This is a genomic window from Phenylobacterium sp. (assembly GCF_035944335.1).
In the GTDB taxonomy this organism is placed as follows: Bacteria; Pseudomonadota; Alphaproteobacteria; order Caulobacterales; family Caulobacteraceae; genus Phenylobacterium.
This window is the reverse complement of record NZ_DASZBG010000076.1, coordinates 1-49,409: the sequence shown is the minus strand read 5'-3', so window position 1 is coordinate 49,409 and position 49,409 is coordinate 1. Positions and strand designations below refer to the sequence as shown.

The window sequence follows — 49,409 nt, the reverse complement described above, 5'->3', positions numbered from 1 at the left end:
GGCCTTCGAGGTCATCGGGCTGGAGGACGCCTTCGAGGCCTTCGAGGTCGACATGGTCGCCGCCCGCGACCTCTTGATCGAGATCTTCGCCAGCCGGCCGCGCGACGAGTGGCTGGAGCTGCTGCGGGCCAATGACGTGCCTTGCGCGGCGGTGGGGTCGCGAGAGGCCTGGTTCTCCGGCGAAGTGGTCGCCGCCGGCGGCCTGCGCCTGACCTTCGAGGATCCCAAGCTCGGTGAGGTGGCCATGCCCGCGCCGCCCGCGCGGCTGATGCAGACGCCCGCCGAGGTGCGCGGCCTGCCGCAGACCATCGCCGAGCCGCCGGCGTGGGGGCCCCGCGAGGCGAGCTCCGGCGTCGGCGCCGGTTCCGGCAATGGGCCGCTGGCCGGCGTTCGCGTCCTCAACCTCGGCACGGTGATCGCCGGCGCCTATGCCGGGACCCTGCTCGCCAACTTGGGCGCCGAGGTGCTGAAGATCGAGGGCCGCGAGGGCGACCCGTTCCGTTCCGACGGCCACCAGTTCCTGGGCTACAACCGCGGCGTCCGCGGGCTCGGCCTGGACCTGAAGCAGCCGGCGGCCCGCGAACTGTTCTTCGATCTCGTCCGGGGCGCCGACGTGGTCATCGACAACTATCGCCTCGGCGTGCGCGGCCGGCTTGGCATCGACTATCCGGCGCTGAAGGCGGTGAACCCGAGGGTCGTCTCCTGCTCGATCAACGCCTATGGGGACAAGGGTCCGCGCGCCGCCCGTCCGGGGTTCGACCCGCTGCTGCAGTCGGAGGGCGGCATGATGGCCGCCCAGGGCGGGGACGACGATCCGATCCTCTACACCATCGCTGTCAATGACGTGGCGACGGCCGGCATGGTCGCCGCCGCCGTGGTCGCGGCCCTGAACGCCCGCGACCGGACGGGCGAGGGCCAGGAGATCCTCACCAGCCTGATGGCCCAGAGCCTGCTGTTCCAGATCGGCGAGGTGACCACCTATCCAGGCCGTCCGCCCAACGACCTGGGCGGCCTCGACTGCATCGGCCTGACCGCCCTGAACCGCTACTACGCCTGCGCCGACGGCTGGATCGGCGTGGCTTGTGAGCGGGCGGAGGAGGCCAGGGCGCTCGGCCAGGTGCTGGGGTTCGATCTCGGCGCGGACACCCTGGACGCGCCCCGCGATGGCGAACTGGCCGGGACCCTGGAGGCCGCCTTCCTGGCGCGTCCGCGAGCCGCCACGCTCGATGCGCTACGGGCCGCCGGGGTCGCCGCCGCCCCGGTGCTGCGCGGCGCCGAGGTGCTGGAGGACGCCTGGCTTGCGGAGAACCGCTTCCTGGAGCCCTGGCGCCATCCGCGCCTGGGGCCGGCGCTGGGCATCCGCAGCGTCGCCGACTTCTCGCGCACCCCGGCCGGCTATGGCCGCCCGACGCCGGACCTCGGCGAGCACAGCCGCGAGCTGCTCGCCGAACTCGGCCTGTCGCTCGAGCGCATCGAGGCGCTGTTCGCGGCCGGCGCGGTGTTCGAACCCGAACGGACGCTGGCGGCGGTGCAATAGATCCACAACAAACAGGGTCGTCATGGCCGGGCTTGTCCCGGCCACCCAGAAGCACCGAGCGTCGCGATCAACGCCGCCGCCGCGTGGTCAGACTGGCCGCGCTTGCGTGTCTGGGTCCCCGGACAAGCCCGGGAATGACGGAAGTTGGGAGGTGGAATGGCTCCCGCGTCCTCGCCGACCTCGCCTCAATCGAAGCCCGGCGCTATACCCGCGCCATGATCGGCAAACTCAACCACGTGGGCGTCGCCACGCCCTCCATCGAGGCCTCGGTCCGCCTCTATCGCGACATCCTGGGCGCGACCTCCATCGGCGAGAAGTTCGTCATGGAAGAGCAGGGGGTCTGGGTCTGTTTCGTCAATCTGCCCAACAGCCAGATCGAGTTGATAGAGCCTTGGGGGCAGGCCTCGCCGATCCACGCCTTCCTTGAAAAAAACCCCAAGGGCGGCCAACACCACGTCTGTTTCGAGGTGGAGGATATCGAGGCCGCCCGCGACGACCTCGCCGCCAAGGGCGCCACCGTGCTGAACGGCGGCAAGCCCAGGATCGGGGCGCACGGCGTGCCGGTGATCTTCGTCCACCCCAAGGATATGGGCGGCGTCCTCGTCGAGCTCATGCAGACGCCGAAGGGACACGCCTGATGGGCATCTTCACCTGTGTCGCGGTCTATCTGACGATCTGGTGGACCGTGCTGTTCGCGATCCTGCCGCTCGGCGTCACCACCCATGCCGAGGCTGGCATCGACAAGGGCGACGGCGGCGATCCCGGCGCGCCGGTCGATCCGAAGCTGAAGAAGAAGTTCATCACCACCAGCTGGGTGTCGGCGATCCTGTTCGCCATCCTGTGGCTGGTCCTGCAGTTCCATCTGGTGAGCCTGCCGGACTTCCCCAAGCACGCCGACTGATCCACGGCGCGTTGCCAAGCTGATCGCCGCAAGGCTATCAGAGCCGCTCACCTCACCGACCGGAGCGCCCCAGTCCCATGCGCCTTTCGCGTTACTTCATGCCGACGCTGCGCGAGGCGCCGTCCGACGCCCAGATCGTCTCGCACCAGCTGATGCTGCGCGCCGGCATGATCCGCCAGGAGGCGGCGGGCATCTACGCCTGGCTGCCGCTGGGCCTGAAGGTGTTGAAGAAGATCGAGCAGATCGTCCGCGAGGAGATGAACCGCGCCGGCGCCATCGAGGTGCTGATGCCGACCCTGCAGCTCGCGGACCTGTGGCGGGAAAGCGGACGCTACGACGACTACGGCGAGGAGATGCTGCGCATCAAGGACCGCCATGAGCGGGACCTGCTGTATGGCCCCACGGCGGAGGAGGTCATCACCGACATCTTCCGGTCGTACATCAAATCCTACAAGGACTTGCCGAAGAATCTTTACAACATCCAGTGGAAGTTCCGCGACGAGCGCCGGCCGCGGTTCGGGGTGATGCGCGGCCGCGAGTTCCTGATGAAGGACGCCTATTCCTTCGACATCGACGAGGCGGCGGCGAGGCGGTCCTACAACCGCATGTTCCTGGCCTATCTGAACACCTATGCGCGCCTGGGGTTGAAGGCGATCCCGGTGAAGGCCGATCCGGGGCCGATCGGCGGCGACCTGAGCCATGAGTTCATGATTCTGGCCGACACCGGCGAGAGCGAGGTCTTCGCCCACCGCGACCTGGTGGAGATGGGCGCGCCGGGTCCCGACATCGACTGGGAAGGCGACCTGGAGGCCGAAGTCACCCGCCGCACCAGCCTCTACGCCGCCTCCGACGAGATGCACGACCCCGCCCGCTTCGAGGCCATGCCTGAGGCCAAGAGAATGACCGCGCGGGGCATCGAGGTCGGCCACATCTTCTACTTCGGCGAGAAATACTCCAAGCCGATGGGCGCCAAGGTGGCCGGGCCCGACGGCGCCGACCGCTTCGTGCAGATGGGGTCCTATGGCGTCGGCGTCTCGCGGCTGGTGGCGGCGATCATCGAAGCGAGCCACGACGAGGCGGGCATCATCTGGCCCGACAGCGTCGCCCCGTTCGGCGCGGCCGTGGTCAACCTGCGTCCCGGCGAGGCCGCGGTGGACGCCGTGGCCGAAGAGGCCTACGCGGCGCTGACCGCCGCAGGCCTCGATCCGCTGCTCGACGACCGCGACGACCGCCCCGGCGCCAAGTTCGCGGCGCTGGATCTGGTCGGCATCCCCTGGCAGCTGATCGTCGGCCCCAAGGGCGTCGCCGAGGGCGTCGTTGAGATCAAGCGCCGCGCCACCGGCGAGCGGCAGTCCCTGCCGCTCGATCAGGCGCTGAAGGCGATCTCAGGGTGAGCGGACACAGCGCTTTCCTTCTCCCCTTGCGGGAGAAGGTGGCCCCCGAAGGGGGTCGGAAGAGGGGTCTCTCAGGCCTCTCCGCCGATCTCTTGAAGGCAAGGCGGAGCGGTCGGCGCGACCCCTCTTCCGTCGGGCATCCGCCCGACACCTTCTCCCGCAAGGGGAGAAGGGGCGTATGAGCGTCGCCCCGACCGCCAAGGCCCGCCCCTTCGGTCTCTGGGAACGGATGCTGGCGGGCCGCTACCTGCGGGCCAGGCGCAGCCAGGGCGGCGTGGCCCTGATCTCGCTGATCTCCTTCATCGGCATCACGCTCGCCGTGGCGGTGCTGATCATCGTCATGTCGGTGATGAACGGCTTCCGTTCCGAGCTGCTGGGCCGGATCCTCGGCTTCCAGGGCCATGTGTTCGTGGCCGGCGGCGTGCTCGACGGACCCGCGCTCGATCCGGCCGTGCAGCGCATCCGCAAGGTCCCGGGCGTGCTGGAAGCCATCCCGGCGCTGCAGGGCCAGGTGCTGGCCATGGGGCCGAACCAGATCACCGGCGCCATCGTGCGCGGGGTGCGGGCGGCCGATGTGGCGGGCACGCCGATCGTCGCTCACAACATCACCCACGGCTCGCTCGCGGGCTACGGCCAGGGCGACTACGGCGGCGACACGATCCTGATGGGCGACCGCCTGGCCGAAGGGCTGGGCGTCAAGGCCGGCCAGCCGCTGACCCTCATCTCGCCGTCGGGCGGGGCGACCGCCTTCGGCGGCTCGCCGGTGCAGAAGACCTTCACCGTGGGCGCGACCTTCACGGTCGGCATGAGCCAGTACGACCAGGCCTACATCTACATGCCGCTACAGCAGGCCCAGCTGTTCTTCGGCCGCGAAGGCTCGGTGGACGAGATCGAGATTCGGCTGGCCAATCCCGACCGCGCCGAAGCGATGAAGGCGTCCATCGCCCGGGCCGCCGGACCCACCGCCGTGGTCACCGACTGGACCCAGCGCGACACCTCGTTCTGGGGCGCGCTCAAGGTCGAGCGCAGCGTCATGCGGCTGATCCTGCTGCTGCTGATCGGCATCGCCGCACTCAACATCATCTCCGGCCTGATCATGCTGGTGAAGAACAAGGGCCGCGACATCGCCATCCTGCGGACCATGGGGGCGGGGCAGGGCTCGATCCTGCGCATCTTCATCATGGCGGGCGGCGCGGTGGGGGTGCTGGGCACGCTCGCCGGGCTGATCATCGGCGTGCTGTTCTGCCTCTACATCTCGCCGATCCAGGGCTTCGTCGAGTGGGTGACCGGCCAGCAGGTGTTCGCCTCGGACGTCTATTTCCTTTCGCGCATCCCGGCCAAGGTCGACTGGATCGAGGTCGCCTTCATCGTCGTCTTCTCCATGGGGATGAGCTTCCTCGCGACCCTCCCGCCCTCGTGGAACGCCTCGCGCCTCGATCCGGTGGAGGCGCTTCGCTATGAGTGAGCCCATCCTCTCGATCCGCGGTCTGGAGCGCACCTATGTGACGCTGGCCGGGACCCTGCCGGTGTTGAAGGGCGTCGACCTCGACGTGCGGCCGGGCGAGATCGTCGGGCTGATCGGACCCTCGGGTTCGGGCAAGTCCAGCTTGCTGCATGCCGCGGGCCTGCTGGAGCATCCGGACGGGGGGCGCATCACCATCGAGGGCCAGGATTGCTCGGACCTGCCGGATCGCGAGCGCACCCGCGTGCGGCTGGGCGCCGTCGGCTTCGTCTACCAGTTCCACCATCTGCTGCCGGAGTTCACCGCCCTCGACAATGTCGCCCTGCCGCAGATGATCGCGGGCGTCGGCTCAAGGGCGGCCCGCGAGCGGGCGCTGCAGCTGCTCTCCGAACTCGGCCTGAAGGACCGCTGGGACCACCAGCCGGCCCAGCTTTCCGGCGGCGAGCAGCAGCGCGTCGCCGTCGCCCGGGCGCTGGCCAACCGGCCCCGCCTGCTGCTGGCCGACGAGCCCACCGGAAACCTCGACCCGACCACCTCCGAGGCGGTGTTCGCCAACCTCTACGACCTGGTGCGCCGCACCGGCGTCGCGGCCCTCGTCGCCACCCACAACCTCGAACTCGCCCGCCACATGGACCGGGTGGTGGCCCTCAAGGACGGTCATCTGGTGGAGCAGGCGAGAGGCTAGACCTCGTCGCCCATGCAGACGAAGGCCAGGCGCACGGCGCCCACCGAGTCCGGCGCCACGGGGGCCCAGGGGGTCGGCACGAAGCCGGGCATCTTCCACGAGCGCCCCTGCAGGGCGCGGCCATCGTGGAAGGTCTCGTCCAGCACCCGGGCGGACTTGCGCCGGCAGTCGAATTCGCCCAGCGCCTGGACCGACATGAAGGTGAAGCCCGACCGGTCGCGCTTGATCGCGGAGTCATAGGCCGTCCAGGCGCGTTTCAGGGCGCGGTCGGGGGAGGGGGCGGGCTTCATGTAGACCAGCGTCTGTTCGCTGGCGGTGATCAGCGTCCAGCCGTCCTGTTCCAGCGGTCCGGGCGGCGTCTCGGCCGCCCAGGCTGCGCCGCCCAGCACAGCCACGGAAAGGCAGGCTGCGGCGGACCTGCGGACGAGGCTTGAGTTCGGTCGCACGGAAACTCCTCGACCCAAACGCGCCACGACAGGGCGGGTGCGGGCAGCCCTGCGATTGTCGCGCCCGGGGCCAGCTTGACAACGAGAACAAAAGGCGAATAAGAACATTCAACGAACATCCACAGCAGGAACGCCGCACATGGTTCGGATCGCGCGAGAATCGCTGGCATTTGCTTCCGTCGCCAGCTTTGTCTGGATGATGTGCACGGTGGCGGCTCACCTGGGCTGACGCGCCATGCGGATGGGGGAGCTCTTGGCCTTGGGCGAGACGAGCGAAGGGTTCGTCCATCTGCGGTGCCGCTCGGCCTATTCGCTGCTGGAAGGCGCGATCAAGGCCGACGTGGTGGGCCAGATGGCCAAGGACGCCCACATGCCGGCCGTGGCTCTCACCGACCGGGCCAATCTGTTCGGCGCGCTGGAGTTCTCCGTCGCCACCAAAGGCGTGGGCGTGCAGCCGATCGTCGGCTGCATCCTGCCGGTCAGCGGCATCGGCGAGGTCCCGCCGGAGCGCTGGGCCAAGACCCCGTGCGTGGTGCTGCTGGCGCAGTCCGAGCGCGGCTACCTCAACCTGACCGAGCTTTCCTCGGCCGCCTATCTGGAGATCGAGGCGGCCGACGATCCCCACGTCCCCTGGGCCAAGGTCTGCGCCCACGCCGAAGGCTTGATCATGTTGTCCGGCGGGCCGGACGGGCCGGTCGATCATCTGCTGGCCGCCGGCAAGGTGAAGGAGGGCCGCGCGGCGCTTGCCGAAATGCACCGGGCGTTCGGCGATCGCTTCTACGTCGAGCTGCAGCGCCACGGCGAGGCCCGCGAGGCCGCCGCCGAGCCTGAACTGGTCCGCTTCGCCTACGAGGCCGACCTGCCGCTGGTGGCCACCAATGACGTCTATTTCAAGCGCCCGGAGATGCATCAAGCGCACGACGCCCTGCTGTGCATCGCCGACGGCGCCTTCGTGGGCCAGGACGAGCGGCGCCGGGTGACCGCCGAGCACTGGTTCAAGCCGGCCGCCGACATGCGCGCCCTGTTCGCCGACCTGCCGGAGGCCTGCGACAACACCCTCGACATCGCCCGACGCTGCGCCTTCATGGCGGCCAAGCGCGATCCGCTGCTGCCGCGCTTCCCGACCGAGGGCGGCCGCTCGGAGGCCGACGAGCTGGCCCACCAGGCCCGCGAGGGCCTGAAGGCGCGCATGGCCAAAGGCCAGGCCAATACCGTCACGCCGGAGGAATATGAGGCTCGGCTGGAGCGGGAGATCGGGGTCATCGCCCAGATGGGCTTCCCCGGCTACTTCCTGATCGTGTCGGACTTCATCAAATGGGCCAAGGCGCGTGGCATCCCGGTGGGGCCGGGGCGGGGCTCCGGCGCCGGCTCGCTGGTCGCCTATGCCCTGACCATCACCAACCTCGATCCGCTGCAGTACAATCTGCTGTTCGAGAGATTCCTCAATCCCGAGCGGGTCTCCATGCCCGACTTCGACATCGACTTCTGCCAGGAGCGGCGGGAGGAGGTGATCGCCTACGTCCAGCAGCGCTACGGGCGCGACCGCGTGGCCCAGATCATCACCTTCGGCACCTTGCAGGCGCGCGCCGTGCTGCGAGATGTCGGTCGGGTCCTGCAGCTTCCGCTCGGTCAGGTGGACCGGCTGGCCAAGATGGTGCCGGCCAATCCCGCCAATCCGGTGACGCTGGCCAAGGCCATCGAGATCGAGCCCCGGCTGAGACAGGCCCGCGACGAGGACGAGGCGGTGGCCCGGCTGCTGGATATCGCCCTGCAGCTCGAGGGCCTCTACCGCAACGCCTCGACCCATGCCGCCGGCGTGGTGATCGGCGACCGGCCGCTGACCGAGCTGACGCCGCTCTATCGCGATCCGCGCTCGGACCTGCCGGCCACCCAGTTCAACATGAAGTGGGTCGAAAGCGCCGGCCTGGTGAAGTTCGACTTCCTGGGCCTGAAGACGCTGACGGTCATCGACCGGGCGCTGAAGTATCTCGAACAGCGCGGGGCCGCGGTCGATATGGCCGCCCTGCCGCTCGACGACGAGCCGTCCTACGAGCTGATGGGCAATGCCCAGACCATCGGGGTCTTCCAGTTTGAAGGCCAGGGGATGCGCGACGCCCTGCGCCAGCTGCGCCCCAACTGCATCGAGGACGTCACCGCCATCGGCGCCCTCTACCGCCCCGGCCCGATGGACAACATTCCCCTGTTCATCGACTGCAAGTTCGGCCGCAAGGCCATCGACTATCTGCACCCGACCCTGGAGCCGGTGCTGAAGGAGACCTACGGCATCATCGTCTACCAGGAGCAGGTGATGCAGATCGCCCAGATCCTGGCCGGCTACAGCCTGGGCGAGGCCGACCTGCTGCGCCGGGCCATGGGCAAGAAGAAGAAGGAGGAGATGGAGCAGCAGCGCGCCCGCTTTGTCTCCGGCGCCGCGGAGAAGGGGGTGCCCGCCAAACAGGCTGGGGCGATCTTCGACCTGGTCGACAAGTTCGCGGGCTACGGCTTCAACAAGTCCCACGCCGCGGCCTATGCGGTGGTCAGCTACCAGACCGCCTGGTTGAAGGCCAATGCGCCGGTCGAGTTCTTCGCGGCCTCCATGAGCCTCGACATCGCCAACACCGACAAGCTGTCGGTCTTCTACCAGGACGCCAAGCGCTTCGGGGTGAAGATCCGCGCCCCCGACGTGAATCGCTCCGGGGCCGACTTCGAGGTCGAGGGCGGCGAGGTGCTCTATGCGCTGGGCGGCATCCGCAACGTCGGCCTGCAGGCCATGCAGCACGTGGTCGAGGTGCGCCGCGAGGGCGGGCCGTTCCGCGACATCTTCGATTTTGTCGAACGGGTGGATCCCAAGCACGTCAACAAACGCACCTTCGACACCCTGGCCCGCGCCGGCGCCTTCGACACCATCCACCCGAACCGGGCGCAACTGGCGGGCGCGGCCGACAGCCTGATCGGCTACGCCCAGAGCGTCGCCAACGACCGCGCGTCGTCGCAGGTCAGCCTGTTCGGCGGCGACCAGGCCGAGGCGGCGCGTCCGCGCATCGCCAAGATAGACAGCTGGACGCCGGTCCAGCGGCTCGACGAGGAGTTGGCGGCGGTGGGTTTCTACCTTTCCGGCCACCCGCTCGACGACATGGTCGAGGCGCTGCGCCGGCGGCGCACCGAGCTCTACGCCGACGCCGTGGTGAAGGCCGAGGCCGGGGCGGAGGCCCTGCGGATGGCCGGCGTCGTGCGCCGCAAGCAGGAGCGGGCCAGCCAGAAGACCGGCGAGAAGTTCGCCTTCGTGACCTTTTCCGATCCCACCGGCGAATATGAGGTGCTGTTCCCGCCGGAATCCCTGCGCCGCTGCCGCGACCTGCTGGAGCCCGGCAAGGCGCTGGCCATCACGGTGCGGGCCAGCGCCAAGGACGGCGAGGTGCGCTTCTTCGGCGACAGCGCCGAGCCGGTCGAGAAGGCGGTGGAGAACGTGGTCGCGGGCCTGCGCATCCATGTGGCCCCGCGCAGCGCCGAGATCGAGGCGCTGAAGACGCGGTTGGCCGGGGTGACCAACGTCCGGGGCGGCGAGATCGTGCTGGTGGCCGGTATTGGCGGAGGGCGCGAGGTCGAGCTCAAGCTGCCCGGGCGCTTCACCCTGGATCCCGCCGTGCGCGGCGCGCTCAAGACCGCGCCGGGCGTGGTCTTCGTGGAGGACCTGTGATGCCAAGAACCCTTTTGCTGGCCCTCGTCCTGAGCCTCGCCGCCGGCGCGGCGCAGGCCCGCGGCCACGGATTTCACGCCGCAAAGGCGCCGCACGCCCATCGGGCCTCGCACGCGCACCACGCCTCCGGCGGCGGCCGCCACCGCCATGCGGCCATGCGCTCACGGACAGGATGAAGGACGACTGACATGACCCGTTCGCTCGCTTCGGCTCTCGTCTTGAGCGCCGCGCTCCTCGCCACTTCGGCGGCGGCCCAGGCCTATTCCGGCTACGAGCCGCCGGCGCCGGGCGTCTATCATCCGCCGAAGTTCCCGGAGCCGCCGAAACCGCCCAAGCCTCCGAAGCCGCCGGAATTCGCCCAGCCCAAGCGCTTCGAGCCGTTCCAGGAGCAGAAGCCGCCGGCCGCGCCGAACCCGCTCGATCCCTATCCGGCGCCCAAGAAACCCAAGGGTGGCTTCTCGCCCTACGGCGGCCTCTGATCGGGCTGACGCGTGAGGACGGCGACGAATGCCGGTCCGAAAGGCGCGAGCAGATGGGGGCGCAGCCCATTACATTGCTCAACTGAGCCATGACCCATCCTCTCGACCGCCCCATCTGGACCTCGCTCGCCACCCGTCAAGGCGGCCTCGGACTCGGCGATGCCCGCGCGCGCCGGTTCCACCCGGACTACGCGATGTTCGCCGCAGCGGCCGATCGCTCGGAGGCCAGCCGCGCGGCCCTGACGGAGCTGGTCCGCGTCCACGGCGAGGCGGCGCTGGTCGAGGCGGACGAGCCGGACGTGCCGCCGCGCCTGGCCGTCGCCTCGCACGCGGTGCTCTTGCAGATGGCCGCCGATCCTGCGGAGCTGAAGATCCTCACGCCGGGCTTCGACCACCAGCCGCTCACCGATGACGATGGCCCGCAGATGCTGGCGCTCGCCACCCTGACCAAGCCCGGACCCTTCTATGCCCGCACCCATCAGCTCGGCGATTTCGTGGGCGTGAAGCGAGACGGCGAACTGATCGCCATGGCCGGCGAGCGGATGAAGCCGGAGGGTTTCACCGAGGTCAGCGGCGTCTGCGCCCACCCCGACCATCGCGGGCACGGCTATGCGGCTGGCCTGATGAGCGTCGTCGCCCAGCGGATCCTGGCGCGCGGCGAGACGCCCTTCCTGCACGTCTACGACCACAATGCGCCGGCCATCGCCCTCTACGAGCGGCTCGGCTATCGGCTGCGGCGCGAGATGAGGATGCTGGTGGTCGAGGCCGCCTGAGGGCCGAGCCCGACGGTTCCTCTTGCAATTTGGGCCCTTAGCCCCTATCTGCCCGCCTCATTCCACACGCAGGCGTTTGGCGACGCGCGGGGAGACATCCCGCCGTTCTCCATTCCGGTCCTTCCAATCGGGAGGGTGGCCTGCGGAGGTTCAACCGGAAGAAGGGACTACGACAAGCCAATGGCGCTTCCTGATTTCTCTATGCGTCAGCTCCTGGAAGCTGGCGCCCACTTCGGCCACCAGACCCACCGCTGGAACCCGAAGATGGAGCGGTTCATCTTCGGCAGCCGCTCGAACATCCACATCATCGACCTCAGCCAATCGATCCCGCTGCTGCACCAGGCCCTGGTGAAGGCGCGCGAAGTCGCCGCGTCCGGCGGCCGGATCCTGTTCGTCGGCACCAAGCGCCAGGCCTCGGACCCGATCGCCGCGGCGGCCAAGCGCTGCGCCCAGTACTACGTCAACCACCGCTGGCTGGGCGGCACGCTCACCAACTGGCGCACCGTGTCGGGCTCGATCGCCCGCCTGCGCGAGCTGGAAGGCCTGATGGAAGGCGATAGTGGCCGCACCAAGAAGGAGCTGCTGCAGCTGACCCGCGAGCGCGACAAGCTCGAGCTGTCCCTGGGCGGCATCAAGGACATGGGCGGCATCCCCGACCTGATGTTCGTGATCGACACCAACAAGGAAGCGATCGCCATCCAGGAAGCCCGCAAGCTGAACATCCCGGTGATCGCCATCCTCGACACCAACTGCAACCCGGACGGCATCACCTTCCCGATCCCGGGCAACGACGACGCGGCCCGCGCGATCCAGCTCTACTGCGACCTGATGGCCGACTCGATCCTCGACGGCCTGGCCGCCGGCCAGGCGGCTTCGGGCGTCGACCTGGGCGCGGCGGAGGCTCCCATGGAGCCGGCGCTGGCCCGCTCGGAAGCCGCCGCCCCGGAGGCCGATGCGAAGCCGAAGGCGCCCAAGGCCAAGGCCGCCAAGCCGGCCGCCAAGGCCGAGGCGCCTGCTGCTGAAGCCGAAGCGCCTGTCGCCGACGCCGAGGCGCCCGCCGCTGAAGCTGAAGCGCCGGCCGCTGAAGCTGAGGCGCCGGTCGCTGAAGCCGAAGCGCCTGTCGCCGAGGCCGAGGCTGCTGCCGAGCCTGCCGAAGAGACCACCGCGTCGGCCGAAGCCGGCGCCGAGGTCACTGCGGAAGCCACCAGCGAAGAACAGGCGGGATAAGGACCTCCAAGGGTCTCCACCGCTTCGCGAACTGTCACGGCGGACCGGCCTGTTCCGGTCCGTCGATTTTGAACCTTGAAGGAGCTGACCATGGCGGAAGTCACCGCTGCGCTGGTCAAGGACCTGCGCGAAAAATCCGGCGCGGGCATGATGGACTGCAAGAAGGCCTTGCAGGAAACCGCCGGAGACATGGACGCCGCCATCGACTGGCTGCGCACCAAGGGCCTGTCCAAGGCCGCCAAGAAATCGGACCGCGCCGCGGCCGAGGGCCTCGTTGCGGGTAAGGTGAGTGGCGACGGCAAGACCGGCGTCGTCATCGAGCTGAACGCCGAGACCGACTTCGTGGCCAAGAACGACACCTTCCAGCAAGCCGCCCGCGATATCGCAGCGGTGGCGCTGGGCGTGGACGGCGGGGTGGACGCGATCGCCGCGGCCAAGACCGCCAAGGGCGAGGTGGTCTCAGACCTGATCACCAACCTGATCGCCACCATCGGCGAGAACATGCGCCTGCGCCGCGCCGCGCGCCTCAGCGTCAGCCAGGGCGCCGTGGCCCTCTACCTGCACAATGCGCAGGGCGAGGGCGTCGGCCGCATGGGCGTGCTGGTGGCCATGGAAGGCGCCGGCGATACGGCCAAGCTCGCCGAGGTGGGCCGCAAGATCGCCATGCATGTGGCGGCGACCGCCCCGCTTTCGCTCTCGCCGGCGGATCTCGATCCGGCGGTCGTGGAGAAGGAGCGCGAGATCCAGACCGAGATCGCGGTCGAATCGGGCAAGCCCCGCGAGATCGCCGAGAAGATGGTCGAGGGCCGGATCCGCAAGTGGCAGGAAGAGGTCGTGCTCCTGAAGCAGCCCTTCGTCATGAACCCGGACCAGACCATCGAGCAGCTGGTCGCCGACACCGCCAAGGATCTCGGCTCGCCGGTCGCCGTGAAGGGCTTCGTCCGCTTCGCGCTCGGCGAGGGCGTGGAGAAGAAGGTCGACGACTTCGCCGCCGAGGTGGCCCAGCTCTCCAGCCAGAGCTAGTCTGTCGGCCCAAGGTTCGAGGGCGCGGCGCGTAGATGCGCGCCGCGCCCTTGGCATATGTTCAGTTTGAGATAGGGATTGGTCATGCCGCAGCCCCAGCCCCGCTATAAGCGCATCCTCCTGAAACTGTCGGGAGAGGCGGGCGTCGGCGGTGACCAGTTCGGCATCGATTCCAAGACCCTGGACGCCGTCTCCGAGGAGATCGCCCAGGTGGCTCGCGCCGGGGTGCAGATCTGCCTGGTGGTGGGTGGCGGCAACATCTTCCGGGGAGCCGCGCTGGCCGAGAGCGGCATGGAACGCGCCAGCGCCGACTACATGGGCATGCTGGCGACGGTCATGAACGCGCTGGCCCTGCAGGCCTGGCTGGAGAAGAAGGGCGTCTATACCCGGGTCCAGTCGGCGATCCCCATGGAGGCGGTCTGCGAACGCTACATCCGCCGGCGCGCGCTCAGGCACCTGGAAAAGGGCCGGGTGGTGATCTTCGCCGCCGGGCTCGGCGCGCCCTATTTCACGACCGATTCCGCCGCCGCCCTGCGCGCCGCCGAGATGGGCTGTGACGCCCTTTTCAAGGGCACCAGCGTCGACGGCGTCTACACGGCCGATCCCAAGAAGGATCCGAAGGCCGAGCGCTACGACACGCTCAGCTACAAGGACGTGCTGGCCAAGGACCTGCGGGTCATGGACACCTCCGCGGTCAGCCTGATGCGCGACAACAACATCCCGATCGTGGTGTTCTCGATCCGCGAACGGGGCAACCTGCTGAAGGTGCTGAGCGGCGAGGGCGTGTTCACGACCATCGCCTGACCGCGGCCGCACCCGCACCGAAGGGAGCAAGACCATGGCCACCGCCGAGAAACCGGTGATCTCCAAGTACAAGGACCGCATGGACAAGGCGGTCGGCGCCCTGAAGGACGAGTTCGCCTCGCTCCGCACGGGCCGCGCCTCGGCCAACCTTTTGGATCAGGTGCATGTCGAGGCCTATGGCTCGTCCATGCCGCTCAGCCAGGTGGGCTCTGTGAGCGTGCCGGACGCCCGCATGCTGATGGTCAGCGTGTGGGACAAGGGCCTGGTTGTCTCGGCCGAAAAAGCGATCCGGAACGCGGGATTAGGGCTGAATCCTATGGTGGACGGCCAGAACCTGCGCATTCCCGTCCCGCCGCTGACCGAGGAGCGCCGCAAGGACCTCGCCAAGGTGGCCGGCAAATATGCCGAGCAGCAGCGAGTTGCCGTGCGCAATATCCGCCGCGACGCCAATGACGACCTGAAGGCGGCCGAGAAGGGCGGGGCCATCAATCAGGACGAGCACAAGCGGCTCGAGACCGAAGTCCAGAAGATCACCGACGAGGCGATCAAGCGCATCGACGAAGCCTTGAAAACCAAAGAACAAGAGATCATGCACGTTTGAGCGTGCGCGCCCGCGCCGAAGGACCTTTAGCCCCATGGCCGCCCAAGAGAATACGCCGACGAAGGGCGAGGCGTCCGGCGCGGCCGGGACGGCGCCGCTGCACGTGGCCATCGTCATGGACGGCAACGGCCGCTGGGCCAAGCGCCGTGGCCTGCCGCGCACCCTGGGCCATCGGGCGGGCGTCGAGGCCCTGAAACGCATCGTCGAGGCCGCCCCCACGCTGGGCATCCGCTGGCTCACGGTGTTCGGCTTCTCCACCGAGAACTGGAGCCGGCCGGCCGCCGAGGTCGCCGAACTGATGGCCCTGCCGAAGCGCTATTTCGAGACCGATCTGGCGCGTCTCGAGCGGGAAGGGGTGCGGGTGCGGGTGATCGGCAGCCGCGAGGGCCTGTCGCGCGAGCTGGTCAAGATCTGCGCCGAGGCCGAGGCGCGGACCGCCAAGAACGAGGTATTCGACCTCAACGTCGCGTTCAACTACGGCGGCAAGGCCGACATCGTCGACGCCGCCCGCCGCTTCGCCGAGGAAGTCGCCGCCGGCCGCGCCTCGCCCGCTGACCTCACCGAGGACGGCTTCGAGGCCCTGCTGGCCACCGCCGCCTCGCCGCCGCCGGATCTGATCGTGCGTCCCTCGGGCGAGCAGCGGCTTTCCAACTTCATGCTCTGGCAGGCCGCCTACGCCGAGTTCATCTTCCAGGATGTCCTGTGGCCCGACTATTCGGCCGAGCACCTGCAGGCCGCGATCGCCGAGTTCCAGACGCGCAATCGCCGCTACGGGGCCGTGGCGCCCGATGACGCCCTTGCCACAGGCTAGGCGCTTCGACTGGTCCAACCTGGGCTTGAGGGTCGCCTCGGCCGTGGTGCTGGTGCCGACGGCGCTGGTGGCGGCCTGGTTGGGCGGCTGGCCCTTCCTGGTGGTGATCTCGATCGGCATGGCGCTGCTGGCCATCGAATGGGGCGGCATGAGCGCGCCGCGCGCGCCGGTCCGCGTGGCCGCCGCCGTCACCGCCGCCATCCTCGCCGCGGTCTTCCTGGCCCATCAGGGCCACTTCGTCCTGGCCTGGATCACCGTGCCCGTCGCGGCGCTGGCCGCGGCCCTGATCGCCCGCGGCGTCGCCGAGCGAGCGGTCGACGCTGGCTATGGCGTGCTCTACATCGCCCCGGCCGCCGTCTGCCTGGTCTGGCTGCGCTCCACCAACCAGGGGCACTGGTGGACGCTGATGCTGTTCGCCTGCACCTGGGCGGCCGACATCGGCGCCTTCGCGGTCGGCAGCGTCCTCAAGGGCCCCAAGCTCTGGCCGCGCTTCTCGCCCAACAAGACCTGGTCCGGCTTCGTGGGCGGCCTTGCGGCGGCCTCCGGCTCGGCGGTCTTGATGGCGGGCCTGTCGGTCTTCCAGCTCGACCTGCGCGCGGCCGCCCTGGTGGGATTCGCCGTGGGCTTGGCGACCATGGCCGGCGACCTCTGGGAGTCGGCGCTGAAACGCCGCTTCGGCGTCAAGGATTCCGGCGACCTGATCCCCGGCCATGGCGGCCTGCTGGACCGGGTCGATGGCCTGATGTTCGCGGTCGTGGTGATGGCCGCCGCCCGCCTCGCCAATCACCTGGGGTGGGGACATTGAATCTGCCACGCAAGGTCACGGTCCTGGGCTCCACGGGCTCGGTGGGGGTCTCCACCCTCGACCTGTTCGAGAAGGCGGGCGTCGAGGTGGAGGTGGCCGCGCTGGCCGCCGGCCGCAATGCCGAGCGCTTGGCCGAGCAGGCGCTGCGCTGGCGCCCGGCCCTGGCGGTGATCGAGGACGAGCGTCAGTTGCCGGAGCTGCGGGAACGGCTGCGCGGCTCAGGCATCGAGACCGCCGCGGGTCCCTCCGGCGTGCTGGAAGCGGCCTCCGCCGAGGCCCAGTGGGTGATGTCGGCCATCGTCGGCTTCGCCGGCCTCGCGCCGACGCTCACCGCCGCCCGCACCGGTGCGGTGATCGCGCTCGCCAACAAGGAAAGCCTGATCTGCGCGGGCCCGGCGCTGCTACGTGCGGCCAAGCTCGCCGGCGGGACGGTGATCCCGGTGGACTCCGAGCATTCCGCGATCTTCCAGGTGTTCGCGCCCGCCAACGCCGCGCAGGTGAGCCGCCTGATCCTCACCGCCTCCGGCGGCCCGTTCCGCAACGCCACCCGCGAGCAAATGGCCCGCGCCACGCCCGAGCAGGCGCTGGCGCATCCCAATTGGTCGATGGGGAACAAGATTTCGATCGATTCCGCGACCATGATGAACAAGGGCCTCGAGGTGATCGAGGCCGCCTACCTGTTCGCCATGGCCCCGGAGCGCGTCGACGTGCTGATCCACCCGCAGTCGATCGTCCACAGCCTGGTGGAGTATGCCGACGGCTCGACGCTTGCCCAGCTCGGCCCGCCCGACATGCGCACCCCGATCGCCTGCGCCTTCGCCTGGCCGGACCGGCTGCCCTGGCCCGCCGAGCGGCTGGACCTCGCCAAGGCCGGCCCACTGACCTTCGAGGAACCGGATCTGGAACGTTTCCCGGCCCTGCGGATCGCCAAGGAGGCGCTCGCCGCCGGCGGGGCGGCGCCGGCCATCCTCAATGCGGCGGACGAGGTGGCCGTGGCGGCCTTCCTTGACCGCAGAATCGGCTTTCTCGATATTGCCCGCGTCGTGTCGGAGACGCTGGAGCGCATGGATCGATTCGAGACGACGCCGCAGGCCCTCGGGGATGTCCTCGAGGCGGCGCGAGCCACCGATGCGACCGCCCGCCGCGTGGCGGACGACGCCGTAAGCGCCCTTATGGCCCAGGCCTGAGTTTAGGAGCAGCCCGTCGATGTTCGGCTTTCTGCAGTCCGCTCTGCTCAATTTCGTGCCAGCTTTGCTGGTGCTGGGCCTGGTGGTGACGGTCCACGAGATGGGACATTTCCTGGCCGCCAAGTGGCTGGGCACCGCCGTCGACCGCTTCTCCATCGGCTTTGGCCGGGCGATCTGCAGCTGGCGCGACAAGTCGGGCGTGGAATGGCGGGTCGGCTGGCTGCCGCTCGGCGGCTATGTGCGCTTCGCCGGCGACGAGAACGCCGCCAGCATCCCCGACGCTGAGGAGCTGCAGACCCTGCGCCGCGAGATCGCGGCCCGCGAGGGACCGCAGGCGGTCGGCCGCTATTTCCACTTCAAGCCCACCTGGCAGCGGGCGATCATCGTCATCGCCGGGCCGGCGGCCAACTTCGTGCTGGCCATCGCGCTGTTCGCAGGTCTGTTCATGGCTTTTGGGCACGTCACGCTCCGCGCCCGGGTCGGCGCTGTGAACCCCGGCACGGTGGCCGCGGCGGCGGGCCTTCGCGCGGGCGATCTGATCGTGCGCGCCAACGGCCATCCGATGCCCGACTTCGACGAGCTGCAGCAGTTCGTCAGCCTGCGCGCCGGCGTGCCGATCACCTTCACGGTGCAGCGGGGCGGCCAGACCCTCCTAATCGCCGCCACGCCCCGCTCGCAGATTCTGCAGAGCCCCGTCGCCGGTCCGCAACACGGCGGCGCGCTGGGCATCCTCTCCTCGAACGATCCGCGCGACATCATCCGCACCCGCTACAATCCGATCGAAGCGGTGGGGGCGGCCACGCACCGCACGTGGAACATGGTCTCGACGACGGTCTACTTCCTTGGCCGGATGATCACCGGCCAGGTCTCCACCGACAGCCTGCGCGGCCCGATCGGCATCGCCGGCGTGGCGGCGAAGGTCACCGAACTCGGCGCGGCCGACGCCACCAGCTTCGGCGGCATGGTCCTGGGCGTCAGCATCAACCTGTTGCAGGTCGCGGCCATGATCTCGGTGAGCCTGGGCTTCATGAACCTCCTGCCGCTGCCTGTGCTCGACGGGGGACACCTGCTGTTTTACGCCTATGAAGCCGTGGCCCGGCGCCCTCTTGCTGCCAAGGTTCAGGCCGCAGGGTATCGCGTGGGGCTTGCGCTGGTGCTCGGATTGATGTTGTTCGCGACGTGGAACGATCTGGCGCGCCTGCGTGTGCTCAATTTCCTAGGCGGACTATTCTCCTGACGTCCGCTTTCCCCAGTAACGGCTGATTCGATGCACAGACACCGCGCCCACAGCGCTGCGCTAGCCTCCGGTGTTGCCCTTCTTCTGGGCACAACCGCGCTCATCGCGCCGACCTTTGCCGCCGCACAGGCGCCGGCCACGCCAGCGGCGCCACCGCCGGCTGCGCCCGCCGCCGCGCCGACCCCGGCGCCGAGCGCGGGACTTCAGCAGGGCGGCGTCGTCCAGCGGATCATCGTCAAGGGCAACGAGCGGATCGAGCCGCAGACGGTCATCTCCTATCTCCCGGTCCAGCCGGGCGACACCATCGACCCGGCCAAGGCCGACGTGGCGTTGAAGGCGCTGTTCCGCACCGACCTGTTCGCCGACGTGAAGATCGACTTCCAGGCGGGCGACCTGATCATCACCATCGTCGAGAACCCGATCATCAACCGGGTGCTGTTCGAGGGGAATTCGAGCCTCAAGGACGACAAGCTGAAGGACGAGGTCAGCGTCCGCCCGCGCGGCATCTTCACCCGCGCCAAGGTGACCAACGACGTCGGCAGGATCCTGGAGCTCTATCGGCGCGCCGGCCGCATCTCGGCGACCATCACGCCGCAGATCGTCGAACTGCCGCAAAAGCGGGTCGACCTGATCTTCAAGATCGACGAGGGCCCCAAGAGCGGCATCCTGCGGGTCAACTTCCTCGGCAACAAGGCCTACTCCGACAACGACCTGCGCGGCGTGGTCGTGACCGAGGAGTCCAAGTGGTACAAATTCTTCTCGTCAAACGCCAACTATGACCCCGACCGCCTGGAATACGACAAGGAACAGCTGCGCAAGTTCTATCGCAACCACGGCTACTACGACTTCCGGGTGGTGTCCTCGGTCGCCGAGCTCGCGCCGGACAAGAACGGATTCGCGCTCACCTACACGGTGGATGAGGGCCCGGAGTACAAGTTCGGCAAGATCACCGTCGAGACCGAGCTGCAGAAGCTCGACAAGAACGTTCTGGCCGCCCTGGTGCCGATCCGCTCCGGCGATCTCTATGAAGACCAGCGGCTGGAGCAATCCACTGATACCCTGACCTTCGCGGCGGGCGCGGCGGGCTTCGCCTTCGTGGACGTGCGGCCGCGCTTCGTGCGCCATCCGGAGAACGGCACCGTCGACGTCACCTTCGACGTGAAGGAAGGCCCGCGGGTCTACGTCGACCGCATCGACATCGTCGGCAACACCCAGACGCTGGACTATGTGATCCGTCGCGAGCTCGGCATCTCGGAGGGCGACGCCTACAACCGCGCCCTGGTCGACCGCTCCAAGAACCAGATCAAGGCGCTCGGCTTCTTCAAGAACGTCGACATCACCGAGACGCCCGGCACGGCGCCCGACCGCACCAACCTGCAGGTGAAGGTCGAGGAGCAGCCCACCGGCGAGCTGTCGTTCAGCGCCGGCTATTCCTCGGTGGACCAGCTGGTCCTCGACCTCGGCTTCGCGCAGCACAACTTCCGGGGCCGTGGCCAGGACGTGCGAGCGCGGATCTCCGTGGGTTCGCTGCGCCAGCAGGTCGACGTGTCCTTCACCGAGCCGCGCTTCCAGGGCCGCGACCTCGCGCTGGGCACGGACATCTACTACTACAAGTACGATCTCACGCAGTTCTCCGCCTACAAGACCACCTCGATCGGCGGCAACCTGCGCCTGAGCTTCCCGCTCAGTCTGAACTCGCGCGGCAGCACGACCTACACGCTGCGCAGCGACGACGTGCAGATCGACGACAGCCTGTGTGATCCGTCGGCCCAGCTGCTGTCCTTCGCCGTCTGCTCGCAGCGCGGCTCGTTTGTCACCTCGGCGTTCGGCTACGGCTACCGTCTCGATCGGCGCAACGACCCGATCCTGCCGACCCGCGGCTTCACCTTCTCCTTCAACCAGGACCTCGCGGGCCTGGGCGGCGATGTGAAGTACATTCGGACCGAGAGCGAGGCCGGCTGGTATCACGGCTTCTCGAAGAACTTCATCCTCAGCGTCACCGGCTCGGCCGGCTTCATCGGCGGCTGGGGCGGCGACCACATCCGGATCAACGACCGCTTCTACAAGGGCGGCAACAACTTCCGTGGCTTCCAGACTGCCGGCATCGGCCCGCGCGACCTGAGCTTCGGACGCACCGATGCATTGGGCGGCAAGGCCTATGCCATCGGCTCGGTGGAGATGACCATCCCGACCTACCTGCCGGAGCAATACGGCATCAAGGCCGCGCTGTTCACCGACTTCGGCACGCTCGGCCTGCTCGATCCCATCGACAAACGCAGCCCCGTGCTGGTGGACCCCAACGACGTCACCAAGGGCTTCGTGAAGGACGCCAACGGCAACCTGGTGCTCACCACCAGTCCCGACATCAAGGACGACCTGGGCCTGCGCGCTTCCGTCGGATTGAAGATCCAATGGAAATCGCCGATGGGTCCGCTGGAGTTCGACTTCAGCCAAGTTTTGGTCAAACAACCCTACGACAAGACGGAACTTTTCCGGTTCTCCACAGCAACCAGGTTCTAAGAAACATGACTTCCAAGACTCTCCTTGCGGCCTCGATCACGATGATCGGCAGCCTCGCCCTGAGCTCGAGTGCGCTCGCTCAGGCCGCGGCGGCCCCGCCGCTGCCCCAGGGCCCGGCGATTCCCGGCGCCTGCATCATCTCCATCGAAGGCGCCGTCGCGGGCTCCACGGTCGGCAAGTACGTCGACAGCCGCCTGCAGCAGATCGTGCAGCAGGTGCAGGCCGAGCTCGGCGGCGAACGCACGGCTATCGAGAACGAGGGCCGCGGCCTGGAATCGCAGCGCACCACGCTCGACCAGAACACGCTGGAACAGCGCGGCGCCGCCCTGCAGGTTCGCGCCAACGCCCTGCAGCGCAAGGCCCAGCTGCGCGACCGCGAGGTCCAGGCGACCGAGCAGAAGGCGCTGGCCCGCGTCGGCGACGAGATGGAGCCGCTGATCCGCCAGGCCTACACCCAGAAGAACTGCTCGGTTCTCCTGCAGCGCAGCGCCGTGGTCATCGCCAATCCGGCCATGGACATCACCCCGCAGGTGATCACCGCGCTGAACGCCAAGATCGTGCAGTTCCCGTTTGATCGTGAGCGTCTCGACCAGGCGGTGGCGGCGCCGGCCGCGCGGTCCGCCGCGCCGCCAGTGATCCAGACGCCGCCGGCGCGCACCCCGTCCAAGAAGTAGGCGGAACGGTCCTGATGGAGCGCGAGGATCGGGGGTAGGGTGGATTCCATGCCCGATCCGCGCTTCTTCGAGAATCTCGGTCCCGTAAGCCTCGGCGAGCTTGCCGAGTTGACCGGGGCGGAGCTCGCCGACCCCGCCGCCGCCGGCAAGGCGGTGCGCGCGGTGGCGATCCTCAGCCAGGCGCACGCCGACAGCATCGCCTTCCTCAGCGACACCAAGCACGCCGAGGCCCTGGCCGAAACCAAGGCGGGGGCCTGCTTTGTCCAACCGAAGAACGCCGGCCTGCTCCCCGCGGGCTGCGCGGCGCTTTTGACCCCGGTCCCGCAAGGCGCCTACGCCATTGCCGCCCAGCGGCTGCACCGCTTGCGGATCGTCGCCCCCGGGCCGGCGATCGCGGCGGACGCCGAGCTGGAGGAGGGCGTCCTGGCCGCCCCCGGCGCGGTGATCGGCTCGGGCGCCCGCATCGGCCGCGGCACGACCATCGGTCCGGGCAGCGTCATCGGCCCCGGCGTCACCATCGGCCGCGACTGCCAGATCTCGGCGAATGTCTCCATCGTCTGCGCCCTCATCGGCGACCGCGTGAAGATCCTGGCCGGGGCGGCGATCGGCGAGCCGGGGTTCGGGGCGACACTGGGGCCCCAGGGCCTGATCGATATTCCGCAGCTCGGCCGGGTGATTCTGCAGGACGGCGTGACGATCGGCGCCAACAGCTGCGTCGACAGGGGCGCCTTCGACGATACGGCGATCGGCGAGAACACCAAGATCGACAATATGGTGCAGATCGCCCACAACGTGCGCGTCGGGCGCAACTGCGTGATGGCCGCCCACACGGGCGTCTCCGGCAGCGTGACCATCGGCGATGGCGCGCAGCTGGGCGGACGGGTCGGCATCGCCGACCACATCACCATCGGCGCCGGCGCCCGGTTGGGCGCGGCCTCGGGCGTGATGAAAGACATCCCGGCAGGCGAGACCTGGGGCGGATTCCCGGCGAGGCCGATGCGCACCTGGCTCCGGGAAGCCGCCTGGATCACGCGGATGGCGAGCCGCAAGGGAAGGACGGGCGAATGAGCCGCAAGGCACCGGTGATCGAGGGCGAGACGGCGATCGACATCACCGAGATCCTCGCCCGGATCCCGCATCGCTACCCGTTTCTGCTCGTCGACCGCTGCGAGGAGTACCGGCCCAGCCAGTCCATCGTCGGCATCAAGTGCGTGACGGTGAACGAGCCCTTCTTCCAGGGGCATTTCCCCGCCTATCCGGTGATGCCCGGCGTGCTGATCGTCGAGGCGCTCGCTCAGACGGGCGCGGTCCTGATGTCCAAGTCGCTGGACGTCGATGTGGGTGGCAAGGCGATCTTCTTCATGTCCCTGGACAACTGCCGCTTCCGTGCGCCGGTGCGGCCGGGCGCGGTGATCCGCCTGAACGTCGAGGTGCTGCGCGCCCGCGGCGACGTCTTCAAGTTCCGCGGCAAGGCCATGGTCGACGACAAGGTCGCCGCCGAGTGCGAGTTCGCCGCCATGGTCGTGGAGACCTGATCTTGGGCGTCGAAATCCATCCGACCGCAATCGTCGGCAAGGGCGCGGAGCTCGCCGACGGCGTCTCCATCGGACCGTTCTGCGTGATCGGCCCGCGCGCACGCATCGGCGCGGACACCAAGCTGAGATCCCATGTGGTCATCGATGGCGCGACCGAGATCGGCGCCCGCAACGACATCTGGCCGTTCGCCGTGCTCGGCGGGCCGCCCCAGCACACCGCCTACAAGGGCGAGGACACCCGGCTGGTCATCGGCGACGACAACCTGATCCGCGAACACGCGACCATGAACCTCGGCACCGTCCACGGCGGCGGCGTGACCAAGGTCGGCTCGAACGGGCTCTATATGATCGAGAGCCACGTCGGCCACGATTGCCTCGTGGGCGACAACGTCATCCTGACGAAGCAGGCGACGCTCGGCGGCCACTGCCTGATCGGCGACTATGTGATCGTCGGTGGGCTGGCCGCCGTGCACCAGTTCTGCCGCGTCGGCCGCTACGCCTTCATCGGCGGCCTGGCGGCCGTGGTGAAAGACGTGATCCCCTATGGCTCGGTCTGGGGCAACCACGCCCACCTCGAGGGGCTGAACCTGGTCGGGTTGAAGCGCCGCGGTTTCAGCCGCGAGAGCATCAATACGCTGCGCGCCGCCTATCGCCTGCTGTTCGCCGACGAAGGCACCTTTCAGGAACGCCTTGAGGGCACGATCGAAAGCTATTCGGACAGCGCCGAGGTCATGGAGATCATCGACTTCATCCGCGCCGACGCCAGCCGGCCGCTCTGCCTGCCCGAACGCGAGGTGTGATGGAGAAGCTGGGCCTGATCGCCGGCGGCGGCGGTCTGCCGGTGGAGATCGCGCAGCACTGCCAGCGCTCCGGCCGCCCGCTGTTCGTCATGCGCCTGAAGGGGTTCGCTGGACCTGATCTTGCGCCCTACGCCGGCGCGGAGGTGGGCATCGCCGAGCTCGGCAAGTGCTTCAAGCTCTTGCGCCGCGCCGGCTGCGAGGCGGTCTGTCTGGTCGGCAATGTCGCGCGGCCCGACTTTTCCGCCCTCGTGCCGGACCTGCGCGGACTGGCCGCCCTGCCGGGGGCGATCCTGGCGGCCACCAAGGGCGACGATGCGCTGCTCCGCTTCCTGGTGCATGAATTCGAGAAGGAAGGCTTCCGGGTCGAGGGCGCGCACGAGGTGATGGAGGACCTGACCCTGCCGGCCGGCGCGCTGGGCGCCCATGCGCCGAGCGAGCGCGACCGCGCCGACGCCATGCGGGCGCTGGAGGTGGCGCGCGCCATCGGCCGGCTCGACATTGGGCAGGCCGCCGTCGTCGCTCGCGGCCTTGTGCTGGCGCTCGAGGCGCAGGAAGGCACCGCGGCGATGCTGGCCCGCGTCGGCGACTTGCCGGAGGCCGTCCGCGGCAAGCCGGGCGCGCCGGCCGGCGTGCTCGCCAAGGCCCCCAAGCCGATCCAGGAGACCCGGGTGGACATGCCGACCATTGGCCTGGCCACCGTCCAGGCCGCGGCCAGCGTCGGGCTGTGCGGCATAGTGGGCGAGGCGGGGCGGCTGATCGTGCTCGACCGCGAGGCGGTGATCGCCGCGGCCGATGACCTGGGCCTGTTCATCCTGGGCGTGGAGCCCTAAGGCGTGGCCGGGCCGCTGACGGTGATGCTGGTCGCCGCCGAGGCGTCCGGCGACGACCGTGGCGCGGGCCTGGCGCGGGCGCTCAAGGCTCGACTGGGGCAGGACGTCCGCTTCGTAGGCGTCGGCGGGGAGCGCATGGCCGCCGAGGGCGTGAAAAGCCCTTTCGACATCTCCGAGCTGTCGATCCTGGGCCTGCTGGAGGGCCTGCTCGCCTATCCCCGCGTGGTGCGCCGCGCCGATGAGACCGCCGCGCTGGCCGCGCGCGAAAAGCCCGACGTGGCGGTGCTGATCGATTCCTGGGGCTTCACCCTGCGCGTCGCACAGCGCCTCAAGACCCTCGATCCCCGGCTGCCGGTCATCAAATATGTGGGCCCGCAGGTCTGGGCGACCCGTCCCGGGCGGGCCCGGACGCTCGCGCAGGCCGTCGACCATCTGCTCTCCATCCACGCCTTCGACGCGCCCTACTTCGAAGCGGAAGGGTTGCCGGTGACCTTCGTCGGCAACGCCGCCCTGACGCTGGATTTCTCCAAGGCCGACCCGAAGCGGCTGCGCGCAGAGATCGGCGCGGCGCCCGACCAGCCGATCCTGCTGGTTCTGCCCGGCAGCCGCCCGGGCGAAATCGCGCGCGTGCTGCCGGCCTTCGAAGCGGCGGTGAGCCTCCTGAAGGCCAGGCGACCGGACCTGCTGATCGTCATCCCGGCCGCGCCCACCGTCGCCGAGGCGGTCAAGGCGCGGGTCGCCGGCTGGCCGCAGCGGGCGCACGTCATCGAGGGGGAAACCGGCAAGCTCGACGCCATGAAGGCGGCGACCGTCGCGCTCGCCTGCTCGGGCACGGTGACCACGGAGCTGGCGCTGGCCGGCGTGCCGATGGTTGTGGGTTACAGGCTGGGGCCGGTGACGGCGGTCATCGTGCGCCGGCTGATCCGCACGCCCTATGTGACGCTGTTCAACATCGCCGCCCAGGCCTTCGTCGCGCCCGAGCTGATCCAGGAGCACTGCAACGGCCCCGAGCTGGCGGCGGAAGTGGCTAAGCGACTCGACGATCCGCAGCTCCGCGCGGCCCAGGTCGCTGCGCAGTCGGCGGCGCTGGACAAGATGGGACGCGGCGGTCCGGATCCGTCCGAAGCCGCCGCCGACGCCGTCCTGAAGGTCGTTGAAGCGCGGCGCGGAACCTAGCCCCGCTTGTTCACCGCCACATAGTCGCGCTGGGTGGCGCCGGTATAGAGCTGGCGCGGCCGGCTGATCTTGTAGGCCGGATCCTCGATCATCTCTTTCCACTGGGCGATCCAGCCGACCGTGCGGGCGACCGCGAACAGCACGGTGAACATCTCGGGCGGGAAGCCCAGGGCGCGCAGGGTGATGCCGGAATAGAAGTCCACGTTCGGGTAGAGCTTGCGCTCGATGAAATAGGGGTCGTTGAGCGCGATCTTCTCGAGCTCCATGGCCACCTTCAGCAACGGATCGTCGCTGTCGCCGACCTCGTCGAGCACTTCGTGGCAGGTCGTCTGCATGACCTTCGCGCGCGGGTCGTAGTTCTTGTACACCCGGTGGCCGAAGCCCATCAGTCGGTAGCGCCGGTCCTTCACGCCCTGGACGTACTCGGGGATGCGGTCGACCGTGCCGATCTCCTTGAGCATGTTCAGCGCTTCCTCGTTCGCCCCGCCGTGCGCGGGACCCCAGAGGCAGGCGATGCCGGCGGCGATGCAGGCAAACGGGTTGGCGCCCGACGAGCCCGACGAGCGCACCGTCGAGGTGGACGCGTTCTGCTCATGGTCGGCGTGCAGGATGAAGATGCGGTCCATGGCCCGCGTCAGCACCGGATTGGGCTTCCAGTCCTCGGCCGGGACGGAGAAGCTCATCTTCAGGAAGTTCTCCGCGTAGGAGAGCTCGTTGCGCGGATGCACGAAGGGCTGGCCGCGGAAATATTTGAAGGCTCGGGCCGCGATGGTCGGCATCTTGGCGATCATCCGATGAGCGGAGATCATCCGCTGCTCGGGATCGTTGATGTCGGTGCTGTCGTGATAGAAGGCCGAGAGCGCGCCGACCGCGCCGACCATGATCGCCATCGGGTGAGCATCTCGACGGAAGCCTTGGAAAAACCTGTCGAACTGGTCGTGCAGCATCGTGTGGTAGGTGATGTTGCGGTCGAACTCGGCGAATTCCGCGGCGGTCGGCAGCTCGCCGTGCAGCAGCAGGTAGCAGACCTCCAGGAAGCTCGACTGTTCGGCCAGTTGGTCGATCGGATAGCCGCGGTGGAGGAGGATGCCCTTGTCGCCGTCGATGAAGGTGATCTTGCTCTCGCACGAGGCGGTCGAGGTGTAGCCGGGATCGTAGGTGAAGGCGTCGCTATCGGCGTAGAACTTGCGGATGTCGATCACGTCGGGACCGAGCGTGCCCTTGAGCACGGGCAGTTCGATGGTCTTTCCGTCGATGTCGATCTTCGCCGTGTCGCCCATGCGGATCCCCTGAATTCGCGAGAAACTGAAACGCCTGTTCGAACGGCCTTATAGCGCTTTACCGCACCAGCGAAAGGGCGTCGTCGAGACGGCCGAGGCTTTCGTCTTTCCCCAGCGACACCAGGGTGCTCGCCAGGTCCGGGGCCGGCGATCCGCCGCCCAGCACCATGCGCAGCGGCGCCCCGAATTTGCCGATGCCGACGCCCTCGCGTTCGGCGAACGCGCGGATGCGGGCTTCGAGGCCCGGGACGGTCCAGTCGTTGGCTTCGGCGACGTCGTCGCGCAGGCGGGTCAGCCGGCCGCGGACCTCATCGGTCAGCATCTCCAGCGCATTGGGCGGCAGCTCCAGCGGCCGGGTCCGGAGCACGAAGACCACGCCGTCGGCCAGGTCCAGCAGGGTCTTGGCTCCGTCTCTGACCAAGGGAATGGTGCGCTCGATCAGCGCGCGGTCCGTGCTCTTCAGCTTCCAGTCGCGGCTCTTCAGGATCTCTTCGGTCAGCGCCGTGAGCCGCCCGGCGTCCGCCTCGCGGATATAGTGATTGTTGAGGTGGTTGAGCTTGTCCCAATCCAACCGGGCCGGCGCGCTCACCACGTCCTTGATGTCGAACCAGGAGATCGCCTGGTCGTCGGAGAAGATCTCGTCGTCGCCGTGTCCCCAGCCGAGCTTGGCGAGGTAGTTGCGCAGAGCCTCCGGCAGGTAGCCCATGTCGGCGAACTCGCTGACCGCCTGCGAGCCGTGCCGCTTGGAGAGCTTCTTGCCATCCGGCCCGTTGATCATCGGCAGGTGGGCCCAGACCGGCACGTCCCAGCCGAGCCCCTGGTAGATCAGGGTCTGGCGGGCGGCGTTGTTCAGGTGATCATCGCCGCGGATCACGTGGGTGACCCCCATCTCGTGGTCGTCGACCACGACGGCGAGGTTGTAGGTCGGCGAGCCGTCTGTCCGAAGCAGGATCAGGTCGTCGAGGTTCTCGTTCTCGAACCGCACCGGGCCCTTCACCTGGTCGTCGACGAGGGTCTCGCCGGTCAGCGGCGCTTTCAGCCGCACCACGAACGGCCGGTCCGGCGCGTCGTTGGGCGAGCGGTCGCGCCACGGGGAGCGCACCACCCGGCCCTGCGCCCGGGCGACCTCGCGCTCGGCGTCCAGTTCCTCGGGCGTCATGAAGTCCCTATAGGCGCCGCCGCGGGCCAGCAGTTCGTCCACGGCCGCGCGATGGCGCTCGGCGCGGGCGAACTGGAACACCGGCGCCTCGTCGGCCTCCAACCCGAGCCAGTTCAGCCCGTCGAAGATCACCTGGACGGCGGCCTCCGTGGAGCGCTCCCGGTCGGTGTCCTCGATGCGCAGCAGGAACTTGCCGCCGGTGTGGCGCGCATAAAGCCAGTTGAAAAGCGCCACCCGGGCCGTGCCAATGTGCATCATGCCGGTGGGCGAGGGGGCGATCCGGGTGACGACGGGGCCAGAGCGGGATTTGGCGGACATGGAGATCGAGGGGTCTGGGGAGGCGGCGGCGCACGGCGTCGCCTGGGCCGGGCCTCTTAGCACGCGGATTCGCCAGCTACCTAGCCTCGCGCTGACCGGGGCGTGGGTGGCGGCCCAGGCGGCGCGCCAGGCCGATCGGTGGACGCTCTGGACCCCGGTGGCGCTGGGTAGCGGCGCGGGCCTCTACTTCGCCCTGCCGCGCGAGCCGCAGCCCTGGATCGGCTGGCTGGGCGTAGCCGTCGCCGGGGCCCTGCTGGCCGCCGCGGCTCGCTGGCGGCCGGGGCGGGCGCTGATGGCCGCAATGGTTCTGCTGGCCGCCGGGATCGGCGGGTTCTCCGTCGCCAAACTCAGGACCGATCACGTGCGCTCGCCGACCGCGCCGCTCAAGGGGCCCCCCGCGCGGCTCGAGGGCTGGGTTGTCGATATCGCCAGCCCCGGCCAGGGCGGACGGCGGCTGCTGATCGCCCCGGCCCATGTCGGCGACTGGCCGGCGACGGCGACGCCCACCCGCGTGCGGGTGACGCTGAAGAACGGCTACACACCATCGCCCGGCGAGCCGATCAGCCTGCTGGTCATCCTCAATGCGCCGCCGCAGCCGGCCAGCCCCGGCTCCTACGACTTCGCCCGCGACGCCTATTTCCAGAGCGTCGGCGGCGTCGGCTTCGCGCTCGGCACGCCGCAGAGCTGGACGCCGGATGCGCCCGCGCCATGGCGGCTGCGGCTGACCATGCGCATCAACGCCACCCGCTGGGCCCTGACCCGTCGGATCATCGAGGCGCTGGGCGTGGAGGAGGGCGGCCTCGCCGCGGCCATGACGACCGGCCACGACGCCTTCATCCCGCCGCAGCAGGTGGCCGACCTGCGCGCCTCGGGCCTGGCGCACATCACCTCGATCTCCGGCCTGCACATGGCCATCGTCGGCGGCTTCGTGTTCGCCGCCCTGCGGCTGCTGATCGCCGCCATCCCGTGGCTCGCCTTGCGCATCAACGGCAAGAAGCTCGCCGCCGCCTTGGCGCTCGCCGCGGTGCTCAGCTACCTGGTGCTCTCCGGCTGGCCGCCCCCCGCCGAGCGCTCGGCCATCACCGCCTGTATCGCGTTCGGCGCCATGCTGGTCGACCGCCAGGCGATCAGCCTGCATGCCCTGGCCGTCGCGGCCATCGCCGTGCTGCTGCTACAGCCCGAGGCGGTGACCCAGCCCGGCTTCCAGATGTCCTTCGCCGCCACCGCGGCCCTGGTGGCGCTGGCCGAGCTCTGGCCGCGCTCGGTGCGGGAGATCAATGCGCCCTGGCCGATCCGCGCGGTCCAGACCCTGGGCGCCTGGCTGACAGCGGCGGTGGCGGCGAGCTTCGTGGCGGGCGCGGCGACGGGTCCCTTCGCCATGCAGCACTTCAATCGGATCTCCACCTGGGGCCTGGTCTCCAACCTGCTCAGCGACCCGATCTCCACCTTCCTGATGATGCCGGGCCTGGCGCTGGGCGCGGTGCTCGCGCCCTTCGGCTGGGGTGACGGCCCGCTCGCCGTGGCGGGATTCGCCATCCGCATGATCAACTGGGTGTCGCACACCGTGGCCGAGGCGCCGTTCTCGCAGATCACCGTGGCCAGCGGCCCCAACTGGACCCTGGCGGCGGCCTTCCTGGGCCTGCTGTGGCTCTGCCTCTGGAAGGGGCCGCTGCGCTGGATCGGCCTGCCGTTCGCACTCGCCGTCTCGCTGACCCCCAAGCCCGCGACGCCGGATGCCTGGGTGAGCGGCGATGGCGCGGCGCTGGCGGTGCGCAGCGCCAAGGCCGCCATCCTCTTCCGGCCGGACGTGAAGCTGTTCGGAGCCGATCTCTGGGCGCGCCGGCGCGGCCTCGACCCGTCCGGCGGGGCGGAGTTGCGCGACCTCGCCTACGATTGCGACCACTGGAGCTGCCTGCCAAAGCCGGGCGCGCCGGTGCGCATCGCCGCGGCCTGGAACGTCAAGCGCGAGCTGAAGCCGGAGCGCCTGGCCGCGATCTGCGACAACGCTGAACTGATCGTCCTTCGGGACCGCTTCCAGCCGGGGACCTGTCCCGGCAAGCTCGTCTTGAGCGGCGAGGATTTCGAGCGCGGCGGCTCGGCCGAGCTGTTCCGTCAGCCGGACGGAAGCTGGAAGGCGCTGTGGGCGCAGGACCTGCGCGGCCGACGGCCCTGGACCTGGGGCGCGGACCTCCGATGAGCCTGAGTTTCACCCGGCGCCTGCGCGACCCCATCGCCCGCGGGGACGTCACCTGCACGGTGCGCATCTGGCGCCGGCTGCAGGTGAAGGTGGGCGGCCGCTACGCCATGGACGCGGGCCACGTGACCGTCACGCGGATCCAGCACATCGACCTCGAGGACATCACCGAGGATCTCTCCCGCCGGTCCGGCTTCGCGAGCCTCGACGACCTGATGAGCGTCGCCCGGCACGGGTCCGGCGAGAGCGTCTATCTGATCGACTTCGAATATGCCGAGGGCTGAGCCGGCTACTGGTAGCGGCGGATCAGGCCGACCAGCTTGCCCTGCACGGCCACCTGGTCGGGACCGAAGATGCGGGTCTCGTAAGCCGGGTTGGCGGCCTCCAGCGCGATCGAGGCGCCTTTCTTGCGCAGGCGCTTGAGGGTGGCTTCCTCACCATTGACCAGGGCCACGACGATCTCGCCGGACTGGGCGGTGCTGGTGCGCCGGATGATCACGAAGTCGCCGTCGAGGATACCGGCGTGGATCATCGAGTCGCCCTGGATCTCCAGGACGAAGTGCTCGCCGGCGCCCAGCATGCTTTCCGGCACCGGGATGCGGTCGCGCTCCTGCTGGATCGCCTCGATCGGCGTGCCGGCGGCGATCTTGCCGAGGATCGGCAGGTCGCGGCTGTCGTTGGAGGCGCCGGGCGCGTCGGCGCCGGCCTCGACGAGCTGTGGCTTGAACGGCGCCCGGCCTTTCGGCGGGGCGGCCGCGGTGGCCTGGCTCGGCAGCTTGGTCACCTCCAGCGCCCGGGCCCGGTGCGGCAGGCGGCGCAGGAAGCCGCGCTCTTCCAGGGCGGTGATCAGCCGGTGGATGCCGGACTTGGACGCCAGCCCTAAGGCGTCCTTCATTTCGTCGAAAGAGGGGGAGACCCCGCTTTCCTTGATCCGCTCATGGATGAACATGAGCAATTCGTGCTGCTTGCGCGTGAGCATGGCGGCGACCTCGAAAACTCCTTGTGACGCTTCGAGAACAAAGCGCCAACGTCGATGAATGTTCTCTAGGTGTTCCGGGTTAATGTCAAGTTATTGCGCGAAACGCCGCGAAATCAGCGACTTGGCGACGGCGGCACAGCGACTCGCCGGCCAGGGATTCGCTAGGCGGCGAGCAGGGCGCGGGTCGCGGCGGTCACGTCGGCCTGGCGCATCAGGCTCTCGCCCACCAGCATGGCGCCCGCGCCGGCCCGTTCCAGACGCGCCGCGTCGGCAGGGGTGAAGACGCCGCTCTCAGTGACCAGCAACGCACCCACCGGCGCCCGAGCGGCCAGCCGCTCGGTCACGGCGAGATCGACAACGAAGGTCCGAAGATCGCGGTTGTTGACGCCCACCAGGTCCGCGCCGAGCGCGCCCGCGCGGTCCATCTCGGGCTCGTCGTGGACCTCGACCAGCACGTCCATGCCATGAGCGCGGCCCGCGGCGATCAGTTCGCCGGCGACGCGATCATCGACCATCGCCAGGATCACCAGGATGGCGTCGGCGCCCAGCGCGCGGCTTTCGGCCGCCTGCCAGGGGTCGACCAGGAACTCCTTACGCAGGCAGGGCAGGGCGGTCGCCGCGCGGGCGGCGGCGAGATAGGCATCGGCGCCCTGGAAGCTCGGCCTGTCGGTCAGCACCGACAGGCACGCCGCGCCGCCGGCCTCATAGGCCCGCGCGAGCGCCGGGGGATCGAAATCCTCGCGGATCAGGCCCTTGGACGGCGACGCCTTTTTGATCTCGGCGATCAGCGCCAGCTTGCCCGGCGCATGGGCGCCCTCCAGCGCCGCCCGGAAGCCGCGCGGCGCATCGGCCGCCTTGGCCGCGGCCTCGATCTCGGCCAGCGGACGCGCCGCCTTGCGCGCGGCGACCTCCTCGCGCTTGTAGGCGGCGATCTGGCTCAGGATGTCGCTCATGCCGGCTCGGCCGCCGCGGTGATCTCCACGAGCCGGGCCAGCGCCGCCTGGGCGCGCCCGTCGTCGATGACCTGCCCGGCCAGCTCCACGCCTTCGGCCAGGGTCTCGACCCTATCGGCCACCAGAAAGGCCGCGGCCGCATTGAGCAGCACGATATCGCGGTACGGGCCTTTGGCGCCGGCCAGCAGCTCGCGCAGCGCCTTGGCGTTCTCCTTCGGCGTCCCGCCGGTCAGGTCCGCCAGGGCCGCGCGCTTCAGGCCCACGGCTTCGGGCGTGATGCGGAACAGGCGCACCTGGCCGTCACGCCATTCGGCGACCTGGGTCTCGCCGGTGGTGGTGATCTCGTCCATGCCCTGGCCGTGCACCGTCCAGGCCCGCTCGGAGCCCAGGGCGCCGAGCACACGGGCCAGCGGCTCGACCCAGCGGCTGTCGAAGACGCCCAGCAGTTGGCGCTGCGCGGCGGCCGGATTGGCGAGCGGTCCCAAGAGGTTGAAGACGGTTCTGAACCCGAGCTCCGCGCGGATCGGCGAGACGTGGCGCATGGAGCCGTGGTGCGCCGGGGCGAACATGAAGCAGATGCCGGCCTCGTCGAGCGCCCGCAACTGCTGGGCCTGGGTGGCGGCGATATTGACGCCCAATTCGCCCAGCACATCGGCGGCGCCCGACTTCGAGGTCAGCGCCCGGTTGCCGTGCTTGGCGACCTTCAGCCCGCCGCCGGCCGCCACGAACCCCACCGCCGTCGAGATATTGAGCGTGTGCAGGCCGTCGCCGCCGGTGCCGCAGACATCGATCACCTGGAAGCCGTGATCCAGCATCACCGCAGCCTTGCGCATGGCGCGCGCACAGGCGGTGATCTCCCCCACCGTCTCGCCGCGCATCCGCATGGCGGTCAGCGCCGCGGCCACCTGGGCCGGGGTCGGCTCGCCGCGCAGGCAGGCGGTGAAGAACGCCCCGGCGTCGGCCTCGGACAGGGTCGCGCCATCGGCCAGGCGGCTGAGCAGCGGCTTGAAGGCGTCGGACATGCGGCTAGGCCTGCGCCAGGCGCCTCACGCCGGCGATCGCGAGGAAATTGGCCAGCAGATCGTGGCCGCATTCGGTGGCGATGGATTCCGGGTGGAACTGCACGCCGTGCACCGGGCGCGTCCTGTGCTGGAAGCCCATGATCTCGCCGTCGTCGGTCCAGGCGGTGACCTCGAGGACGTCGGGCAGGCTTTCCTTCTTCACCGAAAGACTGTGATAGCGCGTGGCCGTGAAGGGGTTCTTGAGGCCCTCGAACACGCCCTTGCCGGTGTGGTGGATGGCGCTGGTCTTGCCGTGCATCAGGGCCTGGGCGCGCACCACCTCGCCGCCATAGGCCTGGCCGATCGACTGATGGCCGAGACAGACGCCGAGCACCGGCATGTCGTCGGGCGCGGCGCGCAGCAGGGGCAGGCAGATACCGGCTTCGTTGGGCGTGCAGGGCCCCGGCGAGAGCAGGATGCCTTCAGGCTTGAGCCCGAGCGCTTCCTGGACCGAGATCGCATCGTTGCGATGGACGAGCGTCTCCGCGCCCAGTTCATTGAGATAATGAACCAGGTTGTAGGTGAAGCTGTCGTAGTTATCGATCACCAGGATCATGGGCCCCATCTAGGCCTTGCGGTTCCATCCGCCAAGCGCGTGGATTGTTGCCCGAGGCGACTCCGGCGATCCTGCCGGCCAAGATGTCGTTTACCGAATCAGCGCTGGACTCCGAGGCCATGGCCCGAGCCCGCACCCTCCTGGAACCGCCCAAGCCGCGCGAGCGGCTGTGGCCGGTGCTGGGAGCGGCCGGTCTGCTGGCGCTCTCGGCGCTGGCCTTCGCCACCGCCATGATCATGGCGCCGCCGGTGATCAGCGAACACGTGCTGAAGCCCGGGCCGTAAGGCGGCCCCGCGGGGGCTCGACGCCCGCTTTCGACCCTTGGCCGAGTCATGGGGCCGTGCGCTTGCGCGGCGTTCGCCGACTTGACACTGACCGGCGGTCAGTAGTTAGTGACTGTCGGTCACTAGGGAAATCCGATGGATAGGCCGCGGCGCCGGCGCCTCCAGCCCGAGGCGCGCAAACGCGAGATCGTCGAGGCGGCCGAACGGCTGCTGCAAGCCCACGGCTCCCACGTCCGGGTGGAGGACGTGGTCCGCGAGGCCGGCGTCGCCAAGGGCACATTCTTCCTCTACTTCCCGACCTGGGACGACCTGCTGGTGACGGTCCGCGAGCGGTTGGTGTCGGCGTTTGACGCGGCCTATCCGCTGCCGAGCGAGGTCGATGGGCCGGTGGACTGGCCAGGCTTGGTGGAATCCCAGGCGGCGGCCTTCATCGACTTCGCCGCCGCGCGCCAGGGCGTCGGCGAGGCGCTGTTCCATTCGGATTTCGCCGAACGCCGGCCGCTCGCCGACAACGGAATCCTGCGGCTCTGCGCCGTGATCCGCGCGGGCCAGGAGGCCGGGGCCTTCGGGCCGGTCGATCCGGAGCCCACGGCGCGCCTGATCTTCGCCGCCATCGACGAGGCCGCCCGCGCCGTGGCCGGCGGGGGCGACCGCGCGGCCATCCGGGCCGCTCTGCACAGCCTGCTCCGGCGCGCGCTTGCGCCATGACCTGAGAAGGACCCACCCATGAGCGAGAGTCATGTGAACCTGCGGTACATGGTCAGCGACGTGCAGCAGTCCGTCGACTGGTACGTCGGCCATCTGGGCTTCAGCGTGCAGCTCAACGGCGCCCCCGCCTTTGCCGCTGTGGAGCGCCACCCGCTTCGGCTGCTGCTGAGCGGCAGGACCGCCTCCGCCGGCCGGCCGATGCCGGACGGCCGCCAGCCCGAGCCCGGTGGCTGGAACCGCTTCCAGTTCGTCGTCGAGGACATTGCCGCCGAGGTCGAGCGCCTGCGCGGGGAGGGCGTGACGTTTCGCAACGAGATCGTCGTTGGCCCCGGCGGATCGCAGATCCTGGCGGAGGACCCCTCCGGCAACCTGGTCGAGATCTTCCAGCCCGCGGTGGCCTTCGCGCCGGCCCGCTGAGCAATCCCAGCCAAGGAGACCGGCATGAAACCCACGGCAATGATCGCACTCGCCCTGACGCTCGTCCTCGACGCTGGCGCCGCCAATGCCCAGGCCCAGCCGGACCGGTTCGACAAGCCGGCCGCCCTGGGCGTAGCGCGGATACGCTACATGGTCACCGACATCCAGGGGTCGGTCGCCTTCTATGCCGGCAAGCTGGGCTTCAAGCTGGTCGCTCAGTCGGGCCCATTCTTCGCCCTCTTGACCCGCGGCGACGTCCAGCTGCTGCTCAGCCCCGTCAAGGGACCCGGCGGGGCCTCCCAGCCCATGCCCAATGGCCAGCGCCCGGCGCCCGGCGGCTGGAACCGCATCGTGCTCTACGTGCCCGACCTGCAGGCGGAGGTGGACCGGCTGCGCAGCCAGGGCGTCCACTTCCGCAACGGCATCGTCCATGGGTTGGGCGGGAATGAGATTCTGCTGGAGGATCCCTCCGGCAATCCGGTCGAGCTGTTCCAGCCCGGTTAGACGAACCGCCAACTCTCCTCCGCCGCCTGCCGCAGGGCGCGGGCCTTCTGCAGGGTCTCGTCGTATTCGGCGTCGGGGTCTGAGTCGGCCACCACGCCGCCGCCGGCCTGGACGTACATCACTCCGTCCTTAAAGAGGGCGGTGCGCAGCACGATGCAGGTGTCGACCGAGCCGTCGCAGCCGAAATACCCCGCGGCCCCCGCGTAGCCGATCCCGCGCTTCTCGATCTCCAGTTCGTCGATGATCTCCATGGCCCGCACCTTGGGCGCGCCCGAGAGCGTGCCGGCGGGCAGGGCGGCCATCACCACGTCCACCGGATCCAGCCCCTCGGGCGCATCACCCTCGACGTTGGAGACCAGGTGCATCACGTGGCTGTAGCGCTCAACGAAGAAGCTGGCGGTCACCCGCACGCGGGGGCTGCGGGCGGGCGCGGCCTTCGGCTCGTTCGCGCCCGGCTCCTTGAGCATGGCCACGCGGCCGACGTCGTTGCGCCCCAGGTCGAGCAGCATCAGGTGCTCGGCGCGTTCCTTGGGGTCGGCGATCAGCTCCTGCTCGAGAGCGGCGTCCTCGGTGGGGGTCGCGCCGCGCGGGCGGGTGCCGGCCAGCGGGCGGATGGTGATCTTGCCGTCGCGCAGGCGAACCAAGATCTCGGGAGAGGAGCCGGCCAGCTGGAAGTCGCCGAAGTTCAGGTAGAACAGGAAGGGCGAGGGATTGGTCCGGCGCAGCGACCGATAGAGGGCGAACGGGTCGCGATCGAACGGCTGCCGGAACCGGTGGCTCGGCACCACCTGGAAGACGTCGCCGGCCCGGATGTAGTCCTTCGCCCGGTCGACGATCTCGCGATAGGTCTCGCGGCTCACCGGCGTGGTGAAGCTGTCGGCCTGGGGTTCGGCGTTGCCCACCAGGCGCGGGGTCGGACGGCCGAGGTCGGCGACAACGGCGGCGAGGCGGGTTTGCGCCGCGGCATAGGCCTCGCGGGCGCTGGTCCCGCCGGGCCGCACCGCGGTCGCCAGCAGGATCTCCTGGCCGATGGAATCGAACACCGCCACCACGGACGGCCGCGTCATCACCCCGTCGGGCAGGTCGAGCGGGTCGGGATTGACATCGGGCAGGTGCTCGACGAGCCGGATCATGTCGTAGCCCATGGCCCCGAACACGCCGGCCGCCATCGGTGGCATCCCGGGCGGCAGCTCGATCCGCGAGGCGGCCAGCAGGTCGCGCAGGCTGTCCAGCGCGCCGCCCGGCTGCGGCGCGAACTTGCCGACGGCAATGTGCTCGCCCTCGGCGACCTCGGCCTGGTCGCCGCGGCAGCGCCAGACGAGGTCCGGATCGAGGGTGATGAACGAATAGCGCCCCCGATAGGCGCCGCCCTCGACCGCCTCGAACAGGAAGGCGTAGGGCCGCCCGTGGCCGATCTTGAGATAGGCCGAGACCGGCGTCTCCAGGTCGTCGATCAGGCGCGTCCAGACGAGCTGCGGCGTCCCAGCCTGGTAGACGGCGTCGAAGCCGGCAAACTCAGGCTCCAGCTTCACTTCGCCAGGCCAGGCTTGCCCGCGGGCTTGGCGATGTCCGGTTCGAGACCGAGCGCGGCTCGGGCGCGGGCCGGATCGATGGTGACCTTGATCCTCTGGCGAGCCGAGGCGCGGGCCGCCGTCAGCAGCTCGCGCAGGTAGGCCTCGGTCATCTGTGGGCGGTTGGTCTCGACGGCGCGGGCCATGCTCTCGGTGTCGGCCAGCCGGATCGCCTCGATCTTGCCGACCACGAAGGCCTGGGCGGTCTGGGCGGTGAACACGTCGCCCGCCTTGCCGGTGAAGGTCTGCGCCAGGATCTCTTGCGACAGCTGCTGGTTCTGACCTGCGTTCTGGCGGTTCAGCCCCGGCACGCGCAGCACCTTGGCGCCGGCCGAGGCCGCAACGGCCTCGAGGCTCTCGCCCTTCTTCACCCGCGCCGCCAGCTCGTCGGCCTTGGCCGCCATGCGGGTCCCAAGCTCGCGCATGGTCCAGGCCTGCGCTAGCTTCGGCTTGATCTCGGCCATGGGCGGGACGGCCGGGGGGATCACCTTGTCGACCTTCAGCGCGAAATATTCGCCGCCGCCGGCGTCCACCAGCTCGCTCTCGCCGCCGGGCGGCAGGGAAAAGGCGGCGTCGACGATCTTCGGAGTCAGGCCAGGGACCGGCTTGCCCTGCTGGTCCACGCCCTGTTTGGCGACCGGCGGCAGGCTGGTCACCGGGACGCCCGCCTTGGCGGCCGCTTCCGGCAGCGTCGCGCCCTTGGTGTGGGCGTCGTCATAGGCCTGGGTCAGGGCGTCGATCTTGGTGGCCGCGGCGTCCTTGCGGACCTCGGCTTCCAGGGCCGGGCGGATCTCGTCGAGGGTCACCGTATGGCCGGGCGTCACATGGTCCACGTGGACGACCGCCAGGCCCAGCGAGCCCGGCACGGTGCGCGTCTCGCCGGACGTCATCTGGAAGGCCGCGGCGGCCACCTTGGTGTCCGGGATCGCGCTCTGCGGCTTGTCGGGATAGGTGATCGCCGCCACGCCGAGCGACTTGGCGATCGCGGTCGGGGCTTCGCCCTTGCCGAGGCGGGCCGTGATCTGCGCCGCGGTGGCCGCGTCCTTCGCCGGAATGTCGACGATGGTGCGCGTCTCGGGCTTGGACAGCGTGTCCTTGCGGAAGTTGTAGCGCTTCAGGACCTCGGCCTGGTCCACCGGCCCGGCGACGTTCACCTGGCTGGGGCTGAACCGGACAATGGAGATCGCCCGGAATTCGGGGCGCATCAGCTTGGGCCCGATCTCCTTCATGAAATCGGCGAGCTGCTGGTCGGTGGGCGCCGCGGGCTGGGCGACGTTCTGCGGACCCACGGCCAAGAGGGCGATGTCGCGGTTCTCGAGCCCAAACACCGCGGCCATGGCGGTATAGCTGCGCGGGGTCATCAGCCCGCCGATCACGCCCGTGCCGAAATGCTGCTCGGCGAGGTCGTCGCGGACCATCTGCTCGAAGGTGGCGACGGTCAGGCCGTTGTCGCCCAGCCGCTGCTGGTAGGACTTCTTGTCGAAGCGGCCCGAGACGGGGTCGAAGAAGGCCGGAATCTTCTGGATTTCGCCGACCACCAGCTTGTCGGAGGGCTTGAGGCCCATCTTGATCAGGAGCTCGGAGAACGCCTCGCGCGTCGCCAGCCCCTCCAGAACCTGGCGGTCGAGGCCGTTGGCCGCGGCCACGTCGTTGGGGATCGGCTGGCCGGCCTGCTGCTCGTACTGGGCCTTCTGGCGATCGAACTCGCGCTTGAAGTCGACCGAGGAAATGGTGCGCGAGCCGGCGGTGATCACCGCGTCGCTTATGTGGCCGCGGAACACGTCGCGGATTCCCCACAGCGCGAAGCTGACGATCAGCAGCCCCATGAGGACGGCGGCGACCCAGGATTTCGCGAAGACGCGGATGGCGGCGAGCATCTAGTCCCTTTCCGGGGCGCAAACAGAGGGGCCGGTATAGTGGAGGCCCGTCCCGGCCCGCAAGCGCGTGACTTCGCCGCCGGCTTGGCTTAACCGCGCCCAGGTCACCGTTCGCAGAGAGGATGCATGGCTGCGCCCACCCCGCTGATCGCCGGAAACTGGAAGATGAACGGCCTGCGCGCCTCGCTCGCCGAGGCCCGCGCCATCGCCAACGGCGCCGCCGGGAGCCGCGCCCGGGTGGCGATCTGCCCGCCGAACCTGCTGATCCATCAGATGTGCGAGATGCTGAGCGGAACGGAGGTGCTGGTGGGCGGCCAGGACGCGCACTGGGAGATGTCCGGCGCCTTCACCGGCGATGTCTCGGCCCAGATGCTGGCCGACGCGGGCGCCAAGCTGGTGATCCTCGGCCATTCGGAGCGCCGCACCGGCTATCGCGAGACCGACGAGATCGTCGCCCGCAAGACGCAGGCCGCGCTCGCCGCGGGCCTCGAGCCCATCGTCTGTGTCGGCGAGACCCTGGAGGAGCGCAAGGCCGGCCACGCGCTCGCCGTGGTGACCGGGCAGGTGAGGGGCTCTTTGCCCGCGGACCTGGCCGGCAAGGCCTTCTCCGTGGCCTATGAGCCGGTCTGGGCGATCGGCACGGGCCTGACCCCCACCACCTCCGAGATCGAGGAGATGCACCGGGCCATCCGCGCAACGCTCAGCGAAATGTTCGGCGCCGCCAGCGCGGCCGCGCCCATCCTCTACGGCGGCTCCGTGAAACCTTCGAACGCGCGGGAGATTCTGCATGCGGCCGAGGTCGGCGGCGCCCTGGTCGGCGGAGCCTCGCTGAAGGCCGAGGACTTCCTGGCGATCGTCCGCGCGGTGTGAGGTCACATTTGCGTCCCTAGCGCTGGCGATGCTGATCCGTATGAACACCCTCCCATCCGTCGCGCTCGCCGCCGGCCTGGCCTTGCTGGGCGTCGTCGCGTCCGCGCGCGCCGCCGGGGAGGGGCCGCCGTCGCTGGCCTTCCCGCTGGCCTGCAAGATCGGCGTCAGCTGCGAGGTGCAGAACTACGTCGACCGCGACCCGGGGCCGGGGGCGAGCGACTACCGCTGCAGCTCGGAGACCTACGATAAGCACAACGGCGTCGACATCCGCGTGCTCGACATGGCGGCCCAGCGGCGCGGGGTCGCGGTGCTGGCCGCCGCCCCCGGCCGCGTCGCGCGCCTGCACGACGGCCGCCCAGACATCTCCATCAGAGACCCGGCAGCCCCGCCGCTCAACGGCCAGGACTGCGGCAACGGCGTGGTCATCGACCACGGCGGCGGCTGGGAGACCCAGTACTGCCACATGGCCCGCGGCAGCCTCTCGGTCACGGTCGGCCAGACGGTGGCGGCCGGGACGCCGCTCGGTCACGTGGGCCTCTCCGGCAACACCGAATATCCGCACATGCACATCACCGTCCGTCACGCGGGCGTCGTGGTCGATCCGTTCGCGCCCAATGCGGGGGCGGCCAACGCCTGCCACGCCGAAGCCCCCCTGTGGTCGCCGGCCGCGCTGGCGCAGCTCACCTACAAGCCGGGGGCGGTGCTGAACGTTGGCTTCGCGGCTCAGCCGGCGACCATGGCCGACGTGGAGGCCGGGCAGGTCGCCGCGCCGGATGGGGCCGCGCCCGTCCTGGTGGCCTATGCGCGGGCGATCAATCTGAAGTCCGGCGACGTGATCGCCATGCAGCTCAGCGCGCCGGGCGGGGCGGTGCTGGGCCGGTCGCAGCTGGCGCCGCTCGACCATTCCAAGGCCCAATGGTTGGCGTACATCGTCGCCAGGCGGCCGACAGCGGGCTGGGCGGTGGGGCGCTACACCGCCCGCTACCAGGTTCTGCGCGAAGGCACGGCGGTGCTGAGCCGCGACTTCACCACCATGATCGGCGGCTAGAGCAGGAGCCCCCAGAGGCGGCAGTCGCGCCGCTCGCCGTCCCGCCAGACGTGGCCGCGCAGCAGACCCTCTTCGCTGAAGCCGAGCTTTTCCAGCAGCGCCTCTGAGCGGCGGTTGCCCAGATGGGTGCGGGCGGTCAGCCGGCGCAGGCCGGTCGTCGCCGCAAATCCCGTCACCGCCTGCATCGCTTCCAGCGCATAGCCCTGGCCCCAGGTGTCGCGACCGAGCATGAAGCCGACCTCGGCGCGCTTGTGGCGGCGCTCGATCTCCGAGAGGTCGCAGGTGCCGATGAAGCTGTCGTCGGCCAGCGAGCGGATCGACCAGTGGAAGGCGTCGCCTGCCGCCATCTCGGCGACCTGCGCCGCAACGATGCCGGCGACCAGATCCGGATCGTCGATTTCCGGGACGTCCCAGAAGGCCATCACTTCCGGATCGTCCATCAGCGGAAAGACCCGTTCGGCGTCCGCCTCGGTCATGGGCTGCAGGCGCAACCGCTCGGTCTCAAGGATGGCGGGGCGCTTGGCGATGGAGATCATGTCTTGTCAAAGGGCTGCGACGACCTAGGTATGGCCATGGCGTGGGCTCGGTGATAGAGCGCGCGCTTCATTTCGGCGTGGTGTTGCCGCCCGAACGCACCGGACCCGTCAAGCGCATGCTGCTCACCCTCCTGCTGGTCTTCGAGTTCATCGTCAGCGTGATGCTCATCATCGTGGTGCTGCTGCAGCGCTCCGAGGGCGGGGTGCTGGGCGTGGGCGGCGGCCCCTCCGGCTTCATGACGACGCGGGGCGCGGGCGACCTGATGACCCGCACCACCTGGATCCTGGCGGCCCTGTTCTTCACCCTCGCCCTGGTGCTGACCGTGCTGGCCGGCCGCGAGCGCGGCGCCGCCTCGGTGGTCGACCGGCTGAAGGTGGACGCGATCAATCCGGCGAGCCTGAACCAGCCGCCGCAGCAACAGGCGCCCGCCGGCCAGGCGCAGCCCGGCGCGCCCGCCCCGCAGACGGCGCCTGCGCCCTTCCAGGCGCCCAAGCCCACCGTGCACAACCCCTTCCTCGGCGACGCTCCGGCCGGCTCCGCGCCGCCCCCGCCCGCCAAGCCCTGATCTTCGGTGGATAAGCGCCCTCTTTTGAGCCTCGTGAGGGGCGAATCGCTGCTAACCTGAACGCCCATGGCCCGGTACATCTTCATCACCGGCGGCGTGGTCTCCTCATTGGGTAAAGGTCTCGCTTCCGCCGCCCTTGGCGCGCTGCTGCAGGCGCGGGGCTACAAGGTCCGCCTGCGCAAGCTCGACCCCTATCTGAACGTCGATCCGGGGACCATGAGCCCCTATCAGCACGGCGAGGTCTTCGTGACCGACGACGGCGCCGAAACCGACCTCGACCTCGGCCACTACGAGCGGTTCACGGGCGTCAACGCCACCCGTGGCGACAACATCACCACCGGCCAGATCTACAAGACGATCATCGAGAAGGAGCGGCGGGGAGACTACCTCGGCGCCACGGTCCAGGTGATCCCCCACGTCACCGGCGAGATCCAGGATTTCGTGCTCTCCGATCCGGGCGAGGGGGTTGACTTCGTGCTGGTCGAGGTCGGCGGCACGGTGGGCGACATCGAGGGCCTGCCGTTCTTCGAGGCGATCCGCCAGCTTGGCCAGGAGCTGCCGCGCCACCACGCCTGCTTCATCCACCTGACCCTGTTGCCGTTCATCAAGACCGCTGGGGAGATGAAGACCAAGCCGACCCAGCACTCGGTGAAGGAGCTGCGCTCCATCGGCATCCAGCCGGACATCCTGCTCTGCCGCTGCGAGCAGGAGATCCCCGAGGGCGAGCGCAAGAAGATCGCCCAGTTCTGCAACGTGCGCCCGAGCGCCGTCATCCAGGCGATGGACAGCTCGAACATCTACGCCGTGCCGCTCGACTACCATCTGCAGGGGCTGGACCGGGAGGTGCTGGAGGTCTTCGGCCTCACCGACGTCGCCCCGGCGCCGGACCTGTCGCGCTGGCAGGACATCGTCCACACCATCAGCCACCCGGACGGCGAGGTGACCATCGCCATCGTCGGCAAGTACACCGCGCTCACCGACGCCTACAAATCGCTGATCGAGGCGCTGATCCACGGGGGCCTGGCCAACACGGTCCGGGTCCGATTCGACTGGATCGAGGGCGAGGCCTTCGAGAAGGACGAGGCGCTGATCCGCGAGCGGCTGGCCGGCGTCCATGGGGTGCTGGTGCCGGGGGCGTTCGGGGAGCGCGGCTCCGAGGGCATGATCCGCGCGGTGCAGTTCGCCCGCGAGCACGCCATCCCCTATTTCGGCATCTGCTTCGGCATGCAGATGGCGATGATCGAGGCGGCGCGGAACTTGGCCGGCATCCACCAGGCCTCGTCCACCGAGTTCGGTCCCACCTCCGAGCCCATCGTCGGCCTGATGACCGAGTGGACCAAGGGCAACGACAAGGAATTCCGCGCGGTGGACGGCGAGCTCGGCGGCACCATGCGCTGCGGCGCCTACGAGGCGGTGCTGCAGCCCGGCTCCCGCGTGGCGGAGATCTACGGGACACCGACCATTTCCGAGCGTCACCGCCACCGCTACGAGGTCAATATCGCCTACCGCGAGGCCATCGAGGGGACCGGCCTGCACTTCACCGGCCTGTCGCCGGACGGCGTCTTGCCGGAGCTGTGCGAGCGCGCCGACCACCCGTGGTTCATCGGCGTGCAGTACCACCCCGAACTCAAGAGCCGCCCCTTCGAGCCGCACCCCCTGTTCGCCAGCTTCATCGGCGCAGCCAAGGAGCGGAGCCGGTTGGTCTAGGCGCCAAGCGCTTCTTCGAAGAACGCCACCGTCAGCTCGCGCGCCCGTCTCGCCGCCTTCGGATGGAATTCCATCAGCACCGGTCCCCCCTGGCCCTTGTGGGCGAAGGGGTCGACGATGGTCTGGGCCGGCAGGTCGCGGTCGAAGCCATGGCCGGCGCCGGGGTGAGTGACGCCGCGGATCACAGCCCGGCTCGCCGGCGGCAGGCGGGCCATGAGCTGGTCCAGGCCGTCGGGATCGTCATAGGCGTCGGCGTCGCCGGTCTGGATCAGCACCGGCGCGCCGGTGAGATCGGCCAGCGACAGGCCCGGGACCTGCTCATAGGCCCAGCAGACGGGATAGAGCGCCACGTGACCGCGGAAGCCGGGCGTGTCGCCGGACAACCCTTGCGTCGCCTGGGCGGCCGCCAGCAGGGTCACCACGCCACCCCATGAAAAGCCCATGATGCCGATGCGCCCGCCGTCCACCTCGGGCTGGGCGGCGAGGAAGGCCTTGGCGGCGAAGGCGTCGGGCAGGGTCTCGACGGGGCTGCGGGGCCGCGCCGCCGCGCCGCGGGCCGAGCCACGCGCCGCCCACATGTCGATCTCCAGGGTGGCGACCCCGGCGGCGTTCAGGGCCGCGGCATGGAACTCGCCGCGCCCGTCGACACCGTCCGAGCCATGGCAGATCACCACGCCAGGCGTCGGGCCTGGCGCATTGGCCATGGTGTTGAGCTTGCCCGCCACGGTGAGCGTGGGCGTGGCGAAGGCGACGTAGGAGGTGCGGACCGGCATGGCGCCAACCTCGCCGCCCGGCCTGACAGCGTCAATGCGGCCCTGTGCTAAGCTGGCGCCATGCTCACCCACGAAGATGTCCGCCGCATCGCGCTCTCCATGCCGGAGGCCTATGAGGCGCCACACTTCGAGAGCGCGTCCTTCCGGGTGAACACCAAGATCTTCTGCACCCTCAGCCGCACCGAGCCGCGGATGATGTTGAAGTTCGACCCAGAGGATCAGCGCAATCTGGTCGCCGACAACCCCGAGGTGATCTGGCCTGTGCCCGGCTACTGGGGCCAGAAGGGCGCCACCTACCTTTGTTTCCCCGGGATCGAAGACGCGCGCCTGACCGACCTGATGCGGATGGCCTGGGCGAGGGTTGCGCCGAAGCGGCTGCTGGCATGAACTGCGGGCCCGACGACCTGCGCCGCGCGGCTCTCGGCCTGCCTGAGGCCTACGAGGACACCCATCGCGGCAAGCCCACGTTCCGCGTGAAGGCCCGCATCTTCGCCATGCTTTCCCAGCCGGGCGGGCAGGGGTTCATGGGCCTGGACGGCGCCGACGTCGCCGTCCTGAAGCTCGACCGCGAGGACCAGCTCAACATGGCCGCGGCCCATCCAGGCGCGGTGACGCCCACCGAAACCTACGGCCACCACGGTTGGACCTATGTGCGGCTGGGCGAGCTGGACGCGGAGGCGCTGGCGACCCTGGTGCGGCTCGCCTGGACGCACGTCGCGCCAAAGCGGCTCTCGAACGCGCCAGCCTAGCGGACGAAGAACAGAATCCAGAAGGCGACCAGCACCAGGTTGCTGGCCGCGAAGGGGATCAGCCGGTGCATGACCTTGTTGTAGGTCAGATGGATCAGCGAATGGATCACCCGCAGCGCCACATAGGTCCAGGCGACGACGAGCACGACGCCGTCGACCTTGCCGGCCACGAAAAACATCAGGCACGCGACGTAGAAGAGCAGCGGCACTTCGAGCAGGTTCATCATGTTGCGGTTGGGGATCGAGACGTCGCCGGGCACGCGGGGCGACTCGCCGAACCGGAAATCCTCGGCCGTGACCCGTCCCGCGCGGCCGGCGGCGAAACGCCGAAAGGGCAGGATGGCGAGGACGGCCAGGGTCAGGAAGGCCAGCACGCCCATCGGCGCGAAGATCATCTGCTGCGGCATGGTTGCCCCCTTTGACCGAGCCGAACGCTACCGCGAGCCCGTGACTATGCCCAGCCGCCGATGCAGAGTTCCCCAACGGCTCGGAGGGCGAGATGCGCAAGATCGGTATTCTGCTCGGCGTCGCCGCCGCCCTCTCGGTCGGAACGGCCATGGCCAATGAAGGCCCGCTGCCGCTGGAACCTGCGCCGTGGGCGGCGCTCACCTCGCCTGAGGCGGCCATGAAGGTGGCCTTCGAAAAGGTCTGCCTGCGCGCCATGATGGAGAACCGGTCGGTCGGACCGGTGGCCGTGGCCAACAGGCTGCTGAAGGTGGACGCCCGCGGCGCCGGCGGAACCTCCGCAGACCAGGCCTGGCGGCTGGCCTCGCTCGGCCGGGTGTTCGTTGTCGCATGGCAGGACGGCAGCTGTTCGAGCTCCAGCGAGCGCGGAGACCCGGACACCCTCAGCCGCCAGGTGCTGGCGGCCGTCGCGGACCACGGCCTGGTGCTGCGGGAAGGCCAGACCTACCCCGCCGAATCGGGCGGTCGCCGGGTGGCCTGGTGCAGCGAGGGGCCGCAGCCCTGGGTGCTGGCCATCGTGACCCGCCGGGAAGACAAGGGCAGGCGGCCCGCGATCGTGACGACGCTGTTCAGGGCCAAGGGAGATGCGCCGGCCTTCTGCCGGGCGGCTTGATCGCGCACGGGGTTTCATGCATACACCGCCGCTCACATCGGCGGCCTCACCCGGCCGCCGTCATCATTTCGAGAACTTCGATGGCCGTTCCCAAGCGCAAAGTCTCTCCGTCCCGGCGCAACATGCGCCGCTCGCACCACGCCCTGCCCGCCAACTCCTTCGTCGAGGACAAGGAAACCGGCGAGCTGAAGCGGCCCCACCACGTCGACCTGAAGACCGGCATGTACAAAGGCCGCCAGGTCCTCACGCCGAAGGAAGACTAGGCTTCCAGACCTCGTGGTCTGCTGAGACGCCGGTCGCCCACGCGGCCGGCGTTTTCGATTCCACCGCCGTTGCCCGGGACCCGGAAGCTGGCTATCCGTCCCGCGCCCCCGCAGACCGCCAGAGGACCCCCATGACCGAGATCGTCGACATCGTCGCCCGCGAGATCCTCGACAGCCGCGGCAATCCCACGGTGGAGGTCGACGTGATCCTGGAGGACGGCGCCATGGGGCGCGCGGCCGTGCCCTCCGGCGCCTCCACGGGCGCGCACGAAGCGGTCGAGAAACGCGACGGCGACAAGACGCGCTACGGCGGCAAGGGCGTGACCCAGGCGGTCGATGCGGTGAACGGCGAGATCTACGACGCGCTGTCCGGCTCCGACGCCGAGGACCAGCGGCGCATCGACCAGATGCTGATCGACCTCGACGGCACGGCCAACAAGGGCCGGCTGGGCGCCAACGCCATCCTGGGCGTCAGCCTGGCGACGGCCAAGGCGGCGGCGAGCTCCGCGGCCCTGCCGCTCTACAAGTACGTGGGCGGCGTCTCGGCGCGCGTCCTGCCGGTCCCGATGATGAACATCATCAACGGCGGCGCCCACGCCGACAATCCGATCGACATCCAGGAATTCATGATCCTGCCGGCCGGCGCCGCCACCTTCGCCGAGGCGCTGCGCATGGGCGCCGAGATCTTCCATGCCCTGAAGAACCAGCTGATGGCCGCCGGCCACAACACCAACGTCGGTGACGAGGGCGGTTTCGCGCCGAACCTCGCCACGGCCAAGGAAGCGCTGAGCTTCATCATGAAGGCCGGCGAGAGCGCGGGTTACAAGCCCGGCGCCGACTTCGTGCTCGGCCTCGACGCGGCCTCCAGCGAGTTCTTCAAGGGCGGCAAGTACGTGATGGCCGGCGAGGGCAAGACGCTGGATCCGGCCGGCATGGTCGACTACCTGGCCGACCTCGCCGCCAGCTTCCCGATCGTCAGCATCGAGGACGGCTGCGCCGAGGACGACTTCGACGGCTGGAAGCAGCTCACCGACAAGCTGGGGGCCAAGATCCAGCTCGTCGGCGACGACCTGTTCGTGACCAATCCCAAGCGCCTCGACATGGGCATCAAGAAGGGCCTGGCCAATTCCATCTTGGTGAAGGTCAACCAGATCGGCACCCTGTCGGAGACCCTCGAGGCCGTCGATCTGGCGCATCGCAACGCCTACACCGCGGTGATGAGCCACCGCTCCGGCGAGACCGAGGATTCGACCATCGCCGACCTCGCCGTCGCCACCAACTGCGGGCAGATCAAGACCGGCTCGCTCTCCCGCTCCGACCGCACGGCCAAGTACAACCAGCTGCTGCGCATCGA

52 protein-coding genes and 1 pseudogene are annotated in these 49,409 nt (G+C 69.4%); 41 read left to right on the top strand and 12 right to left on the bottom strand.

The window, feature by feature from the left end:
- The 6 genes from VGT80_RS12750 to VGT80_RS12725 form a co-directional block, all read left to right on the top strand.
- On the top strand, window positions 1-1,537 hold a 1,537-nt coding region (locus VGT80_RS12750), incomplete at its 5' end, for a CoA transferase (protein ID WP_327456354.1).
- Between the two features lie 215 nt (window positions 1,538-1,752).
- Window positions 1,753-2,175 carry a methylmalonyl-CoA epimerase gene (gene mce, locus VGT80_RS12745; RefSeq protein WP_327456352.1) on the top strand — a complete coding sequence of 141 codons (423 nt, stop codon included), beginning with the start codon at window positions 1,753-1,755 and terminating at the stop codon, window positions 2,173-2,175.
- Window positions 2,175-2,438 carry a DUF1467 family protein gene (locus VGT80_RS12740; protein ID WP_327456350.1) on the top strand — a complete coding sequence of 88 codons (264 nt, stop codon included), beginning with the start codon at window positions 2,175-2,177 and terminating at the stop codon, window positions 2,436-2,438. The genes mce and VGT80_RS12740 overlap by 1 nt, the downstream gene beginning before the upstream one ends.
- A 77-nt stretch (window positions 2,439-2,515) precedes the next feature.
- Complete coding sequence (gene proS, locus VGT80_RS12735; RefSeq protein WP_327456348.1) at window positions 2,516-3,832, top strand: proline--tRNA ligase; 1,317 nt, start codon at window positions 2,516-2,518, stop codon at window positions 3,830-3,832.
- Between the two features lie 178 nt (window positions 3,833-4,010).
- Window positions 4,011-5,297: a lipoprotein-releasing ABC transporter permease subunit gene (locus tag VGT80_RS12730; RefSeq protein WP_327456346.1), complete on the top strand. Its 1,287-nt coding sequence runs from the start codon at window positions 4,011-4,013 to the stop codon at window positions 5,295-5,297.
- Complete coding sequence (locus VGT80_RS12725; RefSeq protein WP_327456344.1) at window positions 5,290-5,979, top strand: ABC transporter ATP-binding protein; 690 nt, start codon at window positions 5,290-5,292, stop codon at window positions 5,977-5,979. The genes VGT80_RS12730 and VGT80_RS12725 overlap by 8 nt, the downstream gene beginning before the upstream one ends.
- On the opposite strand, the gene VGT80_RS12720 is transcribed toward VGT80_RS12725, so the two are convergent.
- Window positions 5,976-6,425, bottom strand: coding sequence for a surface-adhesin E family protein (locus tag VGT80_RS12720; protein WP_327456342.1), 450 nt, complete (start codon window positions 6,423-6,425; stop codon window positions 5,976-5,978). The genes VGT80_RS12725 and VGT80_RS12720 overlap by 4 nt on opposite strands.
- A 139-nt stretch (window positions 6,426-6,564) precedes the next feature.
- On the opposite strand from VGT80_RS12720, the gene sidA reads away from it, so the two are divergent.
- The 20 genes and pseudogenes from sidA to lpxB all read left to right on the top strand — a co-directional run bounded on the left by sidA (window position 6,565) and on the right by lpxB (window position 26,604).
- Window positions 6,565-6,654, top strand: coding sequence for a cell division inhibitor SidA (sidA, locus tag VGT80_RS12715; RefSeq protein ID WP_327456340.1), 90 nt, complete (start codon window positions 6,565-6,567; stop codon window positions 6,652-6,654).
- 12 nt (window positions 6,655-6,666) lie between these two features.
- Window positions 6,667-10,122: a DNA polymerase III subunit alpha gene (dnaE, locus tag VGT80_RS12710; RefSeq protein ID WP_327456338.1), complete on the top strand. Its 3,456-nt coding sequence runs from the start codon at window positions 6,667-6,669 to the stop codon at window positions 10,120-10,122.
- Window positions 10,122-10,298, top strand: coding sequence for a hypothetical protein (locus VGT80_RS12705; RefSeq protein WP_327456337.1), 177 nt, complete (start codon window positions 10,122-10,124; stop codon window positions 10,296-10,298). The genes dnaE and VGT80_RS12705 overlap by 1 nt, the downstream gene beginning before the upstream one ends.
- Window positions 10,299-10,310: 12 nt before the next feature.
- A complete protein-coding gene (locus tag VGT80_RS12700; protein ID WP_327456335.1) occupies window positions 10,311-10,601 on the top strand; it encodes a hypothetical protein in 291 nt (96 codons plus the stop codon).
- Window positions 10,602-10,690: 89 nt separating this feature from the next.
- Window positions 10,691-11,374, top strand: a complete 684-nt coding sequence (locus tag VGT80_RS12695; RefSeq protein WP_327456333.1) for a GNAT family N-acetyltransferase — start codon at window positions 10,691-10,693, stop codon at window positions 11,372-11,374.
- Window positions 11,375-11,554: 180 nt separating this feature from the next.
- Window positions 11,555-12,352: pseudogene (rpsB, locus tag VGT80_RS12690) on the top strand (30S ribosomal protein S2); the annotation flags it as partial.
- Window positions 12,353-12,691: 339 nt separating this feature from the next.
- On the top strand, window positions 12,692-13,624 hold the full coding sequence (tsf, locus tag VGT80_RS12685) for a translation elongation factor Ts (protein ID WP_327456331.1): 933 nt from the start codon (window positions 12,692-12,694) through the stop codon (window positions 13,622-13,624).
- A gap of 84 nt (window positions 13,625-13,708) precedes the next feature.
- Window positions 13,709-14,428, top strand: a complete 720-nt coding sequence (gene pyrH / locus VGT80_RS12680) for a UMP kinase (RefSeq protein WP_327456329.1) — start codon at window positions 13,709-13,711, stop codon at window positions 14,426-14,428.
- 34 nt (window positions 14,429-14,462) lie between these two features.
- Window positions 14,463-15,029 carry a ribosome recycling factor gene (gene frr, locus VGT80_RS12675; protein WP_327456327.1) on the top strand — a complete coding sequence of 189 codons (567 nt, stop codon included), beginning with the start codon at window positions 14,463-14,465 and terminating at the stop codon, window positions 15,027-15,029.
- A gap of 34 nt (window positions 15,030-15,063) precedes the next feature.
- Window positions 15,064-15,840, top strand: a complete 777-nt coding sequence (uppS, locus tag VGT80_RS12670; protein WP_327456325.1) for a polyprenyl diphosphate synthase — start codon at window positions 15,064-15,066, stop codon at window positions 15,838-15,840.
- A complete protein-coding gene (locus VGT80_RS12665) occupies window positions 15,818-16,645 on the top strand; it encodes a phosphatidate cytidylyltransferase (RefSeq protein ID WP_327456323.1) in 828 nt (275 codons plus the stop codon). The genes uppS and VGT80_RS12665 overlap by 23 nt, the downstream gene beginning before the upstream one ends.
- Window positions 16,633-17,832, top strand: coding sequence for a 1-deoxy-D-xylulose-5-phosphate reductoisomerase (locus VGT80_RS12660; RefSeq protein WP_327456321.1), 1,200 nt, complete (start codon window positions 16,633-16,635; stop codon window positions 17,830-17,832). Before VGT80_RS12665 ends, VGT80_RS12660 begins: the two co-directional genes overlap by 13 nt.
- Window positions 17,833-17,851: 19 nt before the next feature.
- Window positions 17,852-19,069, top strand: a complete 1,218-nt coding sequence (rseP, locus tag VGT80_RS12655) for an RIP metalloprotease RseP (RefSeq protein ID WP_327456319.1) — start codon at window positions 17,852-17,854, stop codon at window positions 19,067-19,069.
- 30 nt (window positions 19,070-19,099) lie between these two features.
- A complete protein-coding gene (gene bamA / locus VGT80_RS12650; RefSeq protein ID WP_327456315.1) occupies window positions 19,100-21,589 on the top strand; it encodes an outer membrane protein assembly factor BamA in 2,490 nt (829 codons plus the stop codon).
- A 5-nt stretch (window positions 21,590-21,594) separates the two neighbouring features.
- Window positions 21,595-22,263: an OmpH family outer membrane protein gene (locus VGT80_RS12645; RefSeq protein ID WP_327456313.1), complete on the top strand. Its 669-nt coding sequence runs from the start codon at window positions 21,595-21,597 to the stop codon at window positions 22,261-22,263.
- A 48-nt stretch (window positions 22,264-22,311) separates the two neighbouring features.
- Window positions 22,312-23,331, top strand: a complete 1,020-nt coding sequence (lpxD, locus tag VGT80_RS12640) for a UDP-3-O-(3-hydroxymyristoyl)glucosamine N-acyltransferase (RefSeq protein WP_327456311.1) — start codon at window positions 22,312-22,314, stop codon at window positions 23,329-23,331.
- The gene (fabZ, locus tag VGT80_RS12635; protein ID WP_327456309.1) at window positions 23,328-23,798 is read left to right on the top strand and encodes a 3-hydroxyacyl-ACP dehydratase FabZ; all 471 of its coding nucleotides are present in this window, start codon (window positions 23,328-23,330) and stop codon (window positions 23,796-23,798) included. Before lpxD ends, fabZ begins: the two co-directional genes overlap by 4 nt.
- A 2-nt stretch (window positions 23,799-23,800) precedes the next feature.
- Window positions 23,801-24,598 (top strand): acyl-ACP--UDP-N-acetylglucosamine O-acyltransferase, encoded by a 798-nt coding sequence (gene lpxA / locus VGT80_RS12630; protein WP_327456307.1) that lies wholly within the window; start codon window positions 23,801-23,803, stop codon window positions 24,596-24,598.
- Window positions 24,598-25,428 (top strand): UDP-2,3-diacylglucosamine diphosphatase, encoded by an 831-nt coding sequence (gene lpxI, locus VGT80_RS12625; protein ID WP_327456305.1) that lies wholly within the window; start codon window positions 24,598-24,600, stop codon window positions 25,426-25,428. The genes lpxA and lpxI overlap by 1 nt, the downstream gene beginning before the upstream one ends.
- 24 nt (window positions 25,429-25,452) lie before the next feature.
- Complete coding sequence (gene lpxB, locus VGT80_RS12620; RefSeq protein WP_327456356.1) at window positions 25,453-26,604, top strand: lipid-A-disaccharide synthase; 1,152 nt, start codon at window positions 25,453-25,455, stop codon at window positions 26,602-26,604.
- On the opposite strand, the gene gltA is transcribed toward lpxB, so the two are convergent.
- Window positions 26,601-27,884, bottom strand: a complete 1,284-nt coding sequence (gene gltA / locus VGT80_RS12615) for a citrate synthase (RefSeq protein ID WP_327456303.1) — start codon at window positions 27,882-27,884, stop codon at window positions 26,601-26,603. The two genes, lpxB and gltA, sit on opposite strands and share 4 nt — an antisense overlap.
- A gap of 58 nt (window positions 27,885-27,942) precedes the next feature.
- Window positions 27,943-29,361 carry a glutamate--tRNA ligase gene (gene gltX / locus VGT80_RS12610; protein WP_327456301.1) on the bottom strand — a complete coding sequence of 473 codons (1,419 nt, stop codon included), beginning with the start codon at window positions 29,359-29,361 and terminating at the stop codon, window positions 27,943-27,945.
- Between gltX and VGT80_RS12605 the strand changes: the two genes are divergently transcribed.
- Window positions 29,360-31,558 (top strand): ComEC/Rec2 family competence protein, encoded by a 2,199-nt coding sequence (locus VGT80_RS12605; protein WP_327456298.1) that lies wholly within the window; start codon window positions 29,360-29,362, stop codon window positions 31,556-31,558. The two genes, gltX and VGT80_RS12605, sit on opposite strands and share 2 nt — an antisense overlap.
- Window positions 31,555-31,839, top strand: coding sequence for a hypothetical protein (locus VGT80_RS12600; protein WP_327456296.1), 285 nt, complete (start codon window positions 31,555-31,557; stop codon window positions 31,837-31,839). Before VGT80_RS12605 ends, VGT80_RS12600 begins: the two co-directional genes overlap by 4 nt.
- A 5-nt stretch (window positions 31,840-31,844) precedes the next feature.
- On the opposite strand, the gene lexA is transcribed toward VGT80_RS12600, so the two are convergent.
- The 4 genes from lexA to VGT80_RS12580 form a co-directional block, all read right to left on the bottom strand.
- Complete coding sequence (lexA, locus tag VGT80_RS12595) at window positions 31,845-32,534, bottom strand: transcriptional repressor LexA (RefSeq protein ID WP_327456294.1); 690 nt, start codon at window positions 32,532-32,534, stop codon at window positions 31,845-31,847.
- A gap of 161 nt (window positions 32,535-32,695) precedes the next feature.
- Complete coding sequence (gene trpC, locus VGT80_RS12590; RefSeq protein WP_327456292.1) at window positions 32,696-33,487, bottom strand: indole-3-glycerol phosphate synthase TrpC; 792 nt, start codon at window positions 33,485-33,487, stop codon at window positions 32,696-32,698.
- Window positions 33,484-34,509, bottom strand: a complete 1,026-nt coding sequence (gene trpD, locus VGT80_RS12585) for an anthranilate phosphoribosyltransferase (RefSeq protein ID WP_327456290.1) — start codon at window positions 34,507-34,509, stop codon at window positions 33,484-33,486. Before trpD ends, trpC begins: the two co-directional genes overlap by 4 nt.
- 4 nt (window positions 34,510-34,513) lie before the next feature.
- Window positions 34,514-35,104: an aminodeoxychorismate/anthranilate synthase component II gene (locus VGT80_RS12580; protein WP_327456288.1), complete on the bottom strand. Its 591-nt coding sequence runs from the start codon at window positions 35,102-35,104 to the stop codon at window positions 34,514-34,516.
- 119 nt (window positions 35,105-35,223) lie between these two features.
- On the opposite strand from VGT80_RS12580, the gene VGT80_RS12575 reads away from it, so the two are divergent.
- From VGT80_RS12575 to VGT80_RS12560, 4 genes are all read left to right on the top strand, one after another.
- Window positions 35,224-35,388, top strand: a complete 165-nt coding sequence (locus VGT80_RS12575; protein ID WP_327456286.1) for a hypothetical protein — start codon at window positions 35,224-35,226, stop codon at window positions 35,386-35,388.
- Window positions 35,389-35,523: 135 nt separating this feature from the next.
- Window positions 35,524-36,096 carry a TetR/AcrR family transcriptional regulator gene (locus tag VGT80_RS12570; protein WP_327456284.1) on the top strand — a complete coding sequence of 191 codons (573 nt, stop codon included), beginning with the start codon at window positions 35,524-35,526 and terminating at the stop codon, window positions 36,094-36,096.
- A gap of 18 nt (window positions 36,097-36,114) precedes the next feature.
- A complete protein-coding gene (locus VGT80_RS12565; protein ID WP_327456282.1) occupies window positions 36,115-36,513 on the top strand; it encodes a VOC family protein in 399 nt (132 codons plus the stop codon).
- 24 nt (window positions 36,514-36,537) lie between these two features.
- Window positions 36,538-37,017, top strand: coding sequence for a VOC family protein (locus VGT80_RS12560; RefSeq protein WP_327456280.1), 480 nt, complete (start codon window positions 36,538-36,540; stop codon window positions 37,015-37,017).
- On the opposite strand, the gene trpE is transcribed toward VGT80_RS12560, so the two are convergent.
- Both trpE and VGT80_RS12550 read right to left on the bottom strand, forming a co-directional pair.
- On the bottom strand, window positions 37,014-38,549 hold the full coding sequence (trpE, locus tag VGT80_RS12555) for an anthranilate synthase component I (protein ID WP_327456278.1): 1,536 nt from the start codon (window positions 38,547-38,549) through the stop codon (window positions 37,014-37,016). The two genes, VGT80_RS12560 and trpE, sit on opposite strands and share 4 nt — an antisense overlap.
- On the bottom strand, window positions 38,546-40,465 hold the full coding sequence (locus VGT80_RS12550; protein ID WP_327456276.1) for a peptidylprolyl isomerase: 1,920 nt from the start codon (window positions 40,463-40,465) through the stop codon (window positions 38,546-38,548). The genes trpE and VGT80_RS12550 overlap by 4 nt, the downstream gene beginning before the upstream one ends.
- Window positions 40,466-40,591: 126 nt before the next feature.
- Between VGT80_RS12550 and tpiA the strand changes: the two genes are divergently transcribed.
- Together tpiA and VGT80_RS12540 are read left to right on the top strand one after the other, a co-directional pair.
- Complete coding sequence (gene tpiA, locus VGT80_RS12545; protein ID WP_327456274.1) at window positions 40,592-41,335, top strand: triose-phosphate isomerase; 744 nt, start codon at window positions 40,592-40,594, stop codon at window positions 41,333-41,335.
- A 40-nt stretch (window positions 41,336-41,375) separates the two neighbouring features.
- Window positions 41,376-42,383: a M23 family metallopeptidase gene (locus VGT80_RS12540; protein WP_327456272.1), complete on the top strand. Its 1,008-nt coding sequence runs from the start codon at window positions 41,376-41,378 to the stop codon at window positions 42,381-42,383.
- Here VGT80_RS12540 and VGT80_RS12535 read toward each other — a convergent pair.
- Complete coding sequence (locus VGT80_RS12535) at window positions 42,380-42,919, bottom strand: GNAT family N-acetyltransferase (protein WP_327456270.1); 540 nt, start codon at window positions 42,917-42,919, stop codon at window positions 42,380-42,382. The two genes, VGT80_RS12540 and VGT80_RS12535, sit on opposite strands and share 4 nt — an antisense overlap.
- Window positions 42,920-43,035: 116 nt before the next feature.
- Here VGT80_RS12535 and secG point away from each other — a divergent pair, with 116 nt between their 5' ends.
- Together secG and VGT80_RS12525 are read left to right on the top strand one after the other, a co-directional pair.
- Window positions 43,036-43,485 (top strand): preprotein translocase subunit SecG, encoded by a 450-nt coding sequence (secG, locus tag VGT80_RS12530; RefSeq protein WP_327456268.1) that lies wholly within the window; start codon window positions 43,036-43,038, stop codon window positions 43,483-43,485.
- A 66-nt stretch (window positions 43,486-43,551) separates the two neighbouring features.
- On the top strand, window positions 43,552-45,192 hold the full coding sequence (locus VGT80_RS12525; protein ID WP_327456266.1) for a CTP synthase: 1,641 nt from the start codon (window positions 43,552-43,554) through the stop codon (window positions 45,190-45,192).
- On the opposite strand, the gene VGT80_RS12520 is transcribed toward VGT80_RS12525, so the two are convergent.
- A complete protein-coding gene (locus VGT80_RS12520) occupies window positions 45,189-45,965 on the bottom strand; it encodes a dienelactone hydrolase family protein (protein WP_327456264.1) in 777 nt (258 codons plus the stop codon). The genes VGT80_RS12525 and VGT80_RS12520 overlap by 4 nt on opposite strands.
- Before the next feature lie 60 nt (window positions 45,966-46,025).
- On the opposite strand from VGT80_RS12520, the gene VGT80_RS12515 reads away from it, so the two are divergent.
- Together VGT80_RS12515 and VGT80_RS12510 are read left to right on the top strand one after the other, a co-directional pair.
- Complete coding sequence (locus VGT80_RS12515) at window positions 46,026-46,352, top strand: MmcQ/YjbR family DNA-binding protein (protein WP_327456262.1); 327 nt, start codon at window positions 46,026-46,028, stop codon at window positions 46,350-46,352.
- A complete protein-coding gene (locus VGT80_RS12510) occupies window positions 46,349-46,714 on the top strand; it encodes an MmcQ/YjbR family DNA-binding protein (protein WP_327456260.1) in 366 nt (121 codons plus the stop codon). The genes VGT80_RS12515 and VGT80_RS12510 overlap by 4 nt, the downstream gene beginning before the upstream one ends.
- Here VGT80_RS12510 and VGT80_RS12505 read toward each other — a convergent pair.
- On the bottom strand, window positions 46,711-47,121 hold the full coding sequence (locus tag VGT80_RS12505; protein WP_327456257.1) for an MAPEG family protein: 411 nt from the start codon (window positions 47,119-47,121) through the stop codon (window positions 46,711-46,713). The genes VGT80_RS12510 and VGT80_RS12505 overlap by 4 nt on opposite strands.
- Window positions 47,122-47,213: 92 nt before the next feature.
- Here VGT80_RS12505 and VGT80_RS12500 point away from each other — a divergent pair, with 92 nt between their 5' ends.
- From VGT80_RS12500 to eno, 3 genes are all read left to right on the top strand, one after another.
- Window positions 47,214-47,792 carry a hypothetical protein gene (locus tag VGT80_RS12500; protein ID WP_327456255.1) on the top strand — a complete coding sequence of 193 codons (579 nt, stop codon included), beginning with the start codon at window positions 47,214-47,216 and terminating at the stop codon, window positions 47,790-47,792.
- A gap of 80 nt (window positions 47,793-47,872) precedes the next feature.
- Complete coding sequence (gene rpmF / locus VGT80_RS12495) at window positions 47,873-48,055, top strand: 50S ribosomal protein L32 (RefSeq protein WP_327456253.1); 183 nt, start codon at window positions 47,873-47,875, stop codon at window positions 48,053-48,055.
- Between the two features lie 131 nt (window positions 48,056-48,186).
- Window positions 48,187-49,409: phosphopyruvate hydratase (gene eno, locus VGT80_RS12490; protein WP_327456251.1), on the top strand; the 1,223-nt coding region annotated here is incomplete at its 3' end.

Coding starts and splice junctions, on each gene's coding strand:
- frr (WP_327456327.1), top strand. CDS start 14,463: ATGGCCACCGCCGAGAAACCGGTGATCTCCAAGTACAAGGACCGCATG.
- lpxI (WP_327456305.1), top strand. CDS start 24,598: ATGGAGAAGCTGGGCCTGATCGCCGGCGGCGGCGGTCTGCCGGTGGAG.
- VGT80_RS12510 (WP_327456260.1), top strand. CDS start 46,349: ATGAACTGCGGGCCCGACGACCTGCGCCGCGCGGCTCTCGGCCTGCCT.
- VGT80_RS12695 (WP_327456333.1), top strand. CDS start 10,691: ATGACCCATCCTCTCGACCGCCCCATCTGGACCTCGCTCGCCACCCGT.
- VGT80_RS12570 (WP_327456284.1), top strand. CDS start 35,524: ATGGATAGGCCGCGGCGCCGGCGCCTCCAGCCCGAGGCGCGCAAACGC.
- VGT80_RS12605 (WP_327456298.1), top strand. CDS start 29,360: ATGGAGATCGAGGGGTCTGGGGAGGCGGCGGCGCACGGCGTCGCCTGG.
- fabZ (WP_327456309.1), top strand. CDS start 23,328: ATGAGCCGCAAGGCACCGGTGATCGAGGGCGAGACGGCGATCGACATC.
- VGT80_RS12540 (WP_327456272.1), top strand. CDS start 41,376: ATGAACACCCTCCCATCCGTCGCGCTCGCCGCCGGCCTGGCCTTGCTG.
- VGT80_RS12515 (WP_327456262.1), top strand. CDS start 46,026: ATGCTCACCCACGAAGATGTCCGCCGCATCGCGCTCTCCATGCCGGAG.
- lexA (WP_327456294.1), bottom strand. CDS start 32,534: ATGCTCACGCGCAAGCAGCACGAATTGCTCATGTTCATCCATGAGCGG.
- VGT80_RS12730 (WP_327456346.1), top strand. CDS start 4,011: ATGAGCGTCGCCCCGACCGCCAAGGCCCGCCCCTTCGGTCTCTGGGAA.
- tpiA (WP_327456274.1), top strand. CDS start 40,592: ATGGCTGCGCCCACCCCGCTGATCGCCGGAAACTGGAAGATGAACGGC.
- bamA (WP_327456315.1), top strand. CDS start 19,100: ATGCACAGACACCGCGCCCACAGCGCTGCGCTAGCCTCCGGTGTTGCC.
- VGT80_RS12550 (WP_327456276.1), bottom strand. CDS start 40,465: ATGCTCGCCGCCATCCGCGTCTTCGCGAAATCCTGGGTCGCCGCCGTC.
- lpxB (WP_327456356.1), top strand. CDS start 25,453: ATGCTGGTCGCCGCCGAGGCGTCCGGCGACGACCGTGGCGCGGGCCTG.
- sidA (WP_327456340.1), top strand. CDS start 6,565: ATGGTTCGGATCGCGCGAGAATCGCTGGCATTTGCTTCCGTCGCCAGC.
- pyrH (WP_327456329.1), top strand. CDS start 13,709: ATGCCGCAGCCCCAGCCCCGCTATAAGCGCATCCTCCTGAAACTGTCG.
- VGT80_RS12525 (WP_327456266.1), top strand. CDS start 43,552: ATGGCCCGGTACATCTTCATCACCGGCGGCGTGGTCTCCTCATTGGGT.
- rpmF (WP_327456253.1), top strand. CDS start 47,873: ATGGCCGTTCCCAAGCGCAAAGTCTCTCCGTCCCGGCGCAACATGCGC.
- tsf (WP_327456331.1), top strand. CDS start 12,692: ATGGCGGAAGTCACCGCTGCGCTGGTCAAGGACCTGCGCGAAAAATCC.
- uppS (WP_327456325.1), top strand. CDS start 15,064: ATGGCCGCCCAAGAGAATACGCCGACGAAGGGCGAGGCGTCCGGCGCG.
- VGT80_RS12535 (WP_327456270.1), bottom strand. CDS start 42,919: ATGATCTCCATCGCCAAGCGCCCCGCCATCCTTGAGACCGAGCGGTTG.
- trpD (WP_327456290.1), bottom strand. CDS start 34,509: ATGTCCGACGCCTTCAAGCCGCTGCTCAGCCGCCTGGCCGATGGCGCG.
- proS (WP_327456348.1), top strand. CDS start 2,516: ATGCGCCTTTCGCGTTACTTCATGCCGACGCTGCGCGAGGCGCCGTCC.
- gltA (WP_327456303.1), bottom strand. CDS start 27,884: ATGGGCGACACGGCGAAGATCGACATCGACGGAAAGACCATCGAACTG.
- VGT80_RS12600 (WP_327456296.1), top strand. CDS start 31,555: ATGAGCCTGAGTTTCACCCGGCGCCTGCGCGACCCCATCGCCCGCGGG.
- mce (WP_327456352.1), top strand. CDS start 1,753: ATGATCGGCAAACTCAACCACGTGGGCGTCGCCACGCCCTCCATCGAG.
- VGT80_RS12520 (WP_327456264.1), bottom strand. CDS start 45,965: ATGCCGGTCCGCACCTCCTACGTCGCCTTCGCCACGCCCACGCTCACC.
- VGT80_RS12700 (WP_327456335.1), top strand. CDS start 10,311: ATGACCCGTTCGCTCGCTTCGGCTCTCGTCTTGAGCGCCGCGCTCCTC.
- VGT80_RS12705 (WP_327456337.1), top strand. CDS start 10,122: ATGCCAAGAACCCTTTTGCTGGCCCTCGTCCTGAGCCTCGCCGCCGGC.
- dnaE (WP_327456338.1), top strand. CDS start 6,667: ATGGGGGAGCTCTTGGCCTTGGGCGAGACGAGCGAAGGGTTCGTCCAT.
- VGT80_RS12740 (WP_327456350.1), top strand. CDS start 2,175: ATGGGCATCTTCACCTGTGTCGCGGTCTATCTGACGATCTGGTGGACC.
- VGT80_RS12565 (WP_327456282.1), top strand. CDS start 36,115: ATGAGCGAGAGTCATGTGAACCTGCGGTACATGGTCAGCGACGTGCAG.
- secG (WP_327456268.1), top strand. CDS start 43,036: ATGCTGCTCACCCTCCTGCTGGTCTTCGAGTTCATCGTCAGCGTGATG.
- VGT80_RS12665 (WP_327456323.1), top strand. CDS start 15,818: ATGACGCCCTTGCCACAGGCTAGGCGCTTCGACTGGTCCAACCTGGGC.
- VGT80_RS12645 (WP_327456313.1), top strand. CDS start 21,595: ATGACTTCCAAGACTCTCCTTGCGGCCTCGATCACGATGATCGGCAGC.
- VGT80_RS12725 (WP_327456344.1), top strand. CDS start 5,290: ATGAGTGAGCCCATCCTCTCGATCCGCGGTCTGGAGCGCACCTATGTG.
- rseP (WP_327456319.1), top strand. CDS start 17,852: ATGTTCGGCTTTCTGCAGTCCGCTCTGCTCAATTTCGTGCCAGCTTTG.
- VGT80_RS12500 (WP_327456255.1), top strand. CDS start 47,214: ATGCGCAAGATCGGTATTCTGCTCGGCGTCGCCGCCGCCCTCTCGGTC.
- VGT80_RS12575 (WP_327456286.1), top strand. CDS start 35,224: ATGGCCCGAGCCCGCACCCTCCTGGAACCGCCCAAGCCGCGCGAGCGG.
- lpxD (WP_327456311.1), top strand. CDS start 22,312: ATGCCCGATCCGCGCTTCTTCGAGAATCTCGGTCCCGTAAGCCTCGGC.
- VGT80_RS12505 (WP_327456257.1), bottom strand. CDS start 47,121: ATGCCGCAGCAGATGATCTTCGCGCCGATGGGCGTGCTGGCCTTCCTG.
- VGT80_RS12560 (WP_327456280.1), top strand. CDS start 36,538: ATGAAACCCACGGCAATGATCGCACTCGCCCTGACGCTCGTCCTCGAC.
- trpC (WP_327456292.1), bottom strand. CDS start 33,487: ATGAGCGACATCCTGAGCCAGATCGCCGCCTACAAGCGCGAGGAGGTC.
- VGT80_RS12580 (WP_327456288.1), bottom strand. CDS start 35,104: ATGATCCTGGTGATCGATAACTACGACAGCTTCACCTACAACCTGGTT.
- gltX (WP_327456301.1), bottom strand. CDS start 29,361: ATGTCCGCCAAATCCCGCTCTGGCCCCGTCGTCACCCGGATCGCCCCC.